The sequence below is a fragment of the Thiorhodococcus fuscus genome (genome assembly GCF_042682685.1).
GTDB classification, from domain to species: Bacteria; Pseudomonadota; Gammaproteobacteria; order Chromatiales; family Chromatiaceae; genus Imhoffiella; species Imhoffiella fuscus.
The window spans coordinates 57,672-107,761 of the sequence record NZ_JBHUHX010000002.1 but is presented as its reverse complement, the minus strand read 5'-3'; the positions used below and the strand labels follow the sequence as shown (position 1 = coordinate 107,761).

46 protein-coding genes and 3 tRNA genes (1 of these 49 only partly in view) are annotated in these 50,090 nt (G+C 61.8%); 12 read left to right on the top strand and 37 right to left on the bottom strand.

Going from position 1 to position 50,090, the window contains the following annotated elements:
* The first annotated feature begins 657 nt into the window (after positions 1-657).
* From ACFSJC_RS01255 to ACFSJC_RS01245, 3 genes are read left to right on the top strand one after another with little or no spacing between them, the layout of a single operon-like run.
* Positions 658-2,322, top strand: a complete 1,665-nt coding sequence (locus ACFSJC_RS01255) for a carbon starvation CstA family protein (RefSeq protein WP_386022043.1) — start codon at positions 658-660, stop codon at positions 2,320-2,322.
* Positions 2,319-2,603 (top strand): cory-CC-star protein, encoded by a 285-nt coding sequence (locus tag ACFSJC_RS01250; RefSeq protein WP_386022041.1) that lies wholly within the window; start codon positions 2,319-2,321, stop codon positions 2,601-2,603. The genes ACFSJC_RS01255 and ACFSJC_RS01250 overlap by 4 nt, the downstream gene beginning before the upstream one ends.
* A complete protein-coding gene (locus ACFSJC_RS01245) occupies positions 2,594-3,586 on the top strand; it encodes an ArsA family ATPase (RefSeq protein WP_386022038.1) in 993 nt (330 codons plus the stop codon). Before ACFSJC_RS01250 ends, ACFSJC_RS01245 begins: the two co-directional genes overlap by 10 nt.
* Before the next feature lie 106 nt (positions 3,587-3,692).
* Here the strand turns inward: ACFSJC_RS01245 and ACFSJC_RS01240 are convergent, their stop codons facing one another.
* The 15 genes from ACFSJC_RS01240 to dsrA form a co-directional block, all read right to left on the bottom strand.
* The gene (locus tag ACFSJC_RS01240; protein WP_386022035.1) at positions 3,693-4,796 is read right to left on the bottom strand and encodes a sulfur reduction protein DsrS; all 1,104 of its coding nucleotides are present in this window, start codon (positions 4,794-4,796) and stop codon (positions 3,693-3,695) included.
* A gap of 31 nt (positions 4,797-4,827) precedes the next feature.
* A complete protein-coding gene (locus tag ACFSJC_RS01235) occupies positions 4,828-5,142 on the bottom strand; it encodes a HesB/IscA family protein (RefSeq protein WP_386022032.1) in 315 nt (104 codons plus the stop codon).
* 105 nt (positions 5,143-5,247) lie between these two features.
* Complete coding sequence (locus ACFSJC_RS01230; protein ID WP_386022029.1) at positions 5,248-6,627, bottom strand: cobyrinate a,c-diamide synthase; 1,380 nt, start codon at positions 6,625-6,627, stop codon at positions 5,248-5,250.
* 31 nt (positions 6,628-6,658) lie between these two features.
* Positions 6,659-7,909: an NrfD/PsrC family molybdoenzyme membrane anchor subunit gene (nrfD, locus tag ACFSJC_RS01225; RefSeq protein ID WP_386022026.1), complete on the bottom strand. Its 1,251-nt coding sequence runs from the start codon at positions 7,907-7,909 to the stop codon at positions 6,659-6,661.
* An 18-nt stretch (positions 7,910-7,927) separates the two neighbouring features.
* Positions 7,928-8,713, bottom strand: a complete 786-nt coding sequence (gene dsrO, locus ACFSJC_RS01220; protein WP_386022023.1) for a sulfate reduction electron transfer complex DsrMKJOP subunit DsrO — start codon at positions 8,711-8,713, stop codon at positions 7,928-7,930.
* 1 nt (position 8,714) lies between these two features.
* Complete coding sequence (locus tag ACFSJC_RS01215; RefSeq protein WP_386022020.1) at positions 8,715-9,188, bottom strand: sulfur reduction protein DsrJ; 474 nt, start codon at positions 9,186-9,188, stop codon at positions 8,715-8,717.
* Between the two features lie 17 nt (positions 9,189-9,205).
* Positions 9,206-11,170 (bottom strand): NAD(P)-binding protein, encoded by a 1,965-nt coding sequence (locus ACFSJC_RS01210; RefSeq protein ID WP_386022017.1) that lies wholly within the window; start codon positions 11,168-11,170, stop codon positions 9,206-9,208.
* A gap of 105 nt (positions 11,171-11,275) precedes the next feature.
* Positions 11,276-12,856: a sulfate reduction electron transfer complex DsrMKJOP subunit DsrK gene (dsrK, locus tag ACFSJC_RS01205; protein ID WP_386022015.1), complete on the bottom strand. Its 1,581-nt coding sequence runs from the start codon at positions 12,854-12,856 to the stop codon at positions 11,276-11,278.
* A 64-nt stretch (positions 12,857-12,920) separates the two neighbouring features.
* Complete coding sequence (locus tag ACFSJC_RS01200; protein ID WP_386022012.1) at positions 12,921-13,652, bottom strand: respiratory nitrate reductase subunit gamma; 732 nt, start codon at positions 13,650-13,652, stop codon at positions 12,921-12,923.
* A gap of 86 nt (positions 13,653-13,738) precedes the next feature.
* The gene (locus ACFSJC_RS01195) at positions 13,739-14,077 is read right to left on the bottom strand and encodes a TusE/DsrC/DsvC family sulfur relay protein (RefSeq protein ID WP_007040745.1); all 339 of its coding nucleotides are present in this window, start codon (positions 14,075-14,077) and stop codon (positions 13,739-13,741) included.
* 29 nt (positions 14,078-14,106) lie between these two features.
* Positions 14,107-14,415, bottom strand: coding sequence for a sulfurtransferase complex subunit TusB (gene tusB / locus ACFSJC_RS01190; protein WP_386022008.1), 309 nt, complete (start codon positions 14,413-14,415; stop codon positions 14,107-14,109).
* Positions 14,416-14,442: 27 nt separating this feature from the next.
* Positions 14,443-14,853 carry a sulfurtransferase complex subunit TusC gene (gene tusC / locus ACFSJC_RS01185; protein WP_007040747.1) on the bottom strand — a complete coding sequence of 137 codons (411 nt, stop codon included), beginning with the start codon at positions 14,851-14,853 and terminating at the stop codon, positions 14,443-14,445.
* Between the two features lie 12 nt (positions 14,854-14,865).
* Positions 14,866-15,258, bottom strand: coding sequence for a sulfurtransferase complex subunit TusD (gene tusD / locus ACFSJC_RS01180; protein ID WP_007040748.1), 393 nt, complete (start codon positions 15,256-15,258; stop codon positions 14,866-14,868).
* 48 nt (positions 15,259-15,306) lie between these two features.
* Positions 15,307-16,377 (bottom strand): dissimilatory-type sulfite reductase subunit beta, encoded by a 1,071-nt coding sequence (gene dsrB, locus ACFSJC_RS01175; RefSeq protein ID WP_386022004.1) that lies wholly within the window; start codon positions 16,375-16,377, stop codon positions 15,307-15,309.
* Positions 16,378-16,465: 88 nt separating this feature from the next.
* Positions 16,466-17,719, bottom strand: a complete 1,254-nt coding sequence (gene dsrA, locus ACFSJC_RS01170; RefSeq protein WP_386022001.1) for a dissimilatory-type sulfite reductase subunit alpha — start codon at positions 17,717-17,719, stop codon at positions 16,466-16,468.
* An 812-nt stretch (positions 17,720-18,531) separates the two neighbouring features.
* Here dsrA and ACFSJC_RS01165 point away from each other — a divergent pair.
* From ACFSJC_RS01165 to ACFSJC_RS01150, 4 genes are all read left to right on the top strand, one after another.
* A complete protein-coding gene (locus ACFSJC_RS01165) occupies positions 18,532-18,723 on the top strand; it encodes a sulfur relay protein DsrC (protein WP_386021999.1) in 192 nt (63 codons plus the stop codon).
* A 23-nt stretch (positions 18,724-18,746) separates the two neighbouring features.
* Positions 18,747-19,469: a hypothetical protein gene (locus ACFSJC_RS01160; RefSeq protein ID WP_386021996.1), complete on the top strand. Its 723-nt coding sequence runs from the start codon at positions 18,747-18,749 to the stop codon at positions 19,467-19,469.
* Positions 19,470-19,497: 28 nt separating this feature from the next.
* Positions 19,498-20,193 (top strand): type I-MYXAN CRISPR-associated protein Cas6/Cmx6, encoded by a 696-nt coding sequence (cas6, locus tag ACFSJC_RS01155; protein ID WP_386021993.1) that lies wholly within the window; start codon positions 19,498-19,500, stop codon positions 20,191-20,193.
* 151 nt (positions 20,194-20,344) lie between these two features.
* Entirely contained in the window at positions 20,345-20,683 is a 339-nt protein-coding gene (locus ACFSJC_RS01150) for a TusE/DsrC/DsvC family sulfur relay protein (RefSeq protein WP_386021990.1), read from the top strand.
* A gap of 55 nt (positions 20,684-20,738) precedes the next feature.
* Here ACFSJC_RS01150 and ACFSJC_RS01145 read toward each other — a convergent pair whose 3' ends face one another.
* The 6 genes from ACFSJC_RS01145 to ACFSJC_RS01120 form a co-directional block, all read right to left on the bottom strand.
* Positions 20,739-22,520 (bottom strand): SufS family cysteine desulfurase, encoded by a 1,782-nt coding sequence (locus ACFSJC_RS01145; RefSeq protein WP_386021987.1) that lies wholly within the window; start codon positions 22,518-22,520, stop codon positions 20,739-20,741.
* A gap of 245 nt (positions 22,521-22,765) precedes the next feature.
* Positions 22,766-22,841 (bottom strand) — tRNA-Gly (locus ACFSJC_RS01140).
* Between the two features lie 58 nt (positions 22,842-22,899).
* Positions 22,900-22,975, bottom strand: a tRNA-Gly gene (locus ACFSJC_RS01135).
* Between the two features lie 44 nt (positions 22,976-23,019).
* Positions 23,020-23,607 carry a CDP-diacylglycerol--glycerol-3-phosphate 3-phosphatidyltransferase gene (gene pgsA, locus ACFSJC_RS01130; RefSeq protein WP_386021984.1) on the bottom strand — a complete coding sequence of 196 codons (588 nt, stop codon included), beginning with the start codon at positions 23,605-23,607 and terminating at the stop codon, positions 23,020-23,022.
* Between the two features lie 3 nt (positions 23,608-23,610).
* A complete protein-coding gene (gene uvrC, locus ACFSJC_RS01125) occupies positions 23,611-25,449 on the bottom strand; it encodes an excinuclease ABC subunit UvrC (RefSeq protein WP_386021982.1) in 1,839 nt (612 codons plus the stop codon).
* A gap of 221 nt (positions 25,450-25,670) precedes the next feature.
* A tRNA-Ser gene (locus ACFSJC_RS01120) sits at positions 25,671-25,758 on the bottom strand.
* A gap of 221 nt (positions 25,759-25,979) precedes the next feature.
* Between ACFSJC_RS01120 and ACFSJC_RS01115 the strand changes: the two genes are divergently transcribed.
* The 3 genes from ACFSJC_RS01115 to ACFSJC_RS01105 all read left to right on the top strand — a co-directional run bounded on the left by ACFSJC_RS01115 (position 25,980) and on the right by ACFSJC_RS01105 (position 28,478).
* A complete protein-coding gene (locus ACFSJC_RS01115) occupies positions 25,980-26,648 on the top strand; it encodes a Bax inhibitor-1/YccA family protein (RefSeq protein WP_386021979.1) in 669 nt (222 codons plus the stop codon).
* 87 nt (positions 26,649-26,735) lie between these two features.
* Positions 26,736-26,921 carry a hypothetical protein gene (locus ACFSJC_RS01110; RefSeq protein ID WP_386021976.1) on the top strand — a complete coding sequence of 62 codons (186 nt, stop codon included), beginning with the start codon at positions 26,736-26,738 and terminating at the stop codon, positions 26,919-26,921.
* Between the two features lie 408 nt (positions 26,922-27,329).
* Positions 27,330-28,478 carry an arginase family protein gene (locus ACFSJC_RS01105; RefSeq protein WP_386021973.1) on the top strand — a complete coding sequence of 383 codons (1,149 nt, stop codon included), beginning with the start codon at positions 27,330-27,332 and terminating at the stop codon, positions 28,476-28,478.
* A gap of 81 nt (positions 28,479-28,559) precedes the next feature.
* Here ACFSJC_RS01105 and pnp read toward each other — a convergent pair whose 3' ends face one another.
* The 13 genes from pnp to ACFSJC_RS01040 form a co-directional block, all read right to left on the bottom strand.
* Positions 28,560-30,656 (bottom strand): polyribonucleotide nucleotidyltransferase, encoded by a 2,097-nt coding sequence (pnp, locus tag ACFSJC_RS01100; RefSeq protein ID WP_386021970.1) that lies wholly within the window; start codon positions 30,654-30,656, stop codon positions 28,560-28,562.
* 191 nt (positions 30,657-30,847) lie between these two features.
* Positions 30,848-31,117, bottom strand: coding sequence for a 30S ribosomal protein S15 (gene rpsO, locus ACFSJC_RS01095; protein ID WP_007040770.1), 270 nt, complete (start codon positions 31,115-31,117; stop codon positions 30,848-30,850).
* 161 nt (positions 31,118-31,278) lie between these two features.
* Positions 31,279-32,196, bottom strand: a complete 918-nt coding sequence (gene truB / locus ACFSJC_RS01090; protein ID WP_386021967.1) for a tRNA pseudouridine(55) synthase TruB — start codon at positions 32,194-32,196, stop codon at positions 31,279-31,281.
* Between the two features lie 4 nt (positions 32,197-32,200).
* On the bottom strand, positions 32,201-32,596 hold the full coding sequence (rbfA, locus tag ACFSJC_RS01085) for a 30S ribosome-binding factor RbfA (RefSeq protein WP_386021965.1): 396 nt from the start codon (positions 32,594-32,596) through the stop codon (positions 32,201-32,203).
* Positions 32,593-35,370, bottom strand: a complete 2,778-nt coding sequence (gene infB, locus ACFSJC_RS01080; protein WP_386021961.1) for a translation initiation factor IF-2 — start codon at positions 35,368-35,370, stop codon at positions 32,593-32,595. Before infB ends, rbfA begins: the two co-directional genes overlap by 4 nt.
* Positions 35,371-35,386: 16 nt before the next feature.
* On the bottom strand, positions 35,387-36,886 hold the full coding sequence (gene nusA / locus ACFSJC_RS01075; protein ID WP_386021958.1) for a transcription termination factor NusA: 1,500 nt from the start codon (positions 36,884-36,886) through the stop codon (positions 35,387-35,389).
* A 63-nt stretch (positions 36,887-36,949) separates the two neighbouring features.
* A complete protein-coding gene (gene rimP / locus ACFSJC_RS01070) occupies positions 36,950-37,408 on the bottom strand; it encodes a ribosome maturation factor RimP (protein ID WP_386021955.1) in 459 nt (152 codons plus the stop codon).
* A gap of 322 nt (positions 37,409-37,730) precedes the next feature.
* On the bottom strand, positions 37,731-38,462 hold the full coding sequence (locus tag ACFSJC_RS01065; protein WP_386021953.1) for a hypothetical protein: 732 nt from the start codon (positions 38,460-38,462) through the stop codon (positions 37,731-37,733).
* An 85-nt stretch (positions 38,463-38,547) separates the two neighbouring features.
* Complete coding sequence (locus ACFSJC_RS01060; RefSeq protein WP_386021950.1) at positions 38,548-39,288, bottom strand: S-methyl-5'-thioinosine phosphorylase; 741 nt, start codon at positions 39,286-39,288, stop codon at positions 38,548-38,550.
* A gap of 108 nt (positions 39,289-39,396) precedes the next feature.
* Positions 39,397-39,858, bottom strand: coding sequence for a hemerythrin domain-containing protein (locus ACFSJC_RS01055; protein ID WP_386021947.1), 462 nt, complete (start codon positions 39,856-39,858; stop codon positions 39,397-39,399).
* A gap of 215 nt (positions 39,859-40,073) precedes the next feature.
* Positions 40,074-40,625, bottom strand: a complete 552-nt coding sequence (locus tag ACFSJC_RS01050; RefSeq protein ID WP_386021944.1) for a hypoxanthine-guanine phosphoribosyltransferase — start codon at positions 40,623-40,625, stop codon at positions 40,074-40,076.
* Positions 40,622-41,698, bottom strand: coding sequence for a beta-N-acetylhexosaminidase (gene nagZ, locus ACFSJC_RS01045; protein WP_386021941.1), 1,077 nt, complete (start codon positions 41,696-41,698; stop codon positions 40,622-40,624). The genes ACFSJC_RS01050 and nagZ overlap by 4 nt, the downstream gene beginning before the upstream one ends.
* 119 nt (positions 41,699-41,817) lie before the next feature.
* A complete protein-coding gene (locus ACFSJC_RS01040) occupies positions 41,818-42,603 on the bottom strand; it encodes an ABC transporter permease (RefSeq protein ID WP_386021938.1) in 786 nt (261 codons plus the stop codon).
* A 167-nt stretch (positions 42,604-42,770) separates the two neighbouring features.
* Between ACFSJC_RS01040 and ftsH the strand changes: the two genes are divergently transcribed.
* Positions 42,771-44,687 carry an ATP-dependent zinc metalloprotease FtsH gene (gene ftsH / locus ACFSJC_RS01035; RefSeq protein ID WP_386021935.1) on the top strand — a complete coding sequence of 639 codons (1,917 nt, stop codon included), beginning with the start codon at positions 42,771-42,773 and terminating at the stop codon, positions 44,685-44,687.
* 136 nt (positions 44,688-44,823) lie between these two features.
* Here ftsH and ACFSJC_RS01030 read toward each other — a convergent pair whose 3' ends face one another.
* The 3 genes from ACFSJC_RS01030 to rimI form a co-directional block, all read right to left on the bottom strand.
* Positions 44,824-45,069: a BolA family protein gene (locus ACFSJC_RS01030; RefSeq protein WP_386021932.1), complete on the bottom strand. Its 246-nt coding sequence runs from the start codon at positions 45,067-45,069 to the stop codon at positions 44,824-44,826.
* Positions 45,070-45,188: 119 nt separating this feature from the next.
* Positions 45,189-46,769: a peptide chain release factor 3 gene (locus ACFSJC_RS01025; protein WP_386021929.1), complete on the bottom strand. Its 1,581-nt coding sequence runs from the start codon at positions 46,767-46,769 to the stop codon at positions 45,189-45,191.
* 95 nt (positions 46,770-46,864) lie between these two features.
* Positions 46,865-47,335, bottom strand: coding sequence for a ribosomal protein S18-alanine N-acetyltransferase (gene rimI / locus ACFSJC_RS01020; RefSeq protein WP_386021926.1), 471 nt, complete (start codon positions 47,333-47,335; stop codon positions 46,865-46,867).
* Positions 47,336-47,646: 311 nt separating this feature from the next.
* Between rimI and nifJ the strand changes: the two genes are divergently transcribed.
* Positions 47,647-50,090, top strand: the 5' portion of a protein-coding gene (gene nifJ / locus ACFSJC_RS01015; RefSeq protein WP_386021923.1) for a pyruvate:ferredoxin (flavodoxin) oxidoreductase. Its footprint extends 1,138 nt past the window's final position; the window shows 2,444 of its 3,582 coding nt (coding positions 1-2,444); it begins with the start codon at positions 47,647-47,649; its stop codon lies beyond the right edge, outside the window.

Sequence of the window (50,090 nt, the reverse complement as noted above, 5' to 3'; positions counted from 1 at the left end):
AACGACCTCGCGATCATGCCACGCATCGACGCCACCTACGGCCAACCCGACGGCTGGCAGGGCGGCCCGGGCCTGGGGCTGCTGACCGAGGCCCAGATCGGCGCCTACACAGCAATGGTCGAAGATCTGCACAACTAGTGGCGAACCCAGGTTCGTCGGCGCGATGGCCTTGACCGAGCACCTCCAACAGGTCGCAGACGAGGCGATCGCCACCTGATCGCACGGCGGGCCGCAACCGACCGAGCACGAGGTCGGCGGCCCGCGATCAACCGCCGAGCGCGGTCCCCAGAACGTCTTCCAGCTCGGTGCCTGATCTCTGGATGTCCCCAATGACAGCGTCGAACCTGCTCTTCGGCGCCAACGGTCTGATGACCGTTGCGGATTTCCAACATTTCACCTACATCGCCCCCGATCACTTGTTTCCCTACCCGGCATCCGATTTCGCTTCCCCCTATTATCCGAGGCCAATGAAATCGGCCTGCCCATAGACGACATGACCGCGCTCAACCGCTGCGAGGGGTTCGCGTCGCACCCCACTGGACAGATAGCAAAGGCACATCCCGTCATCTTGCTTACAATAGGGTGCCTCCGAGCGAACCGGCTCGGCACTGATTCGAGAGCCATCAGGGCTCGATCCAAAAGAACCCAGGAGAGGCGATGAACGCCATTTATCTACTATTGGTCGGCCTAGGCACCATGGCGCTGGGCTATTTCGTCTACTCGAAGTTCGTCGCCGAGAAGCTGTATCGACTGGACCCGAACTTCGTGACACCCGCGCACGAGCTGCGCGATGGCATCGATTACATCCCCACCAACAAATTCGTGCTCTGGGGGCATCACTTCACCTCCGTTGCCGGGGCAGCGCCGATCGTCGGGCCGGCGATCGCGGTCTTCTGGGGCTGGCTACCGGCCTTCCTCTGGGTGACCATCGGCACCGTCTTCATGGCAGGGGTGCACGATTTCGGCGCACTCTGGGCCAGCGTGCGGCACCGTGGCCAGTCGATGGGCGCGCTCACCGGCAAGGTCATCGGTCATCGTGCCAAGTCACTCTTCATGGTCGTCATCTTCCTGCTGCTGCTGATGGTCAACAGCGCCTTCGCGGTGGTCATCGCCAAGCTGCTGGTTCATGATCCCGCCGCCACGATCCCTGCATGGGGGGCGATCGTGGTCGCGCTGATCATCGGACAGGCGATCTACCGCTACCGCATGGGCCTGCTGTGGCCGTCCATCATCGGCGTCGCGGTGCTCTATGCCCTCATTTTCGTCGGCCAGGCCTATCCGCTCAGTCTGCCGGATCAGGTCATGGGTCTGTCGCCGAACGCACAGTGGATCCTAATTCTCTTCGCCTATGCCGCCATCGCCTCCATGCTGCCGGTCTGGGTGCTGCTGCAGCCGCGCGACTACATCAACGGCCTCCAGCTCTTCATCGGTCTCGGATTGCTCTACGCAGCGACCATCATCGCAGCACCGGACGTGGTCGCGCCCATGATCAACCAGAACCTGCCCGAGGGCACCCCGCCCCTGGTGCCACTGCTCTTCGTCACCATCGCCTGCGGGGCCATCAGCGGCTTCCACGGGCTGGTCGCCTCCGGCACCAGCTCCAAACAGCTCGACAAGGAGACGGACGCACGCTTCGTCGGCTATTTCGGTGCCGTCGGCGAGGGCATGCTGGCCCTGGCGGCCATCATTTGCACGGTCGCCGGTTTCGCTACGGTCTCCGAATGGGAAGGCGTCTACTCCAGCTTCGGCCAAGGCAGCCTGGCCGCATTCGTCAACGGCGGTGGGCGCATCCTGGCCGATGGCCTGGGCATCTCGCCTGAGCTCGGCGGAACCATCCTCTCGGTGATGGCCATCCTCTTCGCCGGCACCACCATGGACACCGGCATGCGCCTACAGCGCTACGTGATCCAGGAAGTCGGTGAGATGACCACGTTCAAGCCGCTTCAGAACGGCTACGTCGCCACCGGCGTGGCGCTGGTAACCTGTTTGGCCCTCGCCTTCGGTGCGGGCGGCGACGGATCCGGCGGCATGCTCATCTGGCCCCTGTTCGGAACCACCAACCAGCTGCTCGCCGGCCTGACACTGGCCATCCTGTCCGTGATCCTGGCGCGTCTCGGCCGCCCCATCGTCTTCACTGCGATCCCCCTGGCCTTCCTGCTGGCCATGACGGTCTACGCCTTGCTGATCCAGCTCGGCAGCTTCTGGTCCGATGGTAATTGGCTGCTGATCGGCATGGATCTGATCATCCTGGTCGCCGCCCTTTGGGTCTCCGTGGAGGCCGGGCTCGCGCTCGCCAAGCGCAGCGCGGACCTGCCGACATGAGCCCAACCGACGGGAACGAGGAAACACTCAAGGGCTGGCGGCGCTTCGAGGAACTCCTGCGGGAGTTCTACGTAGCGCCCTACCGGCGCACCTTCGGCCGCGCCCGGCGCGATCAGGACGATCTCTTCATGCTCATGGTCTTCGCCGAGAGCCTGGGGGTACCCAACCCGGTCGGCTGGTACACCCTGGAACTGATGCCACTGCTCTACGAGCAGTTTCACGACTGGCACCGTCGCATGGGGCTCGAGCATTCGCCGCTCGATGACATCCGATGCTGCTGAGGCTCGCCGCAGAGCGCCGTCTGCTCTTCTTCGGCGGCAAGGGCGGAGTCGGCAAGACGACGACCGCCTCGGCGGTCGCCCTCGCCGAGGCCGAGCGGGGCCGTCGCGTGCTGCTGGTCTCGACCGATCCGGCCCACAACCTGGGGCACCTCTGGCAGCGGCGCATCGGACCCGATGCGGTCGAGATCGCGCCCAATCTGGAGGCGATCGAGCTGGATCCGCAAGGCATCGCGGACGCCCATCTGGAGCAGGTTGGCCGTTCGTTACGGCGGCTGATGCCGGCCAATCTCTCGGGCGAGGTCGACCGTCAGCTCGCGCTCGCGCGTCAGGCACCGGGGCTGCACGAGGCAGCCCTGCTCGAACGCATCGCCGATCTGGTCCACCACCACTTCCATCACGGCGACGGCGAGGGTCTGCTGATCTTCGACACGGCCCCCTCCGGCCACACGGCACGGCTGCTGGCCCTGCCGGAACTGATGTCGACCTGGACCGAGGGTCTGCTGCGCTCGCGTCACAGCGCCAACAAGCTCGGAGACGCCTTCCGGCGCATGAACCCGGACGAGGTGGCGCGCCGCACCATCGGCAGCCCGGACCGCGACGACCAGATTCTCTCGGTGCTGGAACGACGGCGTCTGCGCTTCGCCTCGCTGCGCGATCATCTGAAGGAGCAGGCGAATACCGCCTTCGTGCTGGTGCTGATGGCGGAGCGTCTACCGGTGCTGGAGTCGATCGAGCTGCGCGCGCAACTGGCCGACCAGGGCATCCCGGTCGGGGCGCTGGTCGTCAATCGTCGCTCGCCCCAAGACGCGGGCGAGTTGTTGGAACGGCGCCGAGGTCAGGAGGAAGCCTGTCTCAAGGATCTCGCCGCCGCCCTGCCCGACCTGCCGATCGTCGAGACCCCGCTGCTCGCAACCGAACCGGTCGGGGCCGAGGCACTGCATCAACTCGCCAGGCATTGGGGAAATCGCACGGCTCCAGCATGACGCAACGACGCCGATCGCCGGCGCCCGTCTCATTTCGGTGGAACGAAAGCGAACGCGCAGAGTGCGGGTTGCGGTCTATTGTGAACGGAAGCGACAACTGGACAGCCTATCGCTGCAACAGAGTAAGACGCTCCTGGATCGGATCCAAAACGGGCGACAGCTTGCGCCGCATGAGACTACCGAGCGTGGCGGAGTCGCTCAGGATGGGCCGCAGTAGACCATAGCCGACCCCGGAGAGCAGGCGCATGGCGGCGATCTCGGGCGCCAGCGCGGGAAGCTCGGCCAGAATCTCGGCGACCGAGGGATCGGGATCTGCCGGATCGACAAAGGCGTCGGCATCGGCGATCAGCTCGGCGATGTCCCTATCCGGGTCGCCCTCGGGCCTCACTGGCGCAAGAAAGTCGCGCAGACAGGCGAAGGCGGCGAGGATCACCTCTTGGGTCGGCGGCTTGGCCAGCGCCGAGGCGGCGGTCGAGACGAGAAACTGACCAGAAGACGCGTAGAGCCACTGGATCAAAGCGGCAACCGGGTCCGATTCGGCTAGACGGTGCAGGACATCCGGACAGGCTCGGGCGGGGCTGGAAACACAGAGCGCATCGGGCAGGGCGCGCATGAAGCCGACGAGATAGGCCGGCTTGCGCGCCGATCGGTGCCAGAGCTCGACGATACGGCTGTCATCCAGCAAACCGGACTGAAGCACCAGCTGCACCGACTCCATGATGTCTTCGTGGTCGGTCTCGAACGGCAGATGCTCGACCAGATAGTCGGCGAGCAGCGGTCCCATGCGTCCCCGGACGACCTGCGGATTGGTTAGCATGCGCCGCGCGTTGGCCGCGTCCTCCATCGCCCACCAGGCGCGCCGCGCCAACTCATCGTCGAGACCGGGCGCGCAGACAGCGGCGACGACCGCCTCGGGCTCGCCGAGCATCAGCAATTGCTCCAGACTGCCGTCACGCATCTGACCCATGCGGGTCCAGCGGCTCAGATAGACGGGATAACCGCCGGGCGAACCCAGCACATGGCCCGAGATGGTCTCTCTGACCCAACGCAGATACTGCTCGGGACGGGTCGTCGGATTGAGCTGCAGACTGAGCTCGCCACGCTCGGTCAGTCCCAGAACCCGCAGTTTGGACGTATCGATACGGATCGCGAGCGGCTTGCTCGCAAGCAGCACGTTGAGCCGGAGACTGTCCTCGTGGCTGAGTTCCATCGAGCGTCCAGGGCGACTCCGTCCAGAAACCCTAAGATGCGTTCGGCGGCGTGAAGTTGGCGTCCTTGGGATTGAGGAAGATGAAGTGAAACTGGCCGGGTTCGATCTCGACGTAGTCCATGGTCGCCTGATCCAGCAGGGGCACCTGCTCCGGGGTCATGATGACCTCGATCCCATCGCAGGTCATACGAATGTCGTCCTCGGTCAGTTCGTCGAAGCCCATCCGATAGTCGATGCTTCCGTCCGCCTGCTGGGCGGCGGCCAGACGTAGAGGCATACCTTCGGTACCGCCTTGCTTGGCGGCCTTGAGGACCTGTTCGGCGGCGGCGGCTGTGAGTTTGAACATCGCTAAACCCTATCCTATTGGCTATCCGCTTGGAATCGATGGACAGTTTACCATCGGGCTCGAAATCGGGTGGTGCCGTGACCGACCATCCGATGGCTCGAACGATCAACCACCCAGGCAATCCCTCACGTGAGCCAGGAATCGGTCGGTCCAGCGCGCTGATCCCACGCCACGCAGATGGCTGTAGCAGGCCAGCAGGTTGCCTTGCACGACGCCATCGTGCGCGCCGTCGATCCCCACACCGCGCAGCACCCGATAGGCATAGCGCCAGGATGGATTCGGCTGGATCAGGGCCGAGTGATGGAATTCATGGGCGGCGATCTCGACCGATCCCGAGTGCACGCGCGGCCAGGGGAAGGCGTCGGTCTCGCTCAGGCGCACATAGCCACGCCCCTGTGGACCGGAGCGCATCTCGACCTCGGCCTTGAGCGCGCCGACCATGGACCCTCGTTCGCCCTTCCAGTGCAGCCCTTCGCACAGATACATGAGACCACCGCACTCGGCATAGACCGGACCGCCGTCAGCAATGAATTCGGCGATGTGCTGGCGCATGGAGCGGTTCTCTTCGAGCGCGCGCATCCGGCACTCGGGGAAGCCTCCGCCGATGAAGAGCGCATCCACCTCGGGCAACTCGGGATCCCGGAGCGGACTGAAGGGGACCAACTCGGCACCCGACTCGGCAAAGGCGCGCAGATCGTCCGGATAATAGAAGCCGAACGCCTCGTCGCGCGCGATCCCGATCCGCAGCGTCGGACCCGCCTCATGGCGCACCTGCATCGGGCGGCTGGAGACGTGCGGACGGGCGCCCTCCTCGGCGACTGCGATCAGCCGATCGACATCGAGCTGATCGGCCACCCGGTGGCGGATCGCCTCGACCCAACGCTCGGCGTCGCCCGCCTCGTTGCTCGGGATGAGCCCGAGATGACGCTCGGCGATGGCGATCTCATCGTCGCGGCGCAACAGACCGAGCACCGGAAGATCCGTGTAGTGCTCGACCACCCGCACCAGATTTTCGCCGTGACGCATGCCGCCGACCTTGTTCAGGATGACGCCGGCGATGCGAAGCGCGGGATCGAACGCCTGATAGCCCAACAGCAGGGGTGCGATTCCACGCGCCATGCCGTGACAGTTGACGACCAGCACCAGGGGCGAGCGCAACTGCTTGGCCAGCTCGGCATTGCTGAAGGCGCCGTCCAGATGGGTGCTGTCGAAGAGCCCGACATTCCCCTCGATCACGCCCAGATCGGCCGTCTCCAGCTCGCGCGCGAAGACCTCGGCGATCTCGGCCGAGGCCATGGTGTGATAGTCGAGGTTGTAGCACTGGCGATCGGCGGCCTGGGTCAGCCAGAGCGGATCGATATAATCCGGCCCCTTCTTGAACGGCTGGACGGCCAGGCCGCGACGGCGGAACTCGCGGCAGAGCCCGATCGAGAGGGTGGTCTTACCCGATGATTTCTGGGGTGCCGCGATATAGAGATGTGCCATGTAACGGGAGCCGGAAACGCCTGACCGGGGCTCAGGCCGGCTTGGCGAAGGCGGCTTCGCCCAGGGTTTCCTCGTCGACCGGGACCACGTCGTCGGCCAGCGACTCAGGAAGAAACTGGAGGACACGCACGCCGACGGCCGTGATCAGCAGTCCAACGGCCACGCCGCCGAGCCCGAGCAGGAGCTCGGGGATGGACGGCCAATAGGATGCGGCGCGCCCGCCGACCCCATCGCCGAAGCCGGACTCCAGGATCGTCTGACCGGGGAACAGCGGCATGGGATAGGCCTGACTGCCAATGATGACGACGTACATGGTCGAGAACCCGCCGACGATGACCAGCGCAGCCGCTGCAGCGACCCAATTGCAGTTCTTGCCCTTCTCCGGGTGATAGAGGATTCCCAGCGGCAGCAGACCGCCGATCAGGATGCTGCCGACCCAGAAGGCGAAGGTGTAGATCCCGCCGCGCAACAGTAACCAGGACTCGAAGTCGTCGTGCTTGGCCGCGTAGAGATTGGTCAGATGGTAGATCAGCATGAAATAGAGCGAACCGGCGACGAAGATGGCCAGCAGATTCTTGAGCCGGCGCAGGATCTTGGGACCGATCACGCGTCCCTCGTCGGCGAAGGCGAACATGAGCACCAGCAGAAAGACCGAGAGTCCGTAGGCGAAGGAAAGCACAACGAACATGGGACCGAGAATGGCCGCGCTATAGGCCTCGCGCGCCACCAGGAAGCCGAAAATGGATCCGGTACCCGTGGTCAGCGCCAGACGCCAGAAGAGCGCGAGGATACCCACCGGGCGGTTGAAGGGTCCGCCCTGACGGTCCGCCATGGTCCAGAGATAGGCGATGACGATCGCCATGAACCCCGTATAGAGAAAGATGTTCCAGGCGAAGATGGAGCTGAAGTTGTAGCTGGTGATGGCGACGATCAGTCGCTCGGGACGCCCCAGGTCGGTGACCAGAATCAGGAGTCCGCCCACCAGGAGCGCGACCGCGAGCAGCCCGGATAGCCGTCCCAGCGGTTTGTAGATGGGCTTGCGAAAGACGGTTCCGATCGAGGCGATGTTGAGCGCCCCGGAGGCGGCGATGACGAGGAAGACCGCGAAGACGTGCGGCAGCCCCCAGACCACCGCGTTGTTCATGCCGGTGACCCAGTGTCCCTGATGCTCCATATAGCCGAAGGACAGCGTGCCGATCCCGATCACGGCGGCGAGGATGCCGAGGATGCCCCAGAAACGCGCCGGAGGGATCCGCCATTCGCGATAAACGATTCGTTTCATCATCTCTCGTCGTCCTTACTAGACGCCCGCATAGCGCACGCCGGTATTCAACTCAAGATCCTCGCGGATCTGACGGGTCGGAAGCGCCTTCAGCAACTGGCTGATCGGGCTTTCGGGATCCTTCAGATCGCCGAAGACGATTGCGTTGTGCCCCTCGGCCGCGCAGGCATCGGCGCAGGCGGTGGAGTCCTCGCCATAGTCGCGGCGGTCGACGCAAAGGTCGCAGCTCTCGACGCAGCCCTTGCCGCGCGGCACGCTGGTCAGCTGACCCTTGAGTTCTTCATGAATGAAGCTGCGCGCCTTGTAGGGACAGGCCATCATGCAGTAACGGCAGCCGATGCAGAGATGGCGATCGACGATCACGATGCCGTCGGCGCGCTTGAAGGAGGCACCGGTCGGGCAAACGTCGACGCACGGAGGATCCTCGCAGTGCTGACACATCATGGGCAGATTGGTGATGCGTCCGGTCTGATTGTCCTGCAGCTTGACCTTGCGGATCCACACCGCCTTCTGCTGATCCCACTTGGACTCGGACAGAGGCTTGGGCTTGGTCTGCAGATCCAGGCCGTTTTCGCGATCGCAGGCATCGATGCAGGCCGAGCAGCCATCGGCGCACTTGGCCGTATCGATCACCAACCCCCAACGCACGTCGCTACTTACCGACGCCGCACGGGGCGCTGCCTCGACCACATGCAGGATGACGCCCGGAGCCACCATGGCGGCACCGACGCCGACCGCCGCACCGATGAAGGTGCGGCGCTCGCGATCGACCGGTTCGAGATTCGCGCGATTCTCGTCTTTCATCTCAGCGTTCTCCCCCGCCCGAATGGGCGTGAGCCAAGTGCCCCGGCCGTCCGACGCCTGCGTGAGCGGCCTGGGCCCCAGGACCCGACTCGGGTCGGTTGGGAATGGACGCATGGCAGTCGAAGCAGTTCAGGTCTACGGCCGCGTAGGCGTGGCAGGCGCCACAGAACTGATCGGGACGGTTGATGGGCTGCGCCTCATGCTCGGCGTTGTAACTGATATGGCAATCCACGCAGCCGGCCAGACTGTATTTGGTCCCGCGAATACCTTCGTGGACGGTCGCAGTGCGCTGATGCTTGATGAACTCGAAATGCATGCGTCGCATCCGCTCCGTCGGCTCGACGCAGGCGTCCAACCCGGCGGCGCGGGAACCCTCGACCACGTAGCGTTTCACCTCGTCTGCCAGGACGGTCTGGGCGACCAAGACCCAAATCAGTCCCAGGAAGAGACTCGCCTTCAGGGCGGCTTTAGCCATCGATCCCTCCATCCGGATTATTCGCCCAGACCCATCTTGATGTAGCCCGTCGGGCAAACGTCGGCGCAGATATGGCAGCCGATGCACTTGGCATAGTCGGTAGCCACATAGCGGCCGGTGGTGCGGCTGTCCTTCTCGACCCGGTAGACGGCGTCCTGCGGGCAGTAGATGACGCAATTGTCGCACTCGAAGCACATGCCGCAGCTCATGCAGCGCTTGGCCTCGTCAATCGCCTCCGGCTCGGTCAGACCGATGACGCGCTCGTGGAAATGCCCAAGCACGTCATCCTTGCTCGGCACCTCTTCCTTGCGCAGATTGCGCGAGACGAAATTGAAGTGCCCCAGGAAGAGCTCGTCGTGCGGAATGACCTCGGCGCCAGAGCGATCCTCGTAGTTGTGGATCGCATAGTTGGCGTCGGAGGTTCCGCGCAGATCGCCCGTGGCCGGATCGAAGTGTTCCGGGGCCAGATTGGCCTCGGTCATCTTCTTGAGCAGATCGAAGTGGTGCACGTCGACCTTGGGACGACGTCTGTGTTCTTCCTGCATCACATACTCGTGAATCGAATCGGCGGCGATCCAGGCCTGGCCGATGGCCGTGGTCAACAGATGCGGACGGATGATGTCGCCGGCGACGAAGTGGCCGGCCTTGCCCGGAACCTGATAGAACTTGTCGGCGTCCATGAGACCGCGTCCGTTGTCGAACGCCTCCAGTCCAGAGAGATCGCCGCCCTGGCCGATGGCCGAGACGATGAGATCGGCCTCCAGAACCCGTTCGGTACCCTCGACTGGGGTCGGACGACCATCGACCATGGTGCAGTCGGCAACCTTGAGCCCAATGGCTCGGCCCTCGGCATTCTTGATCAACTCGACCGGCATGACGCCATCGAGGATGGTCACGCCCTCGCGGGTCGCGTCGTCCACCTCGTGCTCGGCGGCGGTCATCTTGTCGCGGGTGAAGAGCGAGGTCAGGGTCACCTCGGCGCCCACAGCAGCGGCCGCGCTTGCGGCGTCGTGCGCCACGTAGCCGTCGTGGATGACGGTCTCTGGCAGATTGTCGTTCTTGTTCTCGGTGGTGATGTGGCCGAGACGACGTGCGACCGAGACCACGTCGATCGAGGTATCGCCGCCGCCGACGCAGACGACCTTGTTGGCCGTGACCTTCATGCGTCCCTCGTTGAAGGCCTTGAGGAAGGCGACGCCGGTGACACAGTTCGGGGTGCCCTGCCATCCGGGCACCGGCAGACCGCGACCGCTCTGACAGCCGATGGACCAGAGGATAGCGTCGTAGTCCTGTTCGAGCTGCTCGACGGTGACGTCGGTACCGATACGGGTCTTGAGCTTCACCTCAATGTTGCCGAGGTCGAGGATGCGCTGGATCTCGGCATCGAGCTTGTCGCGCGGCACGCGGTAGCCGGGGATGCCGAAGCGGAACATGCCGCCCAGACCGTCGTTGGCCTCGAAGATGGTACAGGCATGCCCCCTGCGGCGCAGCTGATAGGCTGCGGCCAGACCGGCGGGACCGCCGCCGACGATGGCGATGCGCTTGCCGGTGTCGGCCGGAGCCGGATCGAACGTGTAGCCGTTGGCGATGGCGGTGTCGCCGATGAACTGCTCGACCGCGTTGATGCCGACGTAGTCCTCGAGCTCGTTACGGTTGCAGCCGTCCTGACAGGGTGCCGGACAGACGCGCCCCATCAATGAGGGGAATGGATTGGCGTCGGTGGAGCGGCGGAAGGCGTATTCCTGCCAATCCATGCCGACCGGCGGTTTCTCTTGCTGACGAACGATGGCGAGCCAGCCGCGAATGTCCTCGCCCGAGGGGCAGCTTCCCTGACAGGGCGGCGTCTTGTGGACATAGGTCGGACACTTGTGGGAGCGGTCCTGATTGAAGATCTTGTCGGTCAGGTCGTCCCAGACATTGTCGCCGTCCTCGAAACGACGCCAGGTCGGCTTGGTCTGCATCTCATCGCTGGAAGTCGCCATCTTGATCACTCTCCGTACCAGTTGAACCCTGACGCGGGATCAGGGGGTTCATATCAGTCCGCGAGGCCGGTTGCAGTCCGACCACGGCTCGCCCGATGGCCCCGGTCAGGCCGCCTCGTCGTTCTCTTGTTTGTTATCGTTATCGAGAGCGTCGCCGTCCAGGTCGTCGTCCTCGTCCTCCTCTGCGTCATCGGGTCCGGGCGTCAGCACGATCGCATTCGACACCAGTTGGTGCAGACTCAGGATCTGATCCATCTCCATGCCGTAATAGGGCAAAACCTTGCTGAATTGGGTCTTGCAGATGGCGCAGATGGCCGCCATGTGCGTGACGCCTTTCTCCTGCATGACGTTGTTGAGCGCATCCATCCTGGGCTTGGCGCCCTTGACCCGAACCTCCATGAGGTCGTCGGTCAGCAGGCCACCACCGCCACCGCAGCAGAAGGTGCGGTCGCGGATGGTGTCCTCGTCCATGTCGTAGAAGTGATTGCAGGTCGCGCGGATGATGGCGCGCGGGATCTCGAACTGGCCGCCCGGAACCTCGCCCATACGCGAGGCACGGGCGACGTTGCAGCTGTCGTGGTAGGTCAGAACCTTGTCGTCGTTCTCGCTCTTGTCGAAGGTCAGCTTGCCTTCCTGGATCAGACCGTAGGTGAACTCGCAGATGTGCTGCGGCACCGGATAGCGCGGATCCAGAAAATCCCAGGGGCCGGCCAAGGTGTTCAGGAAGCTGTAGGCGACGCGCCAGGCATGGCCGCATTCGCCGAAGACTATGCGCTTGACCTTGAGTTGGATGGCCGCCTCGCGGATGCGCTGGGCGACCCGGCGCATGTTCTCGTAGGAGCCGATGAACATGCCGAAGTTGGCCGCTTCGGAGGCATGGGTGCTCATGGTCCAGGAGATGCCGGCCTCGTGGAACACCTTGCCGTAACCGATCAGACCGTCGACGTGCGGCTCGGCGAAGAAGTCGGCCGAGGGCGTCACCAGCAGGACCTCGGCACCCTCCTCGTCGATGGGGTAGCGGACCTTGACCCCAGTCTCGTCGAAGACGTCCTCCTCCAGCCCTTCGAGGGTGTCGATGAGCGCCGGACCGGGAAGCCCCAGGTTGTTGCCGATCTTGTAGACCTTGCCGATGATCTCGTTGCAGTACTTCTGGCCGACGCCGATGCTGTCCATGATCTCGCGCGCGGCCATGGAGATCTCGGCGGTGTCGATGCCGTAAGGACAGAAGACCGAGCAGCGCCGACACTGCGAGCACTGGTGGAAATAGCAGTACCAGTCGTCGAGAACCTCCTTGGTGAAGTCCTCGGCACCGACCAGCTTGGGAAAGAGCTTACCTGGCAGGGTGAAGTAGCGCCGATAGACCTTGCGCATCAGATCCTGACGGCCGACCGGCATGTTCTTGGGGTCGTTGGTCCCCAGGAAATAGTGGCACTTGTCCGTGCAGGACCCGCACTTGACGCAAGCGTCCATATAGACGCGCAGCGAGCGATATTTCCCCAGCAGCTCGCCCATCTTGTCGATGGCCTTCGTCTGCCAGTCGTCGACCAGCTCGCCGGGGAAGCCCAGATCCTTCTGAAAATCCTCCTTCGCCTTGAAGGTGGCGCTGTGCGCCATCGCACCCGGCTGAATGGCGGGCACCTCGGTGTACTGGGTCAGCTCTGGAACTTCAAACGTTGCCTTGGCCATGGATCAACCTCATGAATGCGGTAGACGGCGACTCGGAACTCGATCGAGCCCGATCGCGACACGTCTAGTGCTGTTCCAGCTTTTTTGCCCAGGGCGCGATATGCCGTTGCTCACGCGGGTTGTCGACCTGATTGCGGGTCGGACTGAAGAAGAGTCCGGGCGCATGCAAGAGCTTGCTGTAGGGAAAGATGATCATGAGCGACGCCACCAGCAGGAGATGCAGCAACAACAGCGGGTCCGCCGGCAGCGGCTTGATATCGAAACTGTAGAGACCCTGGAAGAAGGTCTTGATCTCGACCACGTCGACATGGAAGACGAACTTCATCAGTAGCCCGGTGCATCCGATGAGGATGAGCAACCCCAGGATGAGATGGTCCGAAAGCGACGTGATGTATTTGACGCGGTCGACGAAGAAACGCCGTACCCATAGACCGGCCAGACCCACGATCATGGCGAGACCGCCATAGATCCCATAGGGCTGTACCAGCTGGATGAGGAAAGGCACCGGCTCCATGAAATAACGCAGGTGACGCAACGTGACCAGGAACAGGCCGAAGTGGAACATCCAACCGAAGATCCAGGTCCATTTGTTGCCGCGAAACAGGCTCTCGAAGAGGACGACCTCTCGCATCATCCTGAAGACCACACCGCTGCGTGTCGTCGGAGCCGGAGTCGTCGGAATCTTCAACGGCGCCGGGGTACGTGAGTACTGGACAATCTTGAAGACCAAACCGGAGACGATGACGAAGGCCGCGAAGTAAAACAGGAAGGCGTAGAAATTCGTCAGAAACGCCATGTTTCCGCTACCTCAGTGGATCTGTGTCGTGGACCGGCGAACCACACCGCTCGCAAGCGGATGGGATTCGCCGGAGAATCGGCTACTTAGACGCAGCCAGTCGGCTTTGGAAGGCCGGCGAATCGGCAAGCCTGCTTGGCCGGCCCGTAGGGGAAGAGGCTATACAGATACTTGCTGTTGCCCTTCTCCTTGCCGAGCTTCTTGCCAACGGCCTTGGTCAGGACGCGCACGGCTGGAGCGATCTGGTATTCCTCGTAGTACTCGCGGAGGAAGTTGATGATGTCCCAGTGCTCAGGAGTCAGCTCCAGGTTGTCCTGCTTGGACATAACGGTGGCGACTTCAGGGACCCAATCGTTGAGGTCGGCAAGATAGCCTTCTTCATCCACGGCTAACTGCTTACCTTCGACGTCGATCGTGTCTGCCATATCGGTGCTCCTATCGGTGCGATAAAAAATTACAACCAGGCCTGGACCTTGTCGTGCTCCGCAGCTAGATCCACGAAGCCCGCGTAGTCTACGACGCTGATCCCCTCGATGACGCGCTCTTCGGAAAAACCCCGCGCCTTGAGGTCGGGGCCGAGCACGTAGATCTTAAGCTTGCCAAGCGCGCCCGCAATCTCGGACTCGACGCTCGTCCCCGCCAGCGCGGCGTAGATGCCGTCCTCGAACAGCAGGACGGCCGCGTCGTCGGTGGCAAACTTCAGGCAGGATTCTAGCGAATTCCGTTCGAACGGTGATTTATTGACGGTGTGCAGGATACTCATTCGGATCACTCCCCGAAGACTGAAGACCTAGAAGCTGAAGACCACGTCCGAATCGTTCATCAGCTCGCTGACGCGCTCCGAATCCACGACCTCGACGATATTGTCGATCTCTTCCTCGGTCTCGAAATCCTCGAAGGCGATCTCGACCAGATCATCCTGGGTCAGACCGCGGGCCTCCAGCGAGGCGCGATCGACGAAGATGCGCTTGACCTCGTAGTCGCCCAGAGTGCGGAAGGTCGGGGAGAAGTTTTTCATCCCGATGCCCTTGGGATCCTGTCCCTTGGTCAGCTGGTAGACACCGTCGTCCATGAACATCACACAGACGTCCTGATCGAAGGCCGCGCCGATGAGCACCACTTCCAACGCCTCCCAGGCGTAGATGGTGCCGTACGGGGCCTTGCGATTCAGATACATAAATTTCTTCACGATTTCAGACATAGCTGCGCCCCTTCAATCGCCGAAGACGACGAGACGATCCGACTGGATCGCCGCCTCGACCAGCTGCCCGAGCCCCGAGATGCGGAACTTGGGATGGATGTTGGTGGCGTCCTTGCCGTTGCGGGTGGCCTCCCCCTCGTCGACGATGCCGCGCCGCTGGGCCGCAGCCACGCAGACGACCATATCGAGGTTGTGCTGTTCAGCCAGCTCCGCCCAGCGATTGACGATATGGCGATCGTCCTGAGGCGGGGTGGTCAGACGCGTCGAATTGTTGACACCGTCGTGATAGAAGAAGACACGGAAAATTTCGTGCCCCTTCTCCAGCGCGGCCTTGGCGAACTGATAGGCCGAGTCCGATGCCTGGTGCTGGTAAGGTCCCTCGTTGATCTGAAGAGCGAACTTCATGTCGACCTCGAATAGGTGTGGTGATTCAACCTGTCCCCAAACCGCTGCTCAGAAGCGGATGTAGGACGAGCTATTGAAGCTCGCGCGCGCGCCGCGCCAGGTGTCGATGTGGTATTTGGTGAACGGCAACTCGACCTCTTCGAAGAAGCGCGGCCAGCCGATGCGCTCGATCCACTCGTTGATCCGCTCCCAGTCCTTCGCACCTTCCTTATAGGCCTTGAGGATGCGCTTGACGATGGCGGTCGCCTCCGGCCAGCGCGGCGGGTTGTTGGGGATGCCGGCCGCGACCAGCTTCTGGAAGGTCGGCTTGCCGCGCGCGTTGGAGTGGTTGCCGCCGACCCAGATCGCCAGCTTGGAATGTTCGGCATCGTTGATCTGCATGGGCGGACAGGGCGGGAAACAGGCGCCGCAGCAGATGCACTTGCGCTCGTCGACTTCCAGCGACGGCTTGCCGTTGACCATGGCCGGACGGATGGCGGCCACGGGGCAGCGTGCGACGACCGAGGGGCGCTCGCAGACGTTGGCGACCAGATCGTGGTTGATCTTGGGTGGCTTGGTGTGCTGGATGTTGATGGCGATATCGCCCTGCCCGCCACAGTTGATCTGGCAACAGGAGGTGGTGATATGCACCCGGTTGGGCATGTTGGTGTTGCGGAACTCGTCGATGAGTTCGTCCATCATGGACTTCACAACGCCCGAGGCATCGGTGCCCGGAATGTCGCAGTGCAGCCAGCCCTGGGTGTGCGAAATCATCGCCACCGAGTTCTGGGTTCCGCCAACGACGAAGCCCGCCTCTTCCAGTGCGTCGATCAGCGGCTGAACCTTGGCCTCATCGCTCACCATGTACTCGATGTTGGAGCGCAAGGTGAAGTGGACATGGCCGTCGGCGAACTGATCGCCGATATCGCACAGCTTGCGCAGCGAGAAGACATCCAGGATGCGCTGAGTGCCGGCCTTGACGGTCCAGATCTGATCGCCGCTGTAGGCGACGTGCAGCAGCACGCCCGGACGCGGATGGTCGTGATACTTCCACTGACCGAAATTCTTACGCATCACCGGATGCATGTACTGCCAGGGATCCGGGCAGCCCGACTCGATTGGCTCGCGCATTTCCGCCATTGCCTAATCCTCCGAATTATTCGTTTCGAACGGCTCGGTTCGAATGGTTCAGTTCAGGTAATGAGTATGATGGTCGGTCGGGCGCGGCTCAGCTACCGCCCTCGGCTTGTCGCGCGAACCATTCCTCGGCGGCCTCGTCCCAGCCATCCATGCGGACATAGGAACTCTGGCGCGGGTGGCTCAGCATGTTGGGGTCCGGCTCGATACCGATGCCCTCAAGGAAGTTGGCCAGCCCGATACGCTCGATCATCTCGCCGCAACGCTCGTGCTCCAGGCCGTTCTCGGCCCAGAAATCGATGATGGTTTCGGCCATCTCGACCAGGGATTCGTAGTCTTCCTCGGTTTCCAGCTTCTTGAAGGGGACCACGACAGTGCCCATTAGGTCGCCGATCTTGAGTGTGCGCTTACCGCCGATGAGGATGGTGACGCCCTTGTCGTCGCCGGGGTGCAACGCCTTGGGCATGACGTTCAGGCAGTGCATGCAGCGCACGCAATCGCGGTTGTTGACCTCAAGTGTATCGTCGTCGTTGAGCGACAGCGCCTTGGTCGGACAGCGCGTGATGACGTTGTCGATGTAGTACTGGCGCCCCTTGTCGGCGACGTAATTCTTGACTTCGGTCTGGTCGACCTTCATGTCGTCGCGCCAGGTGCCCAGGACGGCGAAGTCGGAGCGCTCGATCGCGTTCTGACAGTCGTTCGGACAGCCCGAGACCTTGAATTTGAACTTGTAGGGCAACGCGGGCCGATGCACATCATCGACGAAGTTATTGACCAGCATCCGGTGAGCCTTCAGCTCGTTGGTGCAGGACATCTCGCAGCGCGCCGACCCCACACAAGACATGGCGGTGCGCACACAGGGGCCGGCGCCGCCCAAGTCCCAACCGTATTCGTTGACTTCATCGAAGAAATGCTGGGTATTCTGGGTATTGGTGCCGATGAACATGATGTTCCCGGTCTGACCGTGGAAGGTAATCAGACCGGAGCCGTACTTCTCCCAACTGTCGGCCAATTGGCGCAGCATGGCGGTGGTGTAGTGATTGCCCGCTGGCGGCTGAACGCGCAACGTATGGAATTCCTTGGACTTCGGGAAAACCTTACCGACCTCCGAGAAGCGCGGAATGATGCCGCCGCCATAACCGAAGACGGAAACCGTGCCGCCTTTCCAGTAGCCCTTGCGGGTCTCGTAGGAGTGTTCGAGCTGACCCAAGAGGTCGTTGGTCATCTCGTTGATGCGCGCATCCGGATGCTGATCGCGCAGCCGCTTGATACCGGAGATGAAGCTCGGCCAGGGGCCGGTCTCGAGCTGGTCGAGCATCGGGGTCGTGTGCTTATCGATAGCCATTGAGCGGTCTCTCCTATCAATTAACCAGGAAAGCGAGTGGGATATGCGCATGATCGCTCATACCACGGCGGGCGAACCGGGCAGCAGATGGATGCGCACGTCACGTCTGGATTGGAGGTAGTGGTACCGACCCTATGCGTCGTCTCTGCCTGTACCGGCAACCCCATCGGCAGTTGTTAATTTACCGATTTAAACACCATCGTGACCATTCCACGGTTGGGGGAGCCGCCCACCTTCGAGCTATCTCTTTCGGGATATGCCTTTTTCGTGTTCGCCCGACAGTCTGCCAGCGGACAACGTGACGCGAATCCACAGATCGCATTGAAAATGCGCACGCACCGCCATGTCTCGCGAAGCTTGCTTGACCGGGATGCTACAAGTCGCCGACGGACAAGTCAATTTCTTATAATATAATCATATTCTAATTAATAAAGTATTTAGAGATCAATCATCCGGCTCGGACGAACGCCCCACCCTCTCCGAGCACGAGCGAACCACCGAACGCTGCGTTGTTTTCGACCGGCCCTGTCAGCACATTGATTTCCGAGCGCAATACGCAGAGGCCAGACCGGCACACGTCACCCCTGGCTGCCGAGCGAATGCGATAAAAATGAGATAGCGAGGACAGCACCCCGTTGAGGCAGCTCATCGCAATAGGGCATCATCGCGGCTTGATCCTGGTCATCGAAACGGTTTTTAGAACGACACCAATGCGCCGAGCGGTCGAAACCGGCCTAGGCTGACCCAGATCGTAAAGCGAGAATACGCCTGATTTAGCGGGACAACGACCGACGGGGCCAGAGGGAAAAAACATGCTTAAACTCAGCGACATCCTGGTCGCCAATCAAGATATCGAATCCTTCGACCAGCTCCTTCCATTGATTCAGAACGTGGCCCGCTCCGGCGAGCGGTTCTTTCGAATGGACGTGAAGCCCCCATATCCAGATACACCGGACAATTGGGAAGACCGCCTCGAAGCGGCCTTCAGCGGGCTTTTGCGATAACACACGGCTGCGGTCACAATCCTATGAAGCAATTCGATCTTCTCGCCCACAGCCTTCCAGACACAGCGGCCGACTCCGTCATGAACTTCGGGGGCGAAGCGGCTGCGCTGGAATCGCACCTACAGGTTCTGCTCGACCACATGCGCGACCTGGAGCGCTGCGGATGCTCGCCGCATCGACTGGCGGATCTCCGCCTCCAGATCGCACGAACGCTGGTCGAACTCGAGCGCGGAGAGGAGGCCTGGCCGATCGGGCGCGCCGCCTTCGAGCACTTCATCGCATCCGATCAGTTCGAACTGGCGGCGGACGCCTGCGACGTGCTCTTTCGCGCCAACCGACCTGAATCCATCGGCGCACTCGGCCAAGGCATCTGGATCGCGGTTACCTGCCCCATCGACCCAGAACTCACCATCGAGCTTCTCAATCATGTGATCGATGAAACGCCCGACGATGCGGATGGCGCCGCCGTGGCGGCTGCGACGGCGCTCTTCCTGTCGGACGTACGCGCGCACGGCCGTCAGCGCGAGGACCTCATGTTTTTCACGACCCAGCTGCTCGGCACTGTCGCGCGACGCCATAGCGGAATCGATTCACCCGAGCAGCTCGACCTTTGGATGGATCGCCTGGAGCTCAAGGAACCGGAGAAATTCCTGGTCCGGCTGCGCAACGTCGTCGACGTACTCGTTCAGGACGATTGGTGGTTCGACCGCGAAGCGCTGCAGGCGCGCCTGCCGTTCAACCAGTAGAGCCCCGCAACGGAGCGCATGACGGAAAATGTTCTGGAACGAAGACGAAAGCCCCGAACCGGACGCCACGACGGACGATACCCTGGACATCCTGTTCTCGATCGACTGCAAATCCATCCCCGTCGATCACGCCTACCTGCTCGAACAGGCCGTGCGCGACCTCGTACCCTGGATCGCCGAGGAACCCGGAATGGCGATCCACAGCATCCATGTCGCCGGCTCGCAAAACGGCTGGGAGCGCCCCGAACATGGACGCGACACACTACTCATGCTCTCGCGCCGCACCAAACTGACGATCCGCGCCCCCGGTCGCCGCGTCAAGGATCTGATGGAGCAACTTCAGGGCGCGCGAATGGATCTGGCAGGACACCCGCTCACGATCGAGACCGGAAAGATCAAACCGCTGAGTCGAGAAACCACGCTGTTCTCACGCCACGTCACCTTCAACGACGATTCCGCCCCCATCGATGAAGAGAGGTTTCTGGAGACGGCCGCCCGCGAACTGGAGCGGATCGACATCCACATCCGTAAGGCGCTGTGCGGCAAGACCCTCAGCCTTGCCACCGAGCGCGGCGCCATCCACACCCGCAGCCTCATGCTCGCCGGACTGACCCGTGAGGAATCGCTTCGGCTTCAGGCGCGGGGACTGGGGCAACATCCCTTGATGGGGTGCGGAATCTTCATCCCCCACAAGGGAATCGACTCGATCAAGAAGACGCACTGAGCCTTTGCCTCGCCACCCCGAGAGAGCGGTCGCATCGAGGATGATGACGTTTCCATCACAAAATCATAAGATTCACGTCCTCTGATACACCAATGAGGCGTCCAGCCGCTGCGCGGCCGCGCCATAGCGATGAAGATATGAGGAGCGAACGATGGCGATCGAGGTAAATGGCAAAACCATCCCGACCACCGAAAACGGCTATTTGGAAAACCACATGGATTGGGACGAAGATGTCGCCCGCAAGCTGGCGGAGATTGAGGGCATCGAACTGACCGACAAGCACTGGGATCTGATCAACTATCTGCGCGACCAGTACCTGAACAACAGTCAGAACCAGCCGATGGAGCGCGCCGTTCTCAAGGATATGGGGAAAATCTGGGGCAGCAAGCCAACCAGCAAGGACCTTTACCAACTCTTCCCGCTCGCGCCCACCAAGCAGGGCACGAAGGTCGCCGGACTGCCCGCCGTCATGCGCAAGGGCGGTTACTGAAACCTCGCAAAAAGGCCGGCGTCTCGCCGGCCTTTTTCGATGCGTCTGCGGACAGTCAGTCCGCGTGTCGCCGCGCGATCTGACGCAAACGCTGCACCATGGCAGCGAGACCGTTGCGCCGCGACATACTCAGATGCTGATCGAGCCCCACGCTGGCGAAAAACGCCTCCGCATCGAAGTCGAGCAGATCCCGCGCACGCTGCCCCGAATAGAGCTGCTGCAGCAAGGCGATCAGTCCGCGCACGATATTGGCATCGCTATCCGCCAGGAACTCGATGACATCCTCGGTGCCCGGCTTGAGGCGTGCTGCAATATGCACCGTGCTCTGACAGCCGTGAACCGCGTTCTCTGCGGTTTTGAGGGACTCGGGCATCGCCGGCAATTGGTCGCCGAGATCGATGACGTGCTGATGACGCATCGGCCAGTCCGGCAGAAAGGCGAAGACCTCGGCGATTTCCTCCGCTGCAGCCTGCGGCGACTCGGCCGCCGCCGCTGGATAGACGAGATCGGCCGGAGCCGACGACTCGGCAGCCGCCGCCAAGCCCGCCCCGCCCCGCCCCGATCGGGCCGCCTTGACGCGCTCTTCCTCGACCATTTCAATCAAGGTATCCGCCAGACGATCCACATCCTCCAGGCTGTTGTAGACACCCACGGAGGCGCGCGCGGTCGAGGAAACGCCCAACCGATCCATCAGGGGCTGGCAACAATGGTGTCCAGTCCGAACGCAGATGCCACGCAGATCCAAACCCGCACCGACATCGAGCGTCGCAATTGGGGGATCGACCATCACCCAGGACAGCGCACCGCTCTTGCGACGCGCCGTCCCCTTGATCTCCAGTCCTGGAATGGCCTGTAAGCGCTCGGTCGCATGGCACAGCAGGCGCTGTTCGTGCGCGCCGATGCGATCGAGACCCACCGATCGAACCCACCCGATCGCAGCCGCCAGGCCCACGGCGCCCGAAATGTACGGCGTTCCCGCCTCGAACTTGTTGGGCAGGGGCGCATAGGTCGTCTCGGCGAAGGTAACCCGCTCGATCATATCCCCGCCCCCCTGATAGGGCGGCATGGCATCCAACAGGGCGCGCTTTCCGTAAAGAACGCCGATCCCGGTCGGACCATAGATTTTATGACCTGAAAAGACGTAGAAATCGGCATCCAGCGCCTGAACGTCGGTCGCCCCATGCGCCACCCATTGCGCGCCATCGACCAGCACGAGGGCGCCGACCGCATGCGCCTCCCGAATCATCTCCCCGACCGGATTGATCGTACCCAAGGCGTTGGAGACCTGATTGACCGCCACCATCCGCGTCCGAGGCGACAGGAGACGCCGATAGGCATCGAGATCGATATCTCCGGCATCGTCGATCGGAATCACCTTGATGACCGCGCCGCGCGACTGGGCAACCATCTGCCAAGGGACGATGTTGGAATGATGCTCCAGGTTCGAGATCAGAATCTCATCCCCGGGATTGAGGAAACCTCCACCCCAACTGGATGCGACCAGATTGATCGACTCGGTCGCCCCCCGCGTGAAGAGACACTCGGCGGGCTCGGCCGCGTTCAGGAAGTCAGCCACCACCACCCTCGCCTCCTCGTACATCCGGGTAGAGGTCTGCGAGAGCTGATAAACGCCGCGATGGATGTTGGCGTGATGCAGTCGATGATAGTCACTGACCGCCGCGATCACCGACTCGGGCTGCTGCGTACTCGCGGCGCTATCGAGATACGTCAACGGCCGGCCATTGACCGATGTCCCGAGAATCGGAAACTGAGCACGAATCGCAGCGACATCGAGCGAAGCCAAGGAGGTCGAGGCAACGGAGAGAGAGGAAGTCATAACCAATCTGGATCTACTGAAATGCTGAGTGAGTCGAAAGACCCCCGGTAAGAACCCAGTATGACAGTTGGTTAAGCCCGACGAAAGCATACAAGACGGCCTCGACGGGTGCAGATCCGCTCCCAAACAGCATGCCAGAGGGCGTCGAGAGGGACGTCGCGCGACCATGACCAAACCGGAGGAACCACAGATGAACAAATCACAGACACAAAAAAGGCGACCTTGAGGTCGCCTTTTTTAGGATTTGGAGCGGGAAACGAGACTCGAACTCGCGACCCCAACCTTGGCAAGGTTGTGCTCTACCAACTGAGCTATTCCCGCAGGGACTTAACTTACTACTATAGCCAGAAAGCCAGCCAAACTGACATCCCAACGAAATTGGAGCGGGAAACGAGACTCGAACTCGCGACCCCAACCTTGGCAAGGTTGTGCTCTACCAACTGAGCTATTCCCGCTTGAGAGCTGCGCATTTTATATGATTTTCGACTCTCGTCAAGCCTCACGCAGATTTTTTTTCGCCACCCTTTATAGGCACCTTGCCGGACAGGCTGGGCCAAGCCGCCATGAGATAGACCACCATCGACCAGAGCGTCAGAATCGCCGCGATATAGACCAGCAGAATGCCAAGATCATAGACCCAGGGCCCGAAGATCGAATCTCGCAGAATCAACAGCACGATCGAAACCATCTGGGCCGTCGTCTTCACCTTACCTAGAGTCGAGACAGCCACCGCCGCACGGGCGCCGATCTCGGCCATCCATTCGCGCAAGGCCGAAACCGTGATCTCGCGACCGATGATGACGATCACAGGCAAGGCGAGCAGGATTCGCGGATCGGCCTGCAAGACCACCACGAGAGACACGGCGACCATCAGCTTGTCCGCGACCGGGTCGAGGAAGGCCCCCAGCGGCGAGGTCTGCTCCCAGCGCCGTGCCAGATAGCCGTCGAGCCAATCCGTGAGGGCCGCCGCCCCAAACACCGCCGCCGCCGCATAGGGAGCCCAGGGCTCCTCAATGTAGAAAACGGCCACGAAGATCGGAATCAGAACGATCCGGAGCATCGTCAGAATATTCGGAAGATTCCACATTGCTCAGGACCCTGCTGAATCGTGGTGAAAGGCATCGTAGATCTGCTGGGCCAGCTGTCGACTGATCCCGTCGACACCGGCGATCTCCTCGACACCGGCCCGAGTCAGGCCACGCAAACCACCGAAATACTTCAGCAACTGCTGACGGCGCTTGGGGCCGACACCAGGAATCTCTTCCAGCACTGAGGTCTTCCGGGCTTGAGCGCGACGCTGGCGATGACCAGTAATCGCGAAACGATGGGCTTCGTCGCGGATCTGCTCGATCAAATGCATGGCCGGCGAATCGCCCGGCAGTATAACGGGCAAGTCCTGCCCCAACAACCAAAGCTGCTCGGTTCCCGGACGTCTGTCGGGCCCCTTGGAAACACCAACGAGCCGCAAATTCGAGACGCCCACCTCGGCGATCGCGGCCTCTGCGGCATGGAGTTGGCCACGTCCGCCGTCGATAAAGACGACATCCGGCAACGGATACTCGCCCTGCCTGACACGGGTGTATCGGCGCGTCAGCGCCTGATGCATCGCTGCGTAATCGTCTCCCGGCACGATGCCCTCGATATTGAACCGACGGTAATCGGACTTGAGCGGCCCCTCCCCATTGAAGACCACACAGGAGGCCACCGTTCGCTCGCCCTGAGTGTGACTGATATCGAAGCATTCCATGCGTTCGGGCAGCTCGTCCAGGTCGAGCGCATCCATCAACGCCTCCAGGCGTCGTGCGTAGCCCGCCTGACTGCCCAACCGCGACTTGAGCGCGACCAGGGCATTGCCGAGGGCCATTTCGAGCCAGCGCGCCCGCTCGCCACGCACATTGGTGCGAAAATGCACCCGTCGCCCGGCACGCTCCGAAAAGGCATCTTCCAGCAGCCCGGCATCCTCCGGCTCGACACTCAGGATGAGTTCCGAGGGAATCGCCTTCTCGGCATAGAACTGGGCGAGAAAGCCCGCAAGAAGGCCGGCGGCCTCGGTGCCCTCCGGGGCCAGAGGAAAGAATGCCTTGTTGCCCAGATTGCGCCCGCCGCGAATGAAGAAGACCTGAACGCAGTTCAGCCCCGCCTCCTGGGCACACGCCACGATATCCAGATCGCCGCCCTCCCCGTTCACATACTGACGCTCGCGAATCCGATTCAGGGTCGCGATCTGGTCGCGCAATACCGCTGCGCGCTCGAACTCCAAGCGCTCCGCCGCCGCATCCATCGCGCCGGCCAACTCCTCCAGCACCTCACTGGTCCGCCCATCCAGAAACTTGATGGTGCGCGCCACGTCCTGCGCATACTCCTCGGGCGTGACCAAACCGACACAGGGGCCGCTGCACCGCTTGATCTGATACTGCAGGCAGGGACGTGAGCGATTGCGGAAGAAGCCATCCTCGCACTGACGGACCGGAAACAGCTTCTGCATCAACTGCAGCGTCTCGCGTACCGCCCAGGAACTCGGATAGGGACCGAAGAAGCGCCCCGCACCCTTGCGCGGCCCACGGTAGAAGGTCAAACGCGGGAAGTCGTCCTGTACCGTCAAGAGGATGTAGGGATAGCTCTTGTCGTCACGCAGCAGGACATTGAAACGCGGCAGCAGCGACTTGATGAGATTGCTTTCGAGCAGCAGCGCCTCACCCTCGGTGCGCGTCACAGTCACCTCGATATCGGCGATCTGGCTCACCATCAACTGGATGCGCGTGCTCAGTGAACGCCCGAAATAGCTGCTGACTCGTCGCTTTAGGTTCTTCGCCTTGCCGACATAGAGCACCGTTCCGCTCGCGTCGAGCATCCGATAGACGCCTGGAGCGGTCGGCAATCGCTTGAGAAATGCCTTCGGGTCGGAGTCCATCAGCCGTCCGACGCCCATGAAGGACGATCGAGCCGCACCCAAGACAGATCTTCGACTGCCAGTCTGAGAAGCGACGAAAACAGGGCGGAAGTGAATACAGAGAAAGACATGGACCGAGAAGGCGAAAACGCCCCAACATGGAAGCGAGACGGACCCGGAACCGAGCGCGCGCCATGTCCAACTCGGGTCACGCGTTCAGCGAACAGCCTGGGGAAAGGCCTGCACGGCGCCGATATGCTTGGCGGAGAGGGAGGGATTCGAACCCCCGGACCCTTGCGAGTCAACGGTTTTCAAGACCGCCGCTTTCGACCGCTCAGCCACCTCTCCGGTTTTGGATGGATCCCGCTAAAGCAACACATTTGGCGCTGCCCTAATCTGCGGGCGGACAAGGATACATCAAGCGCCGACTTTACCAAAGCCCGACATCATTTCCATGGACTGGAAACGTCGGGTATCCTTCGGAACTCGGGTTGCTGGACCAGGTCATAATGGCCGAAAGCACCAACGCAATTCACAATACCGATAGAAAACAGGAGTGAAACTTCGATATGGCCAATCCGGGTATTTCAGTCGTCAAGACTTCAGAGTCTGCGGTCTCGACCAACAAGGTACTTAAAAACACCTACATGCTGCTGGCGGCTACGCTCGGCTTCAGTGCCCTGACCGCCATGCTGTCGCTCTTCCTCGCGGTTCCGCCCTGGACCTACATGGCATCCGTCATCATCTCGATGGTGCTCGGCATCTTCGTCCTTCCGAGAACGGCCAATTCGGCCGCCGGCATCGGTGTCATCTTCCTCATCACCGGCCTGCTGGGCTTCGGACTGGGCGCCATTCTCAGCATCTATCTGGCGCTCCCCAACGGCCCGCAGATCGTCGGCCTCGCCTTCGCCGGCACCGCGACCATCTTCCTGGGGCTTTCGGGTTACGCACTGACCAGCAAGCGTGACTTCAGCTTCATGGGCGGCTTCATCTTCGCCGGCATGATGGTCGTCATGATCGCGGTCATCGCCAACATCTTCCTGCAGATGCCTGCGCTCGCCCTGGCCATCTCCTCGGCGATCATCCTGCTGATGAGCGGCTTCATCCTCTTCGATACCAGCCGCATTGCACGCGGCGAGGAAACCAACTACATCCTCGCGACCTATGGCATCTACCTGAGTATCTTCAACATCTTCATCAGCCTGTTGCAGATTCTCGGCATTATGAGCGACGACTGAGACACCGTCTCGTCATCCTGACTGCGGAGAGCCCCGGCGCATGCCGGGGTTTTCTATGAAGCGCCCCTCACCGGAGCTGGAGGTCTCATGGAACTCTTTCTCAAGATCAGCGCAGCCATCGTGCTGGGCCTCATGCTGTTCTATCTCTGGCCGGTCTACAAACACTGGCAGGAACATGGCCCCAAGGCCCAGCGCGGAGACTGGCCCGCCGCCATCCTGCCGCTCGGAGCCGTCGTGTTGCTGGTCGTCGCGCTCATCATGGCCGTGCGCTGAGACGCAGGATTATCCCGTAACGGACTCTTGATGATTCCTGCGTAACGACAGGTCTCGGCGCGAAGACATTCGCGCCTATCTCCGCTCGGCCTCGGCTGACATCTCACCACGGCAAAACGGCCAACACCACTGGCTGGACCGCCCCCCCTCACCACCACCCCGCACAAAAGGAAAAGACGTCGATTCGTTGGCGAACCGCCCCTTTACCCTCAGACTCCGGGCAACAGGACGCCAAATAATTGGCACCCCCCCGAGAGCCGCAGACGACGCCCAAGCTCGGCTATCGACCTGAACGGGAAACGAAAAGACCGACAGCCCGGCTATTGGCCTTCATCTTGCAAAAAGAACCGCGAATCTCGCGGATTCATGCCGTAAAGTTTCAGGCCCTTGCCCATCAATGCGCGAGGCATGGAGCACGGCAACCGATTCCCGGCAGCAGAGGAAGTGAATGTAATGGTCAGCATAGTGAGTGCTCGGACGGATTTTTTTCAGCACAAGACTGACGAACCACGACCGAAGACAAAAACCAGTTCAGACCCAGGCTTCGCTGGGGCGATGGCTGTCGACACACAGTTATTTTCACAGGTCGCGCTGAATGGCGATGTCGCCTTCTTGGGATGCGACCTGGAGATCGATCGTCGATACGGCCGTCCCAACCCGGGGGCGGCCAGCTTACTGCGCGAGAAAACGGGAGCGGCAGGCGCGTATCAAGGGCTCTACGACCTTGGCTCCGTGACCTCGACCGATCCGTCGGAGGCCATGATCGAAATCGCCGACACGGCAGCGACGGTCGTGAACAGCGGCGGACTGCCCATCATCATTGGATGCGATCACACAGCAAGCCTTGCCGGACTACTCGGCAGCGCCCGCGACGAAACCGAACGCCCCGTTTATGTCTATTTCGACGCCCACTTCGATCTCGGACGCAATTGCACCGAAGACGATCGACTGCATAACGGCGGTTTTGTCGGCGAAATACTCAAACGCAAATGGGCCAGATGCGCCGTCAACGTCGGCGGACGCAGCATAGCGACTCAGTTGAACTATCCGGAGACGCCACGTTTCGCCAGCATCCCCGCCTACACGTCCACCTCATTGCTCACACAGTGCCTTGCCCCACTCAAGGGAGAGACGATCTATGTGAGCCTCGACGCCGACGTCCTAGACCCCGCATTTGCCCCCAACGTCGCTTGCCCCGAACCGGGAGGGCTGTCCCTTGAGGCACTACACATCTGCTGTCGATGGCTGAACGACAATTGCCGCGTCATCGGCGCCGACCTGATGGAAACGTTTCCGCATCAGGGAGATCGGTCCGTGGAAGACGCGCTACTTAAGTGTCTGCTGACCTTGACCGGAAAAGAACCGCAACCTGAGACCCCACAGCGGATACGAACGGAACGATCCATCCGCAGCCCGGCTGGGCCAGAGACGCCACCTTTGAGAAAAACCGACGTCCCCTATTGCCGGCTTGTCGAAAGCGAAGCTGCAACGCCTTGCGCACAAACACCGATGAAACATCGCGCCCAGACAACCCGCCTCACCGCACTCCCTTCGTAGACAGACGTCCCATCAAACGCAGACATGAAAAAGGGGCCTTCCGGCCCCTTTTTCAGTGCTTAGCGATGTCGCCGGATGGTGTCACTCGCCAGGCTCGACCGCCTTCATGCTGAGACGGATGCGGCCCTGCTTGTCGACTTCCAGAACCTTGACGCGAACGGCATCGCCTTCGCTCAGCTTATCGCTGACGGACTGAACGCGCTCCTCGCAGATCTGGGAAATGTGAACCAGACCGTCGCGACCGGGCAGGATGGTGACGAAAGCGCCGAAATCCATCAGGCGCGCGACCTTACCCTCGTAGACCTTGCCGACCTCGACGTCTGCGGTGATGAGACGAATGCGCTTCTTGGCCTCTTCGCCCGCGGCCTTCTCGACCGAGAAGATCTTGATCACACCATCGTCGTTGATGTCGATGGTAGCGCCGGTCTCCTCGGTGATGGCGCGAATGACCGAGCCACCCTTGCCGATGACGTCGCGGATCTTCTCGGGATGGATCTTGAACTCGATGATGCGCGGCGCATGCTCGGACATCTCGGAGCGATGCGAGGACATCACCTTGCTCATCTCGCCGAGGATGTGCAGACGCCCTTCCTTGGCCTGAGCCAGAGCGATCTCCATGATCTCCTTGGTGATCCCCTCGATCTTGATATCCATCTGCAGGGCATTGATGCCCTCGGCGGTACCCGCGACCTTGAAGTCCATGTCGCCGAGATGATCCTCGTCGCCCATGATGTCGGTCAGGACGGCGAACTCCTCGTCTTCCTTGATCAAGCCCATGGCGACGCCCGCGACCGGTGCCTTGATGGGCACGCCGGCATCCATCAGCGCCAGACTGGTGCCGCAGACGCTGGCCATCGAGCTGGAACCGTTCGACTCGGTGATCTCGGAGACCACACGCACAGAATAGGGGAATTCCTCGATGCTCGGCATCACGGCCAGAACGCCGCGCTTCGCCAAACGACCGTGGCCGATCTCGCGACGCTTGGGGCTACCGACCCGACCCAACTCACCAACGCAGAAGGGCGGGAAGTTGTAGTGCAGCATGAAATGCTCGCGCCGCTCGCCATCGAGCGCGTCGATGATCTGCGAGTCACGCTCGGTCCCCAGGGTGGTGATGACCATCGCCTGAGTCTCGCCACGCGTGAAAAGCGACGAACCGTGGGTACGCGGCAGCACGCCGGCGCGGATGGTGATGGGACGCACGGTCTTGTTGTCGCGTCCGTCGATACGCGGATTGCCGGCGAGGATGGAACCTCGCACGATCTTGCTTTCCAACGCCTCGATCGCACCCTTGACCGCCATCTCGCTCCAGGACGATTCCTCGCCGCAGAGCTGCTCCTTAGCGGCGGTGCGCACTGCGGTAAGCGCGTTGTAGCGCTCCTGCTTCTCCTTGATGCGGTAGGCCGCCGCAATCTGCTCGCCGCAGGCATTGGCAACCGCATCCGCCAATTCCGGCGAAACCAGGGACGGCGTCCAGTCGATCTGCGGCTTGCCAACCTCGGCTGCCAGCTCGCGGATGGCCTCGATGACCACCTGCATCTGCTCGTGACCGAACAGCACGGCCCCCAGCATCACCTCTTCGGACAGCCCCCGCGCCTCGGACTCGACCATGAGCACCGCCTTGTCGGTACCGGCGACGACCAGATCAAGGTCCGAATCGGGATTGAGTCCGATGACGGGCGGATTCAACAGATACTCGCCGTCCTTGTAGCCGACGCGCGCGGCACCGATGGGGCCATTGAATGGCACACCCGCGATGGCGAGGGCCGCAGAGGCGCCGATCAGGGCCGGAACCTCAGGATTGACCGCCGGGTTCAACGACTTGACCGTCGCGATGATCTGAACCTCGTTGGTAAAACCGTCGGCAAACAGCGGGCGAATCGGACGATCGATGAGACGCGCGGTCAGAATCTCGCTCTCGCTCGGACGCCCCTCGCGACGGAAGAAGCCGCCCGGGATTCGACCTGCAGCGTAGGTCTTCTCCTGATAGTCGACCGTCAGAGGGAAGAAGTCTCTCTCCACGCCAGGGCTCTTATTGACGACCACTGTGACCAAGACCACGGTGTCGTCCATGTTGACCATGACAGCACCATCGGCCTGGCGAGCGATCTCGCCAGTTTCCAGCTTGACTGTCTGGTTTCCGAACTGGAACTGTTTAACGATTGGGGTGGGTATCACAGATAAATCCTCGGGATGTTTGGGCCGTCAAAGCGTCGAACCTGGTGCGCGGCAACTTTAAGGTTTGAGCGAGAGAGAAGCGAGAGATGAGTAGCGGTGCTTGCTGTCTGAACCGCCCGTGGCGAACGGGCCACGGGCAGTATGACGAACGGGGATCAGCGGGTCGCCCGATCGCCAGAGCCGAACGAACCTTAGCGGCGCAGACCCAGACGCGCAATCAGCTCACGGTAACGATCCAAATCCTTGCGCTTGAGGTAGTCGAGCAACTTACGGCGAGAGTTGACCATGCGCACCAGTCCACGACGCGAGTGATGGTCGTGCTTGTGCTCCTTGAAGTGATCGGTCAACTGTAGGATACGCGCCGTCAACAGGGCGACCTGAACCTCGGGGGATCCAGTGTCCTTCTCGCCGCGCGCATATTCCTCGACGACCTTCTTCTTGTCCGCTGCAGTCATTGTCATTGGTTGATTCCTCGATCTATATCTATTAGGTCACACACGAAAGACCCGGATCCGACGCACCAACGTCGAAATCTCACCCCGACAATGACTTCAGGGATATCGGGCCGAATTGAAAAACAGGATCGCCGAAAGGCGCCCAACCGATCCCGGCCGGGCTCATCTCAAATCAATCGCTTGGGCTGAACCTTGCCATCCTCCATGATGACGCCCACCCCGATGAAGAGATTGGACGGATCATAGAGCCTGACCAACCCTTCGGTCGGCGCCTGAGGCACCAATACCGCTTGCCCTTGACGCAGATAGAAGGCTGCATCGGCCGAAAGCCGAACCGACGACCAGTGCCCGAGCGCAGAATCCAACGGCAGCAAAAGCGCGTCGATACGCTCCGGCGTCTCATCCTCGGCAAATTCGGCCACCTGTTCCATGGTCGCGAAGGGCGCTACCGATTCCGAATAGGGCCCGACTCCAGTGCGCCTCAATTGAGTCACATAGGCGCCACAACCGAGTTCGCGGCCGATGTCCTCCGCGAGAGTTCGCACATAGGTGCCCTTCGAGCAATGGACATCGAGTTCGATCTCGGGCAGATCGAAGGACAGCAATTCCAGCGCTCGGATCTCGATCTGACGTGGCTGACGCTCGACCTCGACACCCTCACGGGCCAGCTTGTAAAGACGCTGCCCCTGATGCTTGACCGCCGAGAACATGGGGGGAAGCTGATCGATTGTGCCGAGAAAGCCGCGCAGAACCTCGCGTACGCGCGCCTCGTCGACCCCGTCCAGCGAACGCGTCTCGACGATGTCGCCCTCGGCATCCGCCGTCGTAGTGGTGACGCCGAGTTTGACGCGAACGCGATAGCGCTTATCGGCGTCGAGCAGAAAGGCCGAAAATTTGGTCGAATCGCCAAGACAACACGGCAAAAGCCCCGTTGCCAAGGGATCCAGACTCCCCGTATGCCCCGCCTTAGCGGCACGATACAGCCGCTTGATGCGCTGCAGGGCATCGTTGGAGGTCAAGCCAAGCGGCTTGTCCAGCAAAAGAATACCGGTGACATTGCGTCCAGTGTTACGACGGCGTCCCATCGAATCAATCCTCCCCATCCGCCCCTTGGGGATGAGTCAAGTGGGAATCGCCAACGGCTTTATCGATCAGCGACGAAAGACGCTCACCATAACCGATCGACTGATCGTAGACGAAGTGCAACTGAGGAATCGCCCTCAGGCGCACCTCTTTAGTCAATGCATGACGCAGGAAACCCGCGAGGCGCCCATTGAGCAGACGCTCCTGTGCCTCCGCCTCCTGATCGTCGGGAAAACAGGTGAAGAACACCTTGGCATGCGCCAGATCGCGGGTGACACGAACCTCGTGGACCGTGATATTGGCGAGCCGAGGATCCTTGACCTGGTCGCGAACCAAGAGCGAAAGGGAGCGTTGTAGCTCGGCCCCGATCCGCTCGGTACGATCGAATTCACGCTCGCTCACAGCACACGGGCCCGCTCGGTGCGCTCGAAGACCTCGATCTGGTCGCCCGGCTGAACATCGTTGTAGTTCTTGACGCCGATACCGCACTCGGTTCCGGACTTCACCTCGCTCACGTCGTCCTTGAAACGGCGCAACGATTCCAGCGAGCCCTCGTAGACAACGACGTTATCGCGCAACACGCGGATCGGACTATTGCGACGGATCGAGCCCTCGACGACCATGCAGCCAGCGACCGCACCGAATTTGGACGAGCGGAACACATCGCGCACCTCTGCCAAACCGATGATCTCCTCCGTGACGATCGGGCTAAGCAGACCCGAGATGGCCTTCTTCACGTCATCGATCAGCTCGTAGATGATGCTGTAGTAACGTAAGTCGAGCCCCTTCTCCTCCACAACGCGACGCGCCGAGGCGTCGGCTCGGACGTTGAAGCCGAGCATGATCGCATTGGAGGTGACGGCGAGATTGGCGTCCGATTCCGTAAGACCGCCGACGCCCGAGGAAACGATGGAGACCTTGACCTCATCGTTGGTGAGCTTGAGCAGACTGTCCTTAAGCGCCTCCAGACTACCTTGCACGTCGGCCTTGACGATGAGGTTGACCGACTTCTGATCACCTTCCTTGAGCTGAGAGAAGAGCTGGTCGAGGCTGACTCCGCGCTGCTCGTCGAAACGGTTCTGGCGCGAACGTTCGGAGCGGAACTCCGCAACCTCGCGCGCCCGACGCTCGTCGGCCACCACGATGACGTCGTCACCTGCATTCGGCGTACCGGACAAACCCAGTACCTGGACCGGGATCGATGGGCCGGCGGTCTCGATGGGTGCACCCGCCTCGTCGAACATGGCGCGAACGCGGCCGTACTCGCCACCGCTGACGATGACATCGCCACGGTGCAGGGTACCGGACTGCACCAGCACGGTCGCAACCGGGCCGCGACCCTTGTCCAGGCTCGACTCGACGATGGCCCCAAGGGCCGGGCCCTCGATCGGCGCCTTGAGCTCAAGGACCTCCGCTTGCAGCAGAATGGCATCGAGCAGCTCGTCGATACCCATGCCGGCCTTGGCGGACACCTTGACCATCATGGTGTCGCCGCCCCACTCCTCGGTCAGCACATCGTGCTGAGTGAGTTCCTGCATGACCTTATCCGGATTGGCATCCGGCTTATCCATCTTATTGATGGCGACGATCAGCGGAACGCCGGCCGCGCGGGCGTGGTGGATGGCCTCGATGGTCTGGGGCATGACGCCGTCGTCGGCCGCTACGACCAGGATGACGATATCCGTTACCTGAGCACCGCGTGCACGCATGGCCGAGAAGGCCGCGTGACCGGGGGTATCCAAGAAAGAGACGGTCCCCTTCTCGGTCTCGACGTGGTAGGCACCGATATGCTGGGTAATGCCGCCAGCCTCGCCGGAGGCGACGCGGGTGCGACGAATATAGTCGAGCAGCGAGGTCTTGCCGTGATCGACGTGCCCCATAATGGTCACGACCGGTGGACGCGTATAGGACTCGAACTGCCCCTCCTGCTCATGCAAATCGTCGAGCAGCGAACCTTCCGCATCGCGCTCATCGGCGACAACGACGGTATGCCCCATTTCCTCGACCACGATCGTCGCGGTATCCCGGTCCAAGACCTGGTTGATGGTGACCATCATCCCCTGCTTGAAGAGCTCTCGGATGACCTGGGACGCCTTGACCGACATACGATTGGACAGCTCGGCCACCGAGATGGACTCGGGAACCTCGACCTCGCGCACCACAGGCGCGGTCGGCCGCTGAAAGGCATGCTTGTCCTGAAGCTGAGGCTTCGACCCCTTCCGCTTACGGCGCAGTCCGCGTCCGGAACCACCAGCTCCATCGACTTCTTCGTAATCGGAGCGAGAAGAAATGTTGACATCGCGAACGCGCGCCGAGTCCTTGCGGGCAGACTTCTTGGCCACACGCTCCTTCTCGACAGGCTCGGCAGCCTTCTTGACGCCCTTTTTGGGCCGCGCAGGCTCTGCCGCACGACGCGGGCTGGCCGGACTGGCCGCCGATCCGCTTTTCTTGGGTTTCGGCTCTTCGTCGGTGCTTTCTACCGGTTCAGGCTCAGGAGGCTCGGCGGCCTTGCGCTCGGCAGCCTCAAGCTCGGCCTTCAGCCGAGCCGCTTCCTCGGCGACGCGACGCGCCTCTTCCTCTTGGCGACGAATCTCCTCGGCTTCGCGTCGACGCAACTCCTCTTCGCGAGCGATGCGCTCCTGCTCTTCCTGTTCCGCGAGGCGGCGCGCTTCCTGTTCCGCACGCATCGCCTCCAGTTCGGTGCGCCGACGCGACTCGTCGAACACCGAACTCACCGACGTGGCACGCTCGCGCTGAGGCCGTGAACGGTCGTTAGATTGCCGACGCGCACCCGAAGCGTTCGAGGACTGAGGCGCCGAATCCCCACGCTTGACATAGGTCCGCTTGCGCCGCACTTCGACGCTCACCGTCTTGCTGCTGCGCGGCGTTGGCGCCGGTCTGGCACCAGTCGTGCCGCTGCGTGGCGTTGGGGTTGGCTGACGCAACTCGCTGACCGATTTGCGCTTCAGGGTGACCTCGTTCGGAGCCGAAGCCGCACCTTCTTCGTCCTTTCCATGACTGCGGCGTAGATAGCCGAGGAGCTGGACCTTCTCCTGCTCAGTCAGCGTCGCATCCGCGCCACTCGCGCTGATGCCCGCCTCGTTCAACTGGGTAAGGAGCCGCTCGACAGGGATACCAACCGTGGATGCGAGTTGCTTGACCGTGACTTCACTCATGGACTGATTTAAACCTCTATTCCTCTGGGGCATCCACGAACCAGGGTTCGCGTGCCTTCATGATCAAGCGCGCCGCCCGCTCTTCGTCCATACCCTCAATTTCCATGAGTTCATCGACCGACTGCTCGGCGAGGTCATCCAGGGTGGCGACACCTCGGGCTGCCAACGCGTCGACAAGATCCGCATCCATTCCTTCCATCGACAGAAGATCACCCGGCGCTTGCGGGGCGTCCTCCTCCGAGGCAATGGCGCGAGTCAATAGGACGTCACTTGCGCGCTCGCGCAACGTTTCGATCGTCTCGTCATCGAATTCTTCGATCGCCTGCATCTCTGCGAGCGGTACATAGGCCACCTCATCGACGCTTGTGAATCCTTCCTCGACCAGCACGGTCGCCAGATTCTCGTCGATGTTGAGCTGATCCATAAAGGATTGCACGGACCGGTGGGCCTCTTGCTCGCTCTTGGCGGCAGCATCCTTCTCGTTCATGACGTTGAGCTCCCAGCCACTCAATTGAGTCGCGAGCCGAACGTTCTGACCGAAGCGCCCGATGGCCTGGGCGAGATTCTCTTCCTTTACCGCCACATCCATGCTGCGCGCCTCTTCGTCGATCACGATGGAGACAACGTCGGCCGGCGACATGGCATTGATAACGAACTGAGCCGGATTCTCGTCCCAAAGGATGATGTCGACGCGCTCGCCGTTGAGCTCGTTTGACACCGCCTGGACACGCGATCCACGCATACCGACACAGGCACCGACCGGATCGATACGCGGATCGGAGGTCCGCACGGCGATTTTGGCGCGCGACCCCGGGTCGCGCGCCGCACCGAGAATTTGGATCAAACCCTCGCCGACCTCGGGAACCTCGAGTTTGAACAGTTCGATCAGCAGTTCGGCGGCGGTTCTGCTCACGAAGAGCTGGGGACCCTTGGACTCCGAGCGCACATCATAGAGATAGCCGCGCAGGCGGTCGCCCGGGCGAACGGATTCGCGAGGGATGACATGGTCGCGAGGAACCAATGCTTCGGCATTGTTACCGAGATCGAGCAGAATAGTCCCGCGCTCGGCCTTCTTGACGATACCCGTGACGAGCTGCCCCTTGCGCTCGGCGAAGGCAGAGACGATCTTGGCCCGCTCGGCATCGCGCACCTTCTGCACGATGACCTGCTTGGCCGTCTGAGCCGCGATACGGCCAAACAGCTCGGATTCGATTTCCTCCTCGACGAAATCACCAACCCCCAAGGTCGGTTCGAGGATGGCTGCGGCGGATTGAGTGATTTGACGCGAGGGCGCCTCCAGCACCCCCTCTTCGGGGTCCGGAACGATTTCCCAACGGCGGTATGTACGATAATCCCCGGTCTTGCGGTCGATGACCACGCGAGCCTCGATCTCGCCACCGTGCTTCTTGCGCGTAGCTGAAGCCAAAGCGGCCTCGATCGCCTCGAAGATCACGGATTCGGGGACGTCCTTCTCGTTGGAAACGGCCTCAACGACCAGTAAGATCTCTTTACTCATTCCACCTTTATCCAACTCTTAAGAACATGCGACCCGGAAGCGCCCGAGAAAGTCTCGTCGGCTTCAGGATTCGGGCACCAGACGAGCGGATTCGATCACCCCGAGCGGAACCTCCCAACGACGGTCTTCGACCTCGAGTACGACCAAGCCACTTTCATAGCCTTGAAGGAGGCCATCCAGTTTTCGGCGTCCGTCAATCTTCTCTGCCAACCGAACCCTCACCCGAGAGCCAGCGAAACGCTCGAAGTGCTCCGGGAATACCAGAGGTCTGTCTAGGCCTGGCGAAGAGATTTCGAGATCGTACTGCCCCGGCAGGGGGTCCTCGACATCCAGGACGCCGCTCAACTGATGACTCACCGCAGTGCAATCATCGAGCGTGATTCCGCGCTCGTGATCAATATAGACCCTGAGCGTCGCGCCACCAGTTCCGCGCTGAAAGAACTCCACTCCGACAAGCTCGAACCCCATGGATTCGGCGACTCCACGCGCCAGCGTGGTGAGATGACTGTCTGCAGGCTGCATTGATCCGCCCCGTAGAAACAAAAATTGGGCCATCGGCCCAACCCCTGAACCGTGCCCGGACCTTATCGAGCCCACGGCTGCGTTTCGCGAGCGACAAAAAAACCCCGTAACGGGGCCTTATGGACGGCGAGTGTGATAGCGCTTGCTCTGCCTCCTCCTTAAGCGTGAGGAGTATATCCGACACCAGAACAGGCTGCAACACACGAACACGCAAACAAAGCCCGCCGAACGGCCATTCAGCCGCTCGCAACAGGAAACGGGGACACGACTCGAGACCTCCGAGCGACGAAGCGCCGCAGCGCTCCGCCGTTCGGACGAGGAATCATTGCGCGGGCGCGTAGACTCCTGGCGGATAGGCGGCGGGACCATACCCCGGGTATCCATACCCGTAAGGGACCGGAGGCGCATAGGCGCGCATCTGCTCCCATTGCTGACGCATCCGCGCATCCGCCTCGCGACGCATCGCCTCGTACCGCGCCATCATCTCGGCGCGCCGCTTGTTGGCAGCCTCCCAGCCGTAGGAGCCAGCCGGAACCGGCGACGGCATCTGCTGACGCGCATCATCCGCAACCGCCGGAGCCTCTTGAGCCGGCACCTGAGCCGGCACCTGAGCCTGAGCCTGAGCCGGCGCAGCAAACGCAGGCGTCACCGGCATGGGCTGCGGCATGAAGCCGGGAGCAGGAGCCGCCGGCGGTTCGGCCGGCTGCTCGGCGACAGCCGGCGCGGGGGCCTGCTGCTTGATCAGCGAGTTCGCGAAGACCGACGACTCGGCTTCGCGAACCGGCTTATGCTCCTCGACGACCGTGGTCGCGACAACCTTCGGCTCCTCTGCAGCCTCCGACGCCTTGCCCTCGTGATCGTTAGGCAGAACTTTGATCGGAACCGGACTCAACTTCGCGAGCGAGTCCATGAAAGCCGCCGCAGTAGGCTTGCCCTCCTCGCGATCGATCGAACTCAAATAGAGGTAGCCGAACGCAATGACGACCCCCCAGAGCACCAGCTTCGGCAGCCATCCCAGCGATGAGCGTGGGGCCGCGTTGTCCGCATTAGCCATGATGAATACTCTCCCGCAAGACCTTGCTTAAAGAATGAACTCAACCGCATCGGCGGCCCATCGAGCCTGGACCCCACCCAGCCGGTCAACGACCAGCCGTCAGCGCCAGCAAGACCTCTAGGATCCGCTCGGAACACAGGGCCACGTTATCCTCGATCTCCTTCATGGTAATGACGGTGCCGCTCTTACCGGCGGCCCAGTTGACGACGAAGGCGAAGCTTGCATAGCACAACCCCAACTCACGCGCCAGGGTTGCCTCCGGCATGCCGGTCATACCGACCATGTCGCAGCCATCGCGCTCATAACGTCTTATTTCGGCGGCCGTTTCCAGCCGCGGCCCCTGAGTCGCACCATAAGTGCCACCCGGAACGATACCGCAACCGACGCGACCGCATGCATCGATCAGCGACTGTCGCAGCGCCTCACAGTATGGCTCCGTCACGTCGATATGCTCGACGCCATCGGCCATCCCGTCGTAGAGCGTATGCTCACGACCGTAGGTATAGTCGATGATCTGATCCGGGACGGCCAACGCCGCCGGACCGAATCGCTCGGTGATCCCGCCAACGGCGGCCAAGGCCACCACGCGCTCGGCTCCACACTCGCGTAGCGCCCAGAGATTCGCGCGATAGTTGATCCGATGCGGCGGAAGGTGGTGGGCAGCCCCATGCCGGGGCAAAAACAGAACCGCCGAATCCCCAAGGCGACCGCGCGTTACGGGAGCGGAGGTCTCGCCAAACGGCGTCTCCACCGATTGAGCATCCAGAACCGCCAGAGAAGACAGCCCGGAGAATCCGGAGCCGCCGATGATAGCCAGAAGAGACATGCACCCACCACAACCGATAAAGACGACGCAGTCTACCGGAGAGCGCATGGGATGCCAAACCCGCGCCGCGAACGGCGCCGGGAGACGATTAGAGCCGAATGCCCCCGATCAACGACCGAGCGACCTAGCCCGCCCGGAGTCCTGAAACAGCCCGATCTCGACTAATTTCGGCAACAACACCGACTCCTCTCGCTCGATCCGCCTGGCGACCATCTCGAAGATCTCTCGCGTTTCGGCCAGGAAATCCTCGGAGAAATTGAAATCGCAATTCCTCAGCCAGCGCTTGTGATAATCGTCGAACACCTTGCGCAGGGGTTTTTCGCCGCTGATGAAACCCCAGGCGATAGACTTGACCCTCGCATCCTCGTGGATCAGCAACCGAGGGTAGAGAGTACGATCCTCGTCAGAAAGATGCGCGCTAACCTTCGTTCCGAGATCGCACAGGAGTTCATAGGCCGTCTTGGCGTTCGGGCGGATCCTCAACATCTCAGGCGTCATGATCGCATTGAGATCCTCGATCATCTGACGCAGCTCAATATGTGTATTGCGATAGGCATCCAGTGTCGTCATCGGGCGTCCTCCTCCAAAAGCGGAACAATAATTATCTAAGGGACCGCACGCCCGCCACCGACGGACTCAAGCGTCGGCGACAGATCGGACGGGGCGCTAGGCCAACCGTCGGCTCAGCAGCCCTCCCCGGAGGATGTAGCTCAATTGCACCAGATAGTCAAAAAGCCATTAATTATATTGGAATTTTACAGAACACCCAGACAGACCGAATGACCTCACACATCCTGATCGGCGACCGCATAGATGCCCGAGGCATTGCGGAAATAATTCTTGTAATCGAGACCATACCCATAAAGATAACGATCGGGAACCCGAACCCCGACAACATCCACGCTACACCGGTGCGGCCGGATCTTCTCGACCAAAACCGCCGAATGCACGCTAGCCGCGCCATCCTCATGACAGGCACGAATGACCTGATCGACGGTGATCCCCTCGTCGAGAATGTCGTCGAGTACCAGCACGTGCTCGCCGCGAATCGCCTCTGACGGACGATAACGCCAGGCGAGCTCCCCGCCACTGGTGGCGCCCTGATAGCGGCTGGCGTGGATGTAATCGAGGCGAAGCTGAAAGTTGAGCCGTGGCAGCAAAAGTCCCGCCACGATCACCGCCCCGGTCATGACGCAGAGCACCAGCGGATCCTTTCCCGCCAAACGCTCAGCGAGTTCCTCGGCCATGCGATCGAGCGCCGCATCCATCTCCTGCGCGCTCACCAGGCATTCGGCGCGGCCGGCAACGGCGTCATAGTCTTTCGAATCGAGCTTCATCCAGCGTTCTCCGGATCTGTAGGGTCAGTCAACCCGAGCGGGAGCGTCTCGAGCTCCTCCAATTCGGCGACATGGCGCAGCGCGCGCTGCCATTCGGGCTGTTCGTGTAATTGCGCCGCATCCAACCGACCACGTCCATGCATGCGCAGCAGACGCAGATGCGAGGCCGGATCCCGTCGATCCCCAAAAGACTCGACGATATCCTGCGCGGCCGGGCGATTGTTGCAGATGAGCAGCATATCGCAACCCGCCTCGGCTGCAGCCTGTGCTCGCTCAGGATAATCGCCGCCCGCACCCGCTGCGGCCATGTTGAGGTCATCGCTGAAGATGACGCCTTGGAACCCCATTCGCTCGCGCAGGATATCCTTCAGCCAGCGCGCCGAAAAACCGGCGGGCTCTGGCGCGATTCGCGGATAGACCACATGCGCCGGCATGATCGCCTCCAGCCCCCGGTCGATCAGACGCTGGAAGGGCACCAGATCCTCCATCTCAAGGTCGGCGAAGGTCCGCTCGTCCGTTGGCAGCTCCAGGTGGGAATCCGCGATCACGCCGCCGTGCCCAGGAAAATGCTTGCCGACCGCCGCCATCCCCGCCTGCCGGACGCCCTCGACCCAGGCCGCCGTCAATTCCGACACCTGCTGCTCATGCGCCCCGAAACCGCGATCGCCAATGACTTGGCTGATCTGACGATCCAGGTCCAGCACCGGGGCAAAGCTGAAATCCACCCCGAGCGAACGCAGCTCGGCAGCCATCAACCAGCCAATCGCTTCGCAGGCCCTGCGAGCCTTCGCGGGATCGGTCGCATAGAACCGCCCGAAACGCCCCGCAGGCGGCAGGCGCGTGAAGCCCTCGCGAAACCGCTGCACGCGCCCGCCTTCCTGATCGACGCCGATCAGCAATCGAGGGTCACGAAGCGCATGAATGGCCGCAGTCAGCTCGGCGAGCTGAGCGGGCGATTCGTAGTTGCGCGAGAAGAGGATGACACCGCCAACCGAGGTATGCCGCAGGAGCTCGCGGTCCTCCTCGGACAGTCGAGTTCCGGCCAGATCGACCATGATGGGACCGAGCGACATCTCAAAGCCTCCCGGTTAAAGGGAATGAAGCGGACGGAAAGGGCGAAACAGACACCGAAACTAGCAACATGAAGACACAGATAGACCGACGATTCATACGACCCACTTTTACCACAGGGTCAGACATGTCGCGAGCGCACGTCCAGCCGATCTCGCAGCGCATCCCCGAAAAGGTTCACCGAAAGGACAACGAACAGGATCGCCAAACCCGGGGCAACCACCAGATGCGGCGCGACGAGCAGATAGGAGACGCCGTCGCGCACCATATTTCCCCAGGATGCGTCCGGGGGCTGCACCCCAAGCCCGAGAAAAGACAGGCTCGCCTCGGCGATGACGACGCCGGAGATGGCGAAGGTCGCCTCCACCATGAGCGGCGCGATCGTCAGTGGAATCAGGTGCCGCAGCAGGATCGCCCAGCTCGACCGACCGAGCGCACGCGCCGCCGTCACATGATCGCGATGAACCAGGGCGAGCACCTGAGCCCTTGCCAAGCGCGCGTAACCGACCCAGCCAACGACGACCAGGGCGAAGATGACGTTGTCGATCCCCGGCCCCATGACCCCGGCCAGCGCGATCGCGAGCAGGATGCCGGGAAAGGCCATGAAGAGATCCAGGATTCGGGCCACGACGAGATCCAGCCAACCACCGACGAATCCCGAAAAGGCACCGACCAGAGTTCCCAAAGAGGCACTTACCGCGACCACGCCGAACCCTACCAACAGCGAGGTCCGAGCCCCGGCCAGCAGACGATCGAGCACCGGTCGACCCAGGTCGTCGTTACCCAACAGAGAGAAGGTGCCAGGAGGCGCCAGGATGGCAGTCAAATCCACCCGATCCGGGTCCAGACCGAGCAGCGGCGCACAGATCGCCAAAAGAACCCAAAAAACCAGGAACAAGGCAGCCAAACCTAGAGTCCAATCCGTCCGCAAACCTGATAAGCTCCGATCAACTCAGGGCCGAGCGCCTGGCCCTGTTGGATTTCGATACCCCGCCCTGATATACCCACTAGAGCGGTATGGAATCGTCCAATACCACCCTATTGCGCATCAGGTCAACGAGGATAGCCCTAAGAATGAATGCGAAGAACCTGAATATCCTGCTTTGGATCGCCGTCACCTTCTGGCTGGTGATGTCGCTCAACAGCCTGACCTCGAGCGATCACATCGAGGCGCACAACCTGAGCTACAGCCAGTTCCTACAAGAGCTCTCCGACGGCTCGATCAGGGAAGTGACCATCCAGGACCAACAGGTCAAGGGTGTTCGCAACGACGGATCGCGCTTCGAAACCTATGATCCGGGCGATCCGGGCCTGGTCGGCGATCTGCTGAAGAACGCTGTAACCATTCGCGCTCAACCACCGGAAAAGCCGAGCATCTTCGTACAGCTGCTCTCCGCCTGGCTGCCCTTCCTGGTACTGGCCGGCGTCTGGATCTGGTTCATGCGCCGCAACTCGGGCGGAGGAGGCTCCGGGGGTATCTTCAATTTCGGCAAGAGCCGCGCGCGCCAGCATGCCGAAGGCGAAGTGAAGGTCACGCTGCGCGACGTCGCCGGTGTCGAAGAGGCCAAGGAAGAGGTCGGCGAATTGGTCGACTTCCTCAAGAACCCACAGAAATTTTCCAACCTCGGCGGACGCATCCCGCGCGGCGTGCTCATGGTGGGGCCGCCCGGAACGGGTAAGACACTGCTCGCACGCGCCATCGCCGGCGAAGCCAAGGTGCCGTTCTTCAGCATCTCCGGTTCTGACTTCGTCGAGATGTTCGTCGGCGTCGGCGCCTCTCGCGTGCGCGATCTGTTCGAGCAGGCCAAGAAGAGCGCGCCCTGCATCATCTTCATCGACGAGATCGACGCGGTCGGCCGCAAGCGCGGGGCTGGCCTCGGCGGCGGACACGACGAGCGCGAGCAGACCCTCAACCAGTTGCTGGTCGAGATGGACGGCTTCGCGGGCAACGAAGGCATCATCGTGATCGCGGCGACCAACCGCGCCGACGTGCTCGACCCCGCCCTGCTGCGTCCTGGACGCTTCGACCGCCAGGTCGTCGTCGGCCTGCCCGATCTGGCCGGACGCGCCGCTATTCTAGAGGTCCACATGCGCAAGGTGCCGATCGCCGACGACGTCGACGCACGCACCATCGCACGCGGAACGCCCGGATTCTCCGGCGCCGATCTCGCCAACCTGGTGAACGAGGCCGCGCTCTTCGCCGCGCGCGCCGGAAACACCGAGGTCTCGATGGACATGTTCGAGAAGGCCAAGGACAAGATCATGATGGGCGCCGAGCGCCGCAGCATCGTCATGTCCGAGAACGAGAAGAAGCTCACCGCCTATCACGAGGCCGGACACGCTATCGTCGGAAGGCTGGTGCCCGAGCACGACCCGGTCCACAAGGTCAGCATCATTCCGCGCGGACGGGCGCTGGGCGTCACCCTCTTCCTTCCGGAACGGGATCGCTACAGCATGAGCAAGCGCCAGCTGGAGAGTCAGATCTCCAGCCTGTTCGGCGGCCGCATCGCAGAGGAGATGATCTTCGGACCCGAGCAGGTCACGACCGGCGCCTCGAACGATATCGAACGCGCGACCGACATCTCGCGCAACATGGTCACCCGATTCGGACTGTCCGACGAACTCGGCCCCTTGGCCTATGCCGAAGACGAAGGCGAGGTCTTCCTCGGCCGATCCGTCACGCAGCAGCGCCAGATCTCGCCCGAAACCGCTCAGGCGATCGACAAGGAGGTGCGCGCCATCATCGACCGCAACTACAAGCGATCCAGACAGTTGCTCGAAGAGAACCTGGAAAAGCTGCACACCATGGCGGGCGCCCTGCTGAAATACGAGACCATCAGCAAGGATCAGATCGACGACATCATGGAAGGCCGCCCGATGCGCGAGCCCGAGGATGACCCTGGTCGCCCGAGCACCCCCACAGCAGGGGGCGGCACGGAAAAGGGCGCAGGCAGCACCAAGCAGCCGCCAGTCGCCATCGGCGGTGTCTGACGAGCGCCCGCGCTCATCGGAGACATCAACTCAGTAAAAAATAAAGCCCCCGCCATCGCGGGGGCTTTTTTATTTGCCGATTCGGACCTGGCGCACCGAATCAAAAGGCACACCGCATGAATCATGCGCCGACAGCTCAGCCCCCAATCGCGGCCTGCTGAGCCGGAGTGCGCGCCTTGACGGACAACGCATGCAGCTCGCCGCTCGCGACCTGTTCGCGCACAGCCTCCATCACCAAGCGCTCGCGCTTGATCGGGGCCATACCTTCGAAGATCTCGCTGACGATGATGGCTTCGAAATGACCGCCGTCGTCACCGCTCACACGCACGTCGGCGCCCGGGATGCCGGCGCGAATGAGATCTGCCACTGCTTCGGTTTCCATTCTCTTGCTCCGTTGGTGAGTTAACCCGAATCCAGCAATCGGAACCGCAGAGGCGCACGCAAACCCCTTGGATCATTGGCGTTTTTGTGCGCTTTGCGGGTCGAGGAGCCCGCCTGAAATCAGAGCTCTCGCGTGGCCAGGAAACGAACGTCCGGCCAGCGCTCCTGAGCCAGGTTGAGGTTGACCATGGTCGGGGCCAGATACACCAGCTGATCGTCGCCATCCAGGGCGAGATGTTCGTAATTCTTCTCCCTGAAGCGTTCGAGCATCTTGGAATCGTCGCACTCGATCCAGCGGGCGGTCTTGACGCTGACCGCCTCGACGATGGCATCAACACCATACTCGTCTTTGAGGCGATAGGCCGCCACATCGAACTGTAGTACGCCCACCGCGCCCAGGATGAGCTCGTTATTCTTGAGCGGACGGAAGGATTGAGTCGCCCCCTCCTCGGAGAGCTGCAACACCCCTTTCTGCAACGCCTTCATCCGTAGCGGATCCTTGAGCACGACACGGCGGAACAGTTCGGGCGCGAAATAGGGAATGCCCTCATATTTGAGCGCCTCGCCTTCGCTGAAGGTATCGCCGATCTGAATGGTGCCGTGGTTGTGCAAACCGATAATGTCGCCCGGCCATGCCTCCTCGACATGACGGCGCTCGTCGGCCTGAAAGGTGATGGCGTTGGCGACCTGAATGGCCTTTCCGGTACGCACGTGGCGCATCTTCATGCCCTTCTTATAGCTCCCCGAGCAGACCCGCATGAAGGCGACCCGGTCGCGATGCGCCGGATCCATGTTCGCCTGGATCTTGAACACGAAACCGGTGAATGCCTCCTCGCCGGGCGAAACCGCGCGCTGCTGGGTCGAGCGCGGACGTGGCGGCGGAGCATATTGCACGAAGGCATCCAACAGTTCGCGCACGCCGAAATTGTTGATCGCCGAACCGAAGAAAACCGGGGTCTGCTTGCCGGCCAAATAGGCATCCATGTCCAACTCATGGCTGGCGCCCTGGACCAGTTCCATCTCTTCGCGCAACTCCTGGGCCTGATCGCCCAGCACCTCGTCCATACGCGGATTATCGATTCCCTCGATGATCTCGCCCTCGGCGATCTTGCCGCCATGCTGGGCGCTGAAGAGATGCGTCTTGCCCGAACGCAGATCGTAGACCCCCTTGAACCGCTTACCCATGCCGATCGGCCAGGTCAGCGGCGTGCATTGGATCTTGAGCACCTCCTCGACCTCGTCGAGGATCTCGATGGCATCCCGTCCCTCGCGGTCGAGCTTGTTGACGAAGGTCAGAATCGGGGTGTCGCGCAGCCGGCAGACGTCCATCAGTTTGATGGTCCGTTCCTCGACGCCCTTGGCGACGTCGATCACCATCAGCGCCGAATCGACCGCCGTCAGGGTCCGATAGGTGTCCTCGGAGAAGTCTTCGTGGCCGGGGGTGTCGAGCAGATTGACGATGGCGTCGCCATAGGGGAACTGCATGACCGACGAGGTCACGGAGATGCCGCGCTCCTTCTCCAGCTCCATCCAGTCAGAGGTGGCGTGTCTGGCCGCCTTGCGGCCCTTGACCGTTCCGGCGAGCTGAATGGCGCCGCCGAACAGCAACAGCTTCTCGGTCAGAGTGGTCTTACCCGCGTCGGGGTGCGAGATGATGGCAAAGGTACGGCGCTTGCGGAGTTGCTCTTGGAGCTCGCTCATAGGACAGGGATGGAGATACGATTACGCTGGTAAATCGTCGGATTATATCCAATCCCCGCGACTCAGGCACGGCCCGCACGCATGCTCACCGAACCTCAGGCGACCTGCTGCCCGCTATCCAGCCCAATCAACTGACGCGCGAGCACGGTCGCATCCTCGCGCCCCTGGCGCGCCGGATAGTAACGACGGCGCAGACCGATCTCGCAGAATCCCTCGGAGGCGTAAAGCGCCTTGGCGCCGACGTTGGATGCCCTCACCTCCAAAAACGCGGTTTCGGCGCCCTGACCGACCGCCAGCCCCATGAGATGGTTCAGCATCTCTCGACCGTAGCCGCGCTGCTGATGCTGCGGATGGACGCACAGATTGAAGACGTGACATTCGCCGACCGCAACCGACATGATCCCATGCGCCACGATCTCGGAGCCGACCTCGCCAACCCAGCAGGAATACTCGACCCGCAGACAATCCCGAAATGTTTCGATGGTCCAGGGGAATTCGTAGGACGCGCGCTCCACCCCGAGAACCTGGCCAAGGTCATCGTCGCACATGGGTCTGAAGGTCAACATGGCATTCTCCACCAAAGCTGCTCATCCCGCGTCCGAACGCCGATCTCGGGACGCAAGGCGCCGCACTATAGGCAGATGACGGGGATCATGTCACGGCCGTTTGATCGAAAAGGGACTCTCGGAACGCCGACAATGGCCTAGGCTTTCGGGCTATAGTTCCCCATTATTGGAATCCGGAACACTTGAAACGGCTGAACGGCATCGAGATGCCGACAGCCCACCCAACCGACCCGATTCGACGGATTCGGAGTCCAATGCTGCAAATGCCGCGTCGCGGTCATCCCCTTTCCACACACCTTTCGGATAGTTCGATGTCGCACAAGAGCATGGTCACACTCGACGGTAACGAAGCCGCCGCCTACGTCGCCCATATGACCAACGAGGTCATCGCCATCTACCCCATCACGCCCTCCTCGAACATGGGCGAGTGGGCGGACGACTGGTCCGCCCAGGGAATCACGAATCTATGGGGCACGATCCCCGATGTCGTCGAGATGCAGAGCGAGGCCGGTGCCGCCGGCGCCATCCACGGCGCCCTGCAGGGAGGATCGCTGGCCACCACCTTCACGGCCTCGCAAGGTCTGCTGCTGATGATCCCGAACATGTACAAGATCGCGGGCGAACTCTCGCCGACGGTCTTCCACGTGTCGGCGCGCTCCCTTGCAGCTCAGGCCCTGTCGATCTTCGGCGATCACTCGGACGTCATGGCCTGCCGAGCGACCGGATACGCCATGCTCTCGTCCGCCTCGGTGCAGGAGGTCATGGACTTCGCCCTCATCTCCCAGGCGTCGACGCTGGAAAGCCGGGTCCCCTTCCTGCATTTCTTCGACGGCTTCCGCACCTCGCATGAGGTCGCCAAGATCGAGAAGCTGCCGGTCGAAACCATTCGCGCCATGATCGACGAAGATCTGGTCGCAGCCTGCCGCGAGCGGGCGCTGAATCCGGATCGTCCCAAGCTGCGCGGGACCTCGCAGAATCCAGACGTCTATTTCCAGGGCCGCGAGACGGTCAACCCCTATTACGCAGCGACGCCGGACATCGTGCAGGGCGTCATGGACCGCTTCGCCGCCCTCACCGGACGCCAGTACGGGCTCTTCGAATACGTAGGTGCGCCCGATGCCGAACGGGTGGTCGCGCTCATGGGCTCAGGGATCGGCGCTGCCGAGGAAACGGTGGACCATCTGGTCGCGCAGGGCGAGAAGGTCGGACTCATCAAGGTCCGTCTATTCCGCCCATTCGACCCAACCCGATTGATCGCCGTCCTGCCCGACACGGCCAAGCGCATTGCCGTGCTCGACCGCACCAAGGAGCCCGGCGCCGATGGCGAACCGCTCTACAAGGACATCCTGACCGCTCTGGCCCAGGCCCACGGCGAGGGACGGATCGACCGCATGCCACGCGTTCTCGGCGGTCGCTATGGTCTGTCCTCCAAGGAGTTCACCCCGGCCATGGTCAAGGGCGTCTTCGACGAGCTCGCCAAGCCGGCCCCGAAGAACCATTTCACCGTCGGTATCATCGACGACGTCGGCCACAGCAGCCTGGAGTGGGATCCGCACTTCAAGTCGAGCGCCATCCAGAACGTCACCGCCTGCGTCTTCTATGGTCTCGGGTCCGATGGAACCGTCTCGGCCAACAAGAACTCGATCAAGATCATCGCCGAGGAGACCCCCAATTTCGGCCAAGGCTATTTCGAGTACGACTCCAAGAAGGCCGGAGCCGTCACGATCAGCCATCTGCGCTTCGGCCCGCACCCCATCAATAGCACCTACCTGATCGGTGACGACGAGGCGAGCTTCGTGGCCTGTCATCAGCCCACCTTCCTGACCCGCTACGAGATGCTCGACAAGGCGCGCAAGGGTGGCGTCTTCCTGCTCAACTCGCACACCCCTCCCGATCAGGTCTGGAACGATCTGCCGCGCAGAATGCAGCAGATCATGCTCGACAAGGCACTGACCTTCTATGTCATCGACGCCTACGGCATCGCCGCCGAGACTGGGATGGGGCGACGCATCAACACCATCATGCAGACCTGCTTCTTTGCCATCTCCGGGATCCTGCCCAAGGACGAGGCGATCGCCCACATCAAGGAGGCGGTCAAGAAGACCTACGGCAAAAAGGGCCAGCGCCTGCTGGACCGCAACTACCTGGCCATCGACGCGACGCTGGCCGGCCTGCACCAGGTCGAGATTCCCGCCGAGGTATCGAGTACCTTCGATCGCCCGCCCGTGGTCCCGGACGACGCGCCGGACTTCGTGCGCCAGGTGACGGCCCCGCTGCTCGCCGGGAACGGCAACCAGCTTCCGGTCAGCCTCATGCCGGCCGACGGCACCTGGCCGACCGGAACGACCCGCTTCGAGAAACGCAACCTGGCGCTGAAGCTGCCCAAGTGGGACCAGGATCTCTGCACCCAATGCGGCAAATGTCCGCTTGTCTGTCCGCACGCCGCGATCCGCGCCAAGGTCTATCCGGGCGAACGCGTCGACCAGGCTCCCGAGGGATTCCTGCACGCCACCATCAAGGGCAAGGACTTCCCCGAGGGCTATCAGGTCACCTATCAGATCGCGCCCGAGGACTGCACCGGATGCGGACTTTGCGTGGAGGTCTGCCCGATCCGCGACCGCAAAAATCCCGAGCACAAGGCGCTCGACATGGTCGATGCCGAACTCGTCCACGCTCAGGAAAAGGCCAACTGGGACTTCTTCCTCGGCCTGCCCGAGTACGACCGCACCCGGCTGGATGCCTCCAAGATCAAGCA

Excerpts from the sequence above, each read along its gene's own strand:
- ACFSJC_RS01255 (WP_386022043.1), top strand. The coding sequence starts at position 658 with ATGAACGCCATTTATCTACTATTGGTCGGCCTAGGCACCATGGCGCTG.
- dsrO (WP_386022023.1), bottom strand. The coding sequence starts at position 8,713 with ATGAAAGACGAGAATCGCGCGAATCTCGAACCGGTCGATCGCGAGCGC.
- ACFSJC_RS01210 (WP_386022017.1), bottom strand. The coding sequence starts at position 11,170 with ATGGCGACTTCCAGCGATGAGATGCAGACCAAGCCGACCTGGCGTCGT.
- ACFSJC_RS01245 (WP_386022038.1), top strand. The coding sequence starts at position 2,594 with ATGCTGCTGAGGCTCGCCGCAGAGCGCCGTCTGCTCTTCTTCGGCGGC.
- ACFSJC_RS01230 (WP_386022029.1), bottom strand. The coding sequence starts at position 6,627 with ATGGCACATCTCTATATCGCGGCACCCCAGAAATCATCGGGTAAGACC.
- pgsA (WP_386021984.1), bottom strand. The coding sequence starts at position 23,607 with ATGTGGAATCTTCCGAATATTCTGACGATGCTCCGGATCGTTCTGATT.
- cas6 (WP_386021993.1), top strand. The coding sequence starts at position 19,498 with ATGTTCTGGAACGAAGACGAAAGCCCCGAACCGGACGCCACGACGGAC.
- ftsH (WP_386021935.1), top strand. The coding sequence starts at position 42,771 with ATGAATGCGAAGAACCTGAATATCCTGCTTTGGATCGCCGTCACCTTC.
- ACFSJC_RS01025 (WP_386021929.1), bottom strand. The coding sequence starts at position 46,769 with ATGAGCGAGCTCCAAGAGCAACTCCGCAAGCGCCGTACCTTTGCCATC.
- infB (WP_386021961.1), bottom strand. The coding sequence starts at position 35,370 with ATGAGTGAAGTCACGGTCAAGCAACTCGCATCCACGGTTGGTATCCCT.
- ACFSJC_RS01200 (WP_386022012.1), bottom strand. The coding sequence starts at position 13,652 with ATGGCGTTTCTGACGAATTTCTACGCCTTCCTGTTTTACTTCGCGGCC.
- nagZ (WP_386021941.1), bottom strand. The coding sequence starts at position 41,698 with ATGTCGCTCGGTCCCATCATGGTCGATCTGGCCGGAACTCGACTGTCC.
- rpsO (WP_007040770.1), bottom strand. The coding sequence starts at position 31,117 with ATGACAATGACTGCAGCGGACAAGAAGAAGGTCGTCGAGGAATATGCG.
- ACFSJC_RS01165 (WP_386021999.1), top strand. The coding sequence starts at position 18,532 with ATGCTTAAACTCAGCGACATCCTGGTCGCCAATCAAGATATCGAATCC.
- ACFSJC_RS01050 (WP_386021944.1), bottom strand. The coding sequence starts at position 40,625 with ATGAAGCTCGATTCGAAAGACTATGACGCCGTTGCCGGCCGCGCCGAA.
- rimP (WP_386021955.1), bottom strand. The coding sequence starts at position 37,408 with ATGCAGCCTGCAGACAGTCATCTCACCACGCTGGCGCGTGGAGTCGCC.
- dsrA (WP_386022001.1), bottom strand. The coding sequence starts at position 17,719 with ATGGCTATCGATAAGCACACGACCCCGATGCTCGACCAGCTCGAGACC.
- ACFSJC_RS01235 (WP_386022032.1), bottom strand. The coding sequence starts at position 5,142 with ATGTTCAAACTCACAGCCGCCGCCGCCGAACAGGTCCTCAAGGCCGCC.
- ACFSJC_RS01150 (WP_386021990.1), top strand. The coding sequence starts at position 20,345 with ATGGCGATCGAGGTAAATGGCAAAACCATCCCGACCACCGAAAACGGC.
- tusD (WP_007040748.1), bottom strand. The coding sequence starts at position 15,258 with ATGAAGTTCGCTCTTCAGATCAACGAGGGACCTTACCAGCACCAGGCA.
- ACFSJC_RS01030 (WP_386021932.1), bottom strand. The coding sequence starts at position 45,069 with ATGGAAACCGAAGCAGTGGCAGATCTCATTCGCGCCGGCATCCCGGGC.
- ACFSJC_RS01110 (WP_386021976.1), top strand. The coding sequence starts at position 26,736 with ATGGAACTCTTTCTCAAGATCAGCGCAGCCATCGTGCTGGGCCTCATG.
- ACFSJC_RS01115 (WP_386021979.1), top strand. The coding sequence starts at position 25,980 with ATGGCCAATCCGGGTATTTCAGTCGTCAAGACTTCAGAGTCTGCGGTC.
- ACFSJC_RS01055 (WP_386021947.1), bottom strand. The coding sequence starts at position 39,858 with ATGACGACACTGGATGCCTATCGCAATACACATATTGAGCTGCGTCAG.
- uvrC (WP_386021982.1), bottom strand. The coding sequence starts at position 25,449 with ATGGGCGTCGGACGGCTGATGGACTCCGACCCGAAGGCATTTCTCAAG.
- ACFSJC_RS01065 (WP_386021953.1), bottom strand. The coding sequence starts at position 38,462 with ATGGCTAATGCGGACAACGCGGCCCCACGCTCATCGCTGGGATGGCTG.
- ACFSJC_RS01215 (WP_386022020.1), bottom strand. The coding sequence starts at position 9,188 with ATGGCTAAAGCCGCCCTGAAGGCGAGTCTCTTCCTGGGACTGATTTGG.
- ACFSJC_RS01160 (WP_386021996.1), top strand. The coding sequence starts at position 18,747 with ATGAAGCAATTCGATCTTCTCGCCCACAGCCTTCCAGACACAGCGGCC.
- ACFSJC_RS01060 (WP_386021950.1), bottom strand. The coding sequence starts at position 39,288 with ATGTCTCTTCTGGCTATCATCGGCGGCTCCGGATTCTCCGGGCTGTCT.
- ACFSJC_RS01105 (WP_386021973.1), top strand. The coding sequence starts at position 27,330 with ATGGAGCACGGCAACCGATTCCCGGCAGCAGAGGAAGTGAATGTAATG.
- rimI (WP_386021926.1), bottom strand. The coding sequence starts at position 47,335 with ATGTTGACCTTCAGACCCATGTGCGACGATGACCTTGGCCAGGTTCTC.
- ACFSJC_RS01195 (WP_007040745.1), bottom strand. The coding sequence starts at position 14,077 with ATGGCAGACACGATCGACGTCGAAGGTAAGCAGTTAGCCGTGGATGAA.
- ACFSJC_RS01250 (WP_386022041.1), top strand. The coding sequence starts at position 2,319 with ATGAGCCCAACCGACGGGAACGAGGAAACACTCAAGGGCTGGCGGCGC.
- dsrK (WP_386022015.1), bottom strand. The coding sequence starts at position 12,856 with ATGGCCAAGGCAACGTTTGAAGTTCCAGAGCTGACCCAGTACACCGAG.
- truB (WP_386021967.1), bottom strand. The coding sequence starts at position 32,196 with ATGGGACGCCGTCGTAACACTGGACGCAATGTCACCGGTATTCTTTTG.
- ACFSJC_RS01145 (WP_386021987.1), bottom strand. The coding sequence starts at position 22,520 with ATGACTTCCTCTCTCTCCGTTGCCTCGACCTCCTTGGCTTCGCTCGAT.
- tusC (WP_007040747.1), bottom strand. The coding sequence starts at position 14,853 with ATGTCTGAAATCGTGAAGAAATTTATGTATCTGAATCGCAAGGCCCCG.
- nrfD (WP_386022026.1), bottom strand. The coding sequence starts at position 7,909 with ATGAAACGAATCGTTTATCGCGAATGGCGGATCCCTCCGGCGCGTTTC.
- tusB (WP_386022008.1), bottom strand. The coding sequence starts at position 14,415 with ATGAGTATCCTGCACACCGTCAATAAATCACCGTTCGAACGGAATTCG.
- ACFSJC_RS01240 (WP_386022035.1), bottom strand. The coding sequence starts at position 4,796 with ATGGAACTCAGCCACGAGGACAGTCTCCGGCTCAACGTGCTGCTTGCG.
- dsrB (WP_386022004.1), bottom strand. The coding sequence starts at position 16,377 with ATGGCGGAAATGCGCGAGCCAATCGAGTCGGGCTGCCCGGATCCCTGG.
- nusA (WP_386021958.1), bottom strand. The coding sequence starts at position 36,886 with ATGAGTAAAGAGATCTTACTGGTCGTTGAGGCCGTTTCCAACGAGAAG.